The organism is Olivibacter jilunii, assembly GCF_900607235.1.
Classification (GTDB): Bacteria; Bacteroidota; Bacteroidia; order Sphingobacteriales; family Sphingobacteriaceae; genus Olivibacter; species Olivibacter oleidegradans.
Map to the genome: position 1 here is coordinate 653,927 of NZ_LR027848.1, position 57,671 is coordinate 711,597.

Genomic DNA, 57,671 nt, shown 5'->3' on the forward strand with positions numbered 1-57,671 from the left:
ACCGCAATTGTCTTCCATCGATGGAGTTTAGATCCTTTGAAAAGTTTTCTCATCGTTTTGATAGGATTTCTTGCCTCTTCCAATGAAAGAAAAGAAAGGCTATCTGAAGCGATCAGATCCTTCAAATTTGGATCGGCTTGATAGGTTATTTCTTTATGCTGGTTAACCAAAACCCACGCTGCGTCAATCAATCTGTCTAATTGGTTACCTAATCGGAAAAGGGAAAACCGTTGTTCTGGTGTTGGTGTGATTTCATCTGTCATTTGAAAAGGGAGCCAGTTCCATAGTGCTATCTGTATTTGCTTTAACGTGTACTGGTCAAAGACCTGTTTGACAACCCCTATGGGATCGGCATATTCATGGGGATAAAGGGAACTTGGATAATCCGTCTGCCAGAGGCTGATTGCGTTTGATTCCATCATAGTCGTTGGTGTTATACTACCAAATTTCCCTAATAGTATCGTCGTACCGAACCAGAGTTCAGGGTATTTTACCAGCGATGTATTGTAATTTACCGAATAGGCCTCTTTATTACATTTGTTAAAATTGCTATCTTTGGGCTATGAGCGCAACACAAAAACCGAATCGTATTGGTCCAAAAATAAGCCGTGTCCGTGAGCTTCGTGGAATGAAGCAGGAAGCTTTAGCCATTGAGCTTGGAATGAGCCAGCAGGCAGTTTCGGCAATGGAAAAGAAAGATACTATCGAAAGTGAGTTGTTGGCACAGGTAGCAGAAATTTTAGGCGTAACTCCCGAGGCGATAGAGAATTTTGACGAGGATAATGTGATCAATTATTTTAATACTTTTAATGACAATAGCTTTAGCAACAGTAACGGAACTTTTAGTGCTACGAATTGTACATTCAATCCTTTAGACAAATTGGTTGAAGCGTACGAAGAGAATAAAAAACTGTACGAACGGCTGTTGGAAGCGGAGAAGGAAAAGATTGCTTATTTGGAAAAGCTTTTGAAGGGGTAAATCACTTCTATTTACTTCTTGCTGATACAGGCGTGAGCAAAGAGGATAAAAGTCCTTGCGAAAGCAAGGACTTTTATTGTTTAAGGATCTACGTTAATCCAACGGTATTAAAATTGAGATTTGAATTCTTATTTTTTTCAGTTAACCAAGATACTTCTTGCTTACTTTCGTTGGATGTACTTAAGATGGAGCTATATATTTCCGGCCTACGAGCTTTAATATAACGGTTGCCACCGGCATCTTGTAATTTCTGAGGCGTTAAAACGGCCGTAACCATTTCATCATCCATTGTACGACATTCATTAAGTATATCGCCGAATGGATCTAGGATCATGGAGCAACCATTTTTAAGTTGGTCATCATCCATGCCAATGGCGTTTGAGAAAACGCAGTATACACCGTTGTCATAGGCTCTGGCAGGAAGCCATTTCATCAGCCATTCACGTCCTTTCATACCATTGAATTCTATTCTTAAACTGGTTGGATCTTCTTTTCTATTTTTCCATAGCTTGGGATCAACAAAACCCGCTCCCGGACGTGGTGAGGGCGTACACATGGTTACGTGCGGCATGAAAATAATTTGGGCGCCCAATAAACGAGTTGCCCGCACGTTTTCTATGATATTATTATCATAACAGATTAATATACCACATTTCCAACCGTCCAACTCGAATATACAATATTCATTTCCTGGTTTTAAATGTGGGTTGATAAATGGGTGTAGTTTCCTGTACTTAGCAACGAGGCCATTTTTATCAACGCATACATAAGCTTTAAACAAGTTATCTTCACTGTCTTTTTCAAATAAGCCTGCTAATATGCTTATATTATTTCGAGAAGCTATTTCGGTTAATTTTTGTATGGAATAGCCATCTGGGATCGGTTCTGCTAATTCAAGCATTTCCGCTAAAGATAAATTTCTTGCAAAGGTATACCCTGTAATTGAACACTCGTGAAAAGTAATGGCCTTTGCACCTTTCATAGAGGCTTCTTTGGATAAACGATCTATCACAGACAAATTATATTCTTTATCAGCACTTCTGTGCTCAAATTGTGCAGTAGCAATGGTTATATTGTTCATGTTTCTTTTTTACAAAGGTAGTACTGCTATACGGAATAAAATTGTACAGAATCGACATCTCATTACAGTTGTAAGAAATTAACAGCAAGTTTATTACGTGTTTTAAAATAAGACGAAGGTGTCAATCCCGTGATCTTCTTAAATTCGCGAATCAGGTGAGACTGATCATAATAACCGGCCCCATAGGCTACTTGACTTAGCTTGGTTTTTGTTGATGTTTTTCTGATATCGCTTAAAAAGAAATGTAGTTTGATTAAATTGGCAAAACGTTTGGGTGTCATCCCTGTTGTGTGATTAAAAATCCGTTCTAATTGGCGTTTTTCATATCCTGAAAATTTTACCATTTCATCAACACTCAATAAGCCTCTTTTTTTAATCACATGTGAAATAGTTGCAGGTACAACCGGCGGGATGGCATACAGTATGTCAAAAAACGACTTCATGAGAAAAGGCTCAAGCACTTCAATTTTTTCATAGATACCGGCAGTGGCCTTCATTGTTGATAATAAGTCTGAAGCTGTGTTTCCTAAAATATCAGTTAAATCGAGGATAGTTTTATCCAGCGAGTTGTCTAAAAATCGATAGGTTACATAGGGTTGTAATACAATTATGGTGAGTTTTAAGGAACCGTGACAGATAAGATCTTCAAATTTTTCAACCTTTCCGTAAAGGAAGCTTGCCGGAAGATCATGTTGATAAGTTGGATGATTGTTGATAAATAGCTTTCCTTCTTCGCACAAAACAATACCCGGATTCCCATCGGGAAACAAACGAAGATGATGTAAATAGTTACCTTTTGCTTCAAGAAAAAGATAATGCTTTACCAAGCTTTTTAAGGATGCTGAGGGCAAGAGTTGCATTTGCAGTCAAACTTAGGAAATATACTTTTACCTATTAAAATGCCGTAGTAGGAAAGATAAGTATTATTCTTTAAAAATTGAAATATTCTCTGGATGATCGGATACCATTCTAGGAGCTCAGCCTATTTGCCATCCTTTTTTCACGTTTTTGGAGATAGAACTTCTGTGTACTGATTTGGCATAAAATTAGATAACGGTTATTTTGAATAAAAACACGTTATCAATAACCTATGAGTAAGCGTTATATCCAGGAATATAGAAAGAATTTATTACGGGCAATTTATCATTTGGAAGAAGCCTACAAAGGGTTAAATCAAAGTCTCCGGCAACTTGCTGTAAGCGGTGAGCTTCACGAAGTAGAAGAAATATTTACAGAAGGAGAAAAGTTTGAGTTTAAGCATAGCGACTTTGACCACTTAAATGATCAAAACATTCAGCATGTATTACCAATTATTCAGCTGATTGAGGAAAAATATGAAACCCTAAAGAATATCAATCAAGTATCAACTGAAGAAATTACCAAGCAATGGGAAGAAGATAACCATTTAGAAGATGAGGAAGATTGATGTCTTTTCATTGTAGATCACATTATCAATAAACATTTATTAATCCTGTTTATACCAGTTTTTAAGTGCATGTATAAATGAGAAAAGACCGACATCCATATGATCCATTTCTCGATAGGTTATTGAGGTGCAATCGAGGTTTTTTACAGCATCTGAACTTAGTTTTTCTGCCATCACTTCGGCTGGTTTTACATACCAAACAGAATCCTCTAACCCACCTACGCTTAAATAGATAGCTGTGCTGTCCTGCTTTCCGTTATTTTTCAAACTGTCCGTCAGGCGGTTTAAATAGAAATCATTGTACCAAATAGTTGGACTCGCCGAAACAAACTTATTAAAATTGCTTGCTCCACTTCGCACCTGTTCAAAGTAAGTTAATAAGGAGAAGTAACCACCAAAGGAATGGCCTAATAGCACTTTATCAGTATTTAGTCTTAGAGAATCTGCTAATCCCGGCAATAATTCGTTCGCAAGAAAGGCTTGGAATCTCCTGGCTCCTCCTTCAGCTTGCATTTCGTCAGAAGCAATGGAATGCGGATATAGAAAATCGCGTACCCGCAGGGAATCCATTTTCTCCAACGAATCATAACCAACTCCAACTAGAATGATGGGTTTCATTAGGCCTGTCTGTTCAAATTGGTGGACAATAGGAGCCAGCATAGGAAAATAAAAATTGGCATCGGTTACGACAACCAATGGATATGTTGATTTAGCCTTTTCTTCATATTCCAAAGGCTTTTGAATATAGATGGAAAACGTGTCTTTTACTTCATTTGAATATAAATTAAAACCGGATTTGCTTTCCGGTTTCCTTTCGCTATTTTGTTGACAGGCAGTTAGACAACCTATGCAGGCTAGTACATACGAGAGAATAGACTTATGAAACTTTTTATTATTTGCGAGGCGCCCGGTAATCTTTAAAAGATTCTTTAATGTGGGTAAGTATATCATATTCAGACATTTTAGTTAATTCTTCTTTATTAGGTCGATAACGTTGAATGAAAAGAAAAAGTGAATCGCCCTGAAGTCCTGTTATTTTTTGCACTTTTTCCGACGAAAAAACGTGATCTAAGTATTTTTCTCGCTCTTCTTGTAAGAGAATCTTTTGAAGCTTGGTTATAGGGCTTTTGTTCTTTCCGACAAGATTCACTAATGAAAGCAAATTTATACTGACAATAGACGCTGTACTGCTGGCTGCTCTGTTGTAGGGTAATGGCGTATTATCGAAGTAGTTTTTGGATGAGAATAGATCTTTCCAATAAGGCTTGTTGGCATTGAAAACGGATGCATATTGTTTTCGAAAATATATGGAATCCATTGAATAGTCTTTCTTAGCCGTAATATTGATTTCATCCAATAGAATTATTCTATTGGACTTGGTGCTATCTATAGTTACCGATTTTTCGACACTGTCTAATATTATCGTAGGATTGTTCCGGGCATATAGAATAGTGAAGCAAAAAACAAAAATGATCGTAAATGTAAAACGCATAGTCGTTCTTTATTGCGATATAAAGAATTTATCAGCTGATTTACAATTAATTAACAGTTTTTAACAAGGCGCTTTGGACAAGAGAGGGAGAGGGAAAGGAAAATGGTTTAACCCAGGTACCCCGCAATGCGATTATAGATAAACGCCATTTTCGTTGGTTTTAGTTCTCCAAAACGCATTCTTTTACAGGAAGAATTTGCCACATATCCGTAGGTGGATAAAAAATGGAGTAAACACCTATTTTCTTTTGGAAAGATTAATTGATGATGGTTTCTTAAATGTAATTTGGTAAGTGCTAATCCAGCCCTTTCGGTTTTGGCTATAATAGGTCCGTTTTCTAAAGTTGGTATATAGTATCCTTCAATTTCATTTTCCTCTAAGTAAACAAGCGCATCTTTGAGAAATTTTTCTAAATAAAATAAGCGGTTTTCGGCAGATGTTTCTTGATCAAGTTTCGAAATTCCCTGCCTGAAATCTTCTTTATAAGGTTGAATATGGCTCGTTTCAAGCGTTTCCTGTGGAAAATTAATATCGGTAAAAATCATGTATTCCGTTTCCGTTACAAAACCAACTTTTTCATATACCGGTGCACCAAGCGCTGTGGCCAACAAATAAATGGTTTGGCAATTATATTCTTTGGCAATATTGACTAATGTTTCGGTAATCAGTTTACCCAAACCTTTACCTCGGTATTCAGGGCTCACAATAATATGACCCAGCCAGGCGACGTCACCATGAATAATAGTAGCGCCAACGCCCGCCAATTGGTTGTCCATGTCAACCTTTATCGGATATGAAAAAGGTTCCTCTATATAACGAGAAAAGGCGACTCGTATATCAGACCAACCATCTTGTTGTAAAGATGTTACCGGTGCTAAATCAACAGAATCCATCGGAGCTATAACCATGTAAGAAATCGATATGTTGTATGCTAATGTAAAAGATTTTACCGGATAACATTACATATCATTTTCACAATTTGCGATCGATACGAAAGCAAACCGATCGCAAATTGACTTAGGTTATTTATAACGTATTTTCTCCTAAAGAAGTGATTCCATTTAAATCGCGAAGGCGAGCGATGATACCCCAGCCATAAAAACTATTGGCTACCCCAATAAGTATTTCGTTATCTCCTTTTTGTAAAGGTAAATTAATAGCACTGTTTTCTATCGAACATCTGCCAAAAGGAGCTTTCATAATGGGGTGAGCGTAATAATTCTTGTCTACATAGATATAACGACCATTGATCAGTACCCATACTTCATCACTGAATCCGAAATCCATCCATTTCTGTTGATCGTTGTCCGACGTAATTTTCGTTTTTAACCAAATGAGGCGCCTGTTGGGATTTACGCCATAAAGCCTTGTTAAGTTTACGAGTCCTCGACGTTCAGTGTTAATTGATATCCACTTGTTGTCCGATTTTGGAAAATCATCACTCTTTGGTTCCCGGCCATATGGAAAATCGATCGGTTCAATAAGTTGCCAATGGCGGATATAACGCGGATCATTAGCAGTTGGATCGATCCCTGGTGTATTTGCAAGTCCTTCAATCGAACCGGGTTTAACCTTTAAGTTAGCAATAATCGATTCTCCGTCAAACGCCAGCGTTCCACGCGAAACATCTCCTTCCAGTTGAGGGACCCAAAGAACCGGTTTGGTTTGATCATTCAGGTATATTTGCATCTGCTTTTCCGAAATAACCAATTTAATGTGATTCCACTTTCTTTTCGAGAAATTAGCAGGTGCTTGGTAATGTGCCAACATATCCCATAGATTGACACCTTTTAGAAAAGGAGCATATTGCAGGGCATCCATTGCCAACGGATTACCTGCTCTTGGTGTGCGAAGGTACACACATTCAGATGCTTCGTTGCTCTGAAATCTGAAGTAAAAAGACGAGAACATGGTATCTATTGGCTGCCAGTCAAATTCAATTGTTCCGGTAGCAAATTCAAAGTCCTTTAGGCGAGTCAACCCTGCTTTCGGATGGATATGCATTGTTTGCACATCTTGTGTTTTTTTGTAGGATACCCGGTTTGAATCGTTTTGCCAATAAGACTTTTCCAGTGGAACGGTAATAATGCCATCCTTTACTTTCAACCCATTAGATTTTTGTTGTGCCGGCAAAGAAGTAGCAAGAAAAACATAAATAATTGATAAGATAAAGCGCGATGTTTTCTTCATGACTTTTGATTAGATATAATGGTTTTCCGCAAATAACGAATACGATAAACCATTTAAAGAATCAAAATCGATTCAAAATCATTCATTTCCGTTCAACCTTACTTCCGTAGGGATACAATGGAATGGAGATCAAGCAAACGAGGGCCTTGATTCGAAACCAATGAAGAAAGCTGATATTGATGGGGATGTTAATCGATGGCGAAAGAGACAGAGCTAACAAAATTGACTAATTTTCCCTTATTACACTCATATATAAAGTCTCTTAGCGCTTTACTGGTATATTTTTCAAAATCTCCCACAATGGCAAGTTGCATACGATAATTGGAAAACTTTTGTAGAACCTCTCCGGCAAAACCACTCTTTAGATCGAAGAAGGAAGGACTTATATCTTTCTCATGAAGTATAATTTTTTCAAATCCCTGATAGTATAAACTCCCCATTAAATCGAGTGCGTCATCTTTGGTTTTCAAAATAATTTCATCCGAGACGATCTCAGCGATTTCTTTATTTTGTACTTTGTGTGCTTTTATCTGCATTATTACAGTTGTTTGTTAGCGTATAAAGGGATAACTAATCTAAATTTCGTTAAACTTAGTGAATTTTTTCCTTATAGGCTTGTATTCGTTATCGTATCTCGTAGTGGAGAAAAGTCTCGTTTATGTCAATAAGTATATATATTCCCGAGTGGGTTGTTTTTTCTCCGTATAACGTTACTATTTAGTTCTTAGAAAAAATACTTTTGTGAAAAACATAGATTTATTCTTAATAGGTTGTCTTGTGCAAGTTATCTGACGAATGCACGGATAGACTAAGTACATGAGGAGAGAGAAGAAATGAAAGCAAAGACAATTCAGACTGAACTGCGTGTAAAGAGAAAGCAATGGATTACACCACACTATATTCGGGTTTTTTTAACAGGCGAAGACATTGAGCAATTTGCCAATACAACAATAGGTGTCAATAATAAAATTTTGATACCTCCTAAAGGTGTTAAAAAGATCTTCTTTCCAACCTTTGATTATGAAAAGGGCGAATGGATACATCCTCAAGAAGATGTGCGACCAGTTGTACGTACGTATACGCACCGGGGTATAAACTTACAAACAAAGGAAATATGGATAGACTTTGTGGCACATGGGGAAGAAGGACCTGCATCTGCCTGGGCCATCAGCGCTAAAGAAGGAGATGTGCTTGGTGTTTTGATGCGGGATGGAAAGACAGAACTTTTTCCATTAACTGATAATTACGTGCTCGTTGGGGATGCCACGGGAATACCGGTTTTAGCGGCAATTTTAGAACAACTACCTCCAAATACAAAAGCTACGTGTATATTAGAAGTACATGATAAGGATGACGAACAAAGTTTGACAAGTAAAGCAGACCTAGAATTGATTTGGCTACATAACGATCATCCCCAAAAAGGAAGCTTGTTGGCCGAATTGATTCAGCATATAAATTTGCCGGAACAGCGACGCTTTGCCTATGTAGCGGCAGAATATACAACGGTGAAAGCTATCAGAAATTATCTTCGTTCCGATAAACAATGGCAGCGAGAAGAGTTATATGCATATTCCTATTGGAAAGCCGGAGTTGCAGAAGATCAATCGACATCGGATCGTCGTAAGGAAAAAGAGGAATAGAAAAAGATCAAATATTCATATAAAAAACGTATCTTGCTATGAACCAATAGTATCACTATTAAATAGCAAATTATGAGGCGTTTAATTACTACACTTATTGCATTGAGCTTTATCGCGATCCTCTATGTTTTGTTGAAACCGGTTGATGATCAGCGGACACAAACAGTGCAGATAGAATCGGTAGTCACCAAAATAAATAAAGGACGAATGGGTGACTATATTATCGAATTAGAAGACAAGACAGGCATGTTCTTTATTAGCAAAGCGAACATTAAAGATGTGAGTTTAGATAGTTTGGTAAATAAACTAAGTGGGCAGCGTGTTTCGATCTCATTTATTAAACCGAATATTTTAAGTCGTTTTGGACCAATGATTAATAAAAAGCAGGTTACAAAACTAACGGTTGGAGGTCAAACGGTGTTTTCGACAATCTAGCTCTTTTAACATTATCAAAGATAACGTATAAAAGAGCTAGTTACTGCATAAAATAGCGATAAGCGTACTCACAGAAAATTATTTTCATTAATACGGAACCGTTAAAGGGCCATGGATGGCTCTACAGACCTTGCCTTCTTATAAAAGAGAGTCTCCTAGATTAAATTCCATTGACTTCCCCTTCCCCTATCTAGATCTCCTCTGCCGCAATATGCTATTAAGTTGTGAATAACTAGCAGGCAAGTATAAAGGAGAGGTTCAAGAATTAGATAGAGACGGAAAAAATTTCTATTTTCGGCATAAGTATTTTAACGAAGCATAAAACCAATTATACCGTGAGTGACCCGTTTAAATATCATAAACTTTTGTGGTATCAATCTAAAACATAATGATCATGCATACGCAAATGTCTGACGCTGAATTGATCGAGTTGTTAAGGCAAGACGATCAGGCCGCTATGCGCGAAATCTTTGAGCGTTACTGGAAAAAGCTATTTAACGTTGCATTGAATCGCTTAGCGGTTCCGGAGCAAGCAGAAGAGTGCGTATTGGATGTTTTAATATCTGTTTGGGAGCGCCGGAACAATCTCAGCTTAAAACATACACTTGCCACCTATTTGGCCGTAGCAGTAAAATATAGAGCTATACGCATACTGGCGAAAGAGTACCAAAAAGGCTTACAAAATACGGTGGAGTTGAAAGCATATGAATTATACGGCTACGATGTGTCTTCCGTAGATGAGTATATCCTTGAAAAGGAACTAATGGAGACCTTGGAAACAGCGGTTAAACAACTACCTGAAAAATGCCGGTTGATATATCGAATGAGCAGCGAGCAAGGCATGAGCTACAAAGAAATAGCAGAAAAACTAAACCTTTCAGAGAAAACAGTACAGGCACATCTAACAAAAGCTACCAAAACCCTTCGGAGCGATCTGGGAAAACAATATCCAACCTTTTTAATAAGCGTTGTTATTACGTCTCTACACCAACTTTTATAAAGCTATCTTGCTGCTTTCGGGCAAGAATAAAAAAAGTTCTCTTTAGACTAAGGTTGGTAGACCAGAATTGATACTATAAAATAAAGACGGTATATAATGGCGGCAAAATTTACCAACGCATATATTAAAGAATTGGCCTATAAATGGGAAAGAGGACTATTGACAGATTCAGAAAAGGCAGACTTTGAAGCGTGGTATAACAGCCATAATGATAAATTAGCAGAAATATCGGCGAACTATGATGCGGAAGAGGTGATCAAGAATAGGCTCTTGAACCAATTAGTATCTCATATGGGTGCCGGGCATACAGAAAAGCGGTATCCAAAACGCCGTTTTATTTCTTGGATTGCGGTTGCTGCTATCCTTCTTTTAATGTTTAGCATTGGCACTTTTGTGTATGTAAGTGAATCGGTAGGCTTTAAACAAAGTTTGTTGACCAACAAAAATGATATTAATCCAGGGAGGAATAAAGCCATATTAACGCTCGCAGACGGGCGTAAAATTAACTTGGATGCGGGCACAGATGGTGCGATAGCAGAAGAGAACGGTATGAAGATCACAAAAACAGCTGATGGCCAACTCATTTATGAAGTGGTAGCGGATCCTGTTAAGCAAGGAAGACGAGGGGATAAAAAGGCAGAAATAGTTTATAATACGATAGAAACACCTAAGGGGGGACAATATAAGATTGTGTTACCCGACCGATCGTATGTTTGGCTCAATGCGGCCAGTACCTTAAAATATCCGACAGATTTTACCCAAGAAAATAGAACGGTAGAGTTAAAGGGGGAAGCCTATTTTGAAATCCAACCCGATAAATACCGACCTTTTATAGTGAAAAATGAACACCAGATAACAAAAGTTCTGGGCACACAATTTAATATTTCAGCCTATAACAAGGAAGAAGCGGTGAAAACTACCTTGGTGGAAGGAGCAGTTAGTGTGGTAGCTGTTTCTTCAAAAGAAAATGCAGCGAGCGCTTTGACTACCCTTTTAAAGCCAGGGGAGCAGAGTACCGTACATAACGGAAAGACTTCTGTACTTAAAGTTGATGTCGCGCCCTATATCGCTTGGAAAAAAGGAGTTTTTTATTTTGATGAGACGAAAATTACCGATGCAATGAATCAACTAAGTCGATGGTATGACGTCGAAATCGTATATAAAGGAGACGTCCCTGATACTTATTTCTATGGTGAAATCAGTAGAAAAAAGAGCCTATCCGCAGTATTGGCAATTTTAGAGGAGGGTGGTGTGAAGTTTAAAATTGATAAAACAACCGGGACAAATAAACTTATTGTGTATTGAGAAAAGCGTAAGTGGTGCGAGATTATGGCACAAACAAGTAAACCAAATTATTAACCATTAAACAAAAAATGTGATGATAGCGTACCAAACTTAAGACCAATGAGCCCGTCGCATTTTGAATAAACCGGATAGTGCTAGTGACACCACCCGGTAGATTTGGATGCGCAATATCGCTTCCTTTAAGGAAGCAAAAGGATCTAACCGATTATATTACATCATTCAAACAGTACAAACATATGATTTTTTACGCATGTGTTAAAGGCTCGTTTTGGCCTTTAGCTTATCGATGGCTACTGATTATGAAACTAACAGTTTTCATTACACTTCTATCTGTGATGCAAGTAGTTGCAAGCGGTTTTGCTCAAACAATTACCTTAAAGGCAAAGAACATTCCCTTGTCGCACGTAATGCGTGTTATTCAGAAGCAAAGTGGCCACCCCTTTTTTCTTAATGGAAAAGATTTGGCAGAAAAAAAAGTAGAAGCAGATTTTAAAAATGTGCCGCTCAATAAAGCGATGGCCGATTTATTAAAGCCGTTGGCATTGGAATGGACATTCAAAGATGGCACGATTGTGATTAAGCAGAGTCAGCATCAGACCGGAAATGGAGACATTAATTTTGCAGATATACAACCGAAAAGCGTGAGAGGACGCGTGACGGATGAGCAAGGAAAGCCCATTGAACGGGTTACAGTTTTATTGAAAGGAACTTCTCTAGCCAGTTCTACGGACGTACAGGGGAACTATCAGATTAATTTAAGTAAAGAGGGGAGTATCCTTGTTTTTACCGCCTTAGGTTATGAAACCGTTGAGAAGCCAATTGATGGTTTAACAACAATTAATATCATGATGAAAGAATCGATAAGTGATTTGGATGAGGTTGTGGTAGTGGGGTATGGTACACAGCGAAAGCGCGATCTTACAGGAGCAGTCGCTTCCATAAAGGCCGAAGAAATAAGTCAAGTACCGGCTCCCAATATGATTCAATCACTCGCGGGTAGAGCATCGGGCGTTTATGTTTCACAAAACACAGGCTCGCCTGGAAGTCCTGTTAGTGTTCGTATTCGAGGTACAAACTCTATAAAAGGCAGTAATGAACCGCTCTATGTGGTGGATGGGTTTCCGTACTCCGGTTCCCCTTTACTATTGAACAATGCGGATATTGAATCGGTTGAGATTTTAAAAGACGCATCAGCAACGGCTATATACGGCTCTCGAGGTGCAAATGGCGTTGTTTTGATTACTACTAAAACAGGAAAGTCCGGCAAGATTAAAGTGGATTACGACGGGTATATCGGTATCCAATCTTTACGTAAAAAACTTGACCTAATGAATGCAACAGAATATGCGAATTTTTATAATGAACAGGCTGCTAATGATGGCTTGGCACCTCATTTCACAGCGGAAGAAATTGCTTCATTTGGCGAAGGGACAGATTGGCAAGATGTGGTATTCCGCAGTGCACCAATTATTAGCAATACGGTTACCATCAGTGGCGGAAATGATAAAACAAGATATTCTATTTCTGGAGGAAACTTCAAGCAGAACGGAATTATTGAGGGGAGCGATTATATGCGGAACTCCTTGCGTGTCAACTTAAACTCCGATATCAGTGATAAACTTAAATTCGATTTTAGCGGTATTTTGAGTCGCTTTGATGAAAACAGAAAGGAATCGGAGAAAGGAAACCGTGGTTCTACACTAATTTCAGCAGCGTTATCGGGCTATCCGACGATGCCTTTGTATAATGCAGATGGAAGTTATTCAAATCTAACAGAAGCCTATACCTGGGGATCGAACGTTATGGTGAATCCATTAAATTTTTTACATGAGGAGTCGGATAAAATAAAGTCGGATAATGTACTTGCCAATCTATCGCTAAGCTATGAGCCTATAAAGGGTTTAGTGTTTAAAACATTAGGTGGGATTGAAAATAGTAGTGATCGTAAAGATAGATACCGAACCACGCGATTTGTTAATTCTACCGGCCAAGCATGGATTGAGACCCCTCAAAATACCAGTATACTAAGCGAAAATACAGTGAATTATCGAAAGGATTTTGGTAAACACAATCTCAATGCTTTGGCGGGGTTCACGTATCAAAACTATGTTGCGAATACTTTTACTGCTTCAGGTACCGGGTTTATCAGTGATAATCAGGAAACGTATGACATCGGTGCGGCGGCCACGCAGAGTGTACCTAGCTCCTCTTATACGAAATGGAGTTTAATTTCTTATCTGGCGCGTGTAAATTACTCATTTGACAATCGCTTTTTAGCGACTATTAGTTTTCGAACAGATGGTTCTTCCCGTTATAGTGAAGGGCAAAAATGGGGTTACTTTCCTTCGGCGGCGCTTGCGTGGCGTCTTTCTGAGGAAGGGTTTATTAAGCGTATTCCAGCCATTTCGGATTTAAAAGTCCGAGTAGGCTACGGCGAAACCGGGAATACAGCTATCGATCCCTATTTTACGTTAAACCAGTTGGTTTCTAGCCAAGTAGTATTTGGTGATGCTTTGGTTCCGGCGTATTCACCAAGCGACCGCTTGGCCGGACCTTTGAAATGGGAGACAACATCCCAAACCGATGTGGGGATCGACTTAGGCTTACTTGACAATCGCTTGAGCTTAACCGCTGATTTTTATGTGAAGAACACACGCGATTTGTTGAATAACGTCACCTTACCGGCGTCACAAGGGTACAAGTACACTGTTCAGAATGTAGGCAAAATTCGAAACAGGGGGATTGATCTTAATGTAACAGGTGATGTTTTTAAAGGAGATTTTAATTGGCAGTTAAGTGGAAACATATCCTTTAATCGAAATAAAGTAATGGAACTATATGGCGGGAACGATATCTTGGGCGCGGCAATCGGAGCTGCATCGATCGACAATATCAATATTTTGCGGGAGGGCTATCCACTAGGGTCCTTTTATGGCTATGTCGAGGAAGGCTATGATGCGAACGGTTATATAGTCTATAAAGACTTCAACGGAAATGGAAGCAGAGATCAGGGAGATAAACAAATTATCGGCGATCCCAACCCAGACTTTACTTACGGTTTTACCTCTTCTATGTCTTATAAGGGTTTTGATCTCTCCATTTTTTTGCAAGGAAGCCAAGGCAATGATATTTATAATCTGAGTGCGCAAGGACAGGGATATGATTATGGGCAAGCCCTCAATATGTTGCGAGAAGTATATACCGACCATTGGACCCCAACAAATACCAATGCAAAATACCCCATTATCAAAACCAATTCACAGGCACAGGTATCCGATCGTTTTGTGGAAGATGGCTCCTTTTTTCGTGTGAAGAATATTCAACTTGCATACAATCTACCAACGGATAAATGGCAATTAAATTGGTTGTCGAGCGGACAGGTATATATAAGCGCGCAGAATTTATTCACAATAACCAATTACTCTTGGTATGATCCGGAGGTGAATTCCTATGGTGGAACTAATTCGATCGAGCAGGGTATAGACCACTATGTTTATCCAACTGCCAAGACAGTGACGTTTGGTATCAGGGCAAGTTTTTAATAGATGTCATTTAATTAAAGAGATCAACATGAAGAATTTAATAATAGGACTTGTAGGGTTGTTTGTTTTTTCGGCTTGCTCGGATGCCTTGACGGAGAAACCCAAATCACAAGCAGAAGACAATTTTTATAATACAACGGCCGAAGTAAAAGCGGCTGTCAATGCAATTTACGGGCCTATGCGGGAAGGGGATGCTTTTGGATTGAATTATCCCGCTCAGCTGGAGGGATTACCTGATTATGGATACTCAAGAGGTTCGCAAGCAGTGGTCAGTACCTATCAAGGATTAGATAACACGAATATCAATCGAGTATCCGTTGTGTGGGACAAACTATATCGTTCCATTCGAAATGCTAATATTGTTATTTCGAAGGTGCCATTAGCTACTGAAGTAAGCGATGAAGAAAAAACGCTTTATATTGCTGAAGCGAAATACCTTCGCGCAATGATGTATTTTTCATTAGTTCGCTGCTTCGGAGGATTACCCATTCGAACGGAAGCTAATATTGATATCTCGGATGTTCCCCGATCATCGGTGGAAGAAGTGTTCAATTTAATACTGCAAGATGCAACGGATGCAGAGGCCGGGTTACCACCAACAGTTCAAGACCTTGGAAGGCCAACTCTATGGGCAGCGAAGACCTTGTTGACAGAAATTTATCTATATCAGCAAAAATGGGAGCAGGCCGCGGCTAAATCGGAAGAGGTGATTTCTTCGGAAAGATTTGCTTTGGTTGAAGTTTCCACTCCCGATGATTTTCAAAAGATATTCGGTCCTGATGTGGTGAATACACCGGAAGAGATCTTTTATTTGAAATTTAATAGACAGCAAGGTTTCGGGCTGGTCAGCTATGCCCACCGCAAAACTTCAGAATACAATTACTACGGGCCCGGAGGAGTTTATGCCCAATATACAGATTCGTTGAAAAACCCTTTCATAAAAAATTGGGATCATGCTGATCTGAGAAAAGAACACATCTTATACAATGTGGATGTCGGTCTAGGACCAACAACATGCTTGTTTAGAAAATTTAGGGACCCCGATGCAACGGCAGGTGCCGCGAATGACTACCCTTGGTACCGTTACGCAGATTTATTATTATTTCATGCGGAAGCGGAGGCTCGAGCGAAAGGTGCTCCTACCGATGCCGCCATAGAAAGTCTAAACAAAATACATAGACGTGCTTATGGTTATCCATCAACGGTTGCATCGGCGATAGACTTTAAGATTCAGGATTTTAATCTCGATTCTTTTTTGGATAAAGTGATTGAAGAAAGGGGATACGAAACCATGTATGAAGGGAAACGTTGGCTGGACTTGGTGAGGCTTGGTATAGCGAAACAGCGTATCTTGGAAGTTAAAGGGATTACCGTTGCGGATAAAGTGATGCTATGGCCACTTCCAAATTCGGAGATATTATACAACAAAGCAATGGAAAGCGAACAGAATCCCGGTTATTAAGAGGAAAACTTAATTTTAAAATATATAGACACCCTATTATGAAAAAGACACTATTCAAGATTTATCTGCTATTAGCAATAGTTGGTTGCAGTTCTAAAAAGCAATATTATGAGGAAGCAGATATTATTATTTACGGCGGCACTTCTGCCGCCATTACTGCTGCGGTGCAAGCAAAGAAATCGGGTAAGTCGGTTATCGTTGTTTCTCCCGATACGCACTTAGGTGGCCTGTCTTCTGGCGGCCTAGGTTTTACCGACACAGGAGATAAGTCGGTTATTGGAGGCTTAGCCCGAGATTTTTATCATCGTGTTTATATGGCTTATCAGGACAGTGCTACATGGCGTTGGCAAAAGCAAGCGGAATACGGTAATAAAGGTCAGGGAACTCCGGCAATTGACGGTAATGCCCGCACCATGTGGATTTTTGAACCACATGTAGCCGAACAAATTTTCGAAAACTACGTAAAGGAATTCGATTTGGACGTGCGTAGGGACGAATGGCTTGATCGTGAGAAAGGGGTAGCGATGGAAGACGGCAAAATAGTGTCCATTACAACACTTGCCGGCAAGACCTTTCGTGGTAAAATGTTTATTGACGCAACCTATGAAGGAGATTTAATGGCTGCTGCAGGGGTAAGCTACCACGTGGGGCGCGAAGCCAACAGCCAATATGGCGAAAAATGGAATGGCGTACAAACAGGCGTGCTACATCATGGACATTACTTCAAGTCGAACATCAGTCCCTATAAAGTTCCAGGCGATTCAACAAGCGGCTTGCTCTTTGGTGTATCGAACGCCGATCCCGGTAAATATGGTGAAGGTGATAACAAAGTACAAGCCTATTGCTTCCGTATGTGTTTGAGTAATCATCCGGATAACCGTGTTCCTTTCCCTAAACCGGCCAATTATAATGCGGATAATTACGAGTTATTAGCACGGGTTTATGCTGCCGGCTGGCGAGAAACATTCCAAAAATATGATCCCATACCGAACCGGAAAACCGATACCAATAATCATGGTCCTTTCAGTACCGACTTTATTGGTATGAATTACGATTATCCGGATGCTAGTTATGAACGGCGTAAAGAGATTATCAAGGAGCATACCGATTATCAACAGGGTCTTATGTATTTCTTGGCAAACGACTCGCGCGTACCGGAAGATGTACGTCAAGAAATGGCACAGTGGGGGCTAGCCAAAGATGAATTTAAAGACAATGGAGGCTGGCCACATCAGATTTATGTACGGGAAGCACGAAGGATGATCGGTACCTATGTGATGACAGAGCATGATACCTTTAGTGAGCGCGAAATAAAAGATCCGGTAGGTATGGGCTCCTATGCCTTAGATTCGCATAATGTACAACGGTATGTGAAACCGGATGGTTTTGTTCAAAATGAAGGGGATATTGGTGTATCTCCAAAAAAAGGACCTTATCAGATTGCGTATGGGGCCCTTACGCCCAAAAAAGAAGAATGTAGCAATTTACTGGTGCCGGTTTGTGTATCAAGTTCACACATCGCCTTCGGGAGTATACGCATGGAACCCGTATTTATGATTCTTGGTCAAAGCGCATCCTTGGCTGCATCTTTAGCTATTGATAAAGGGATCGATGTACAGGAAGTCGCCTATGCCGATCTGGAAAAGCAACTAAAGCAAGAAAAGCAGGTATTGGAGAAGCCGGCTAAATAATATAAAACGAAAAGTACGCATTAATGCGTACTTTTCATTCGTCGCATTTTACGTCGCTTTTGTCGTAATCCTTCCCCGTTTGACGGTATAAACTTTCGTAAGTTTGTATTGGTCAGTATTGAAAATTATCATGAAAAGCAAACATCAGGAACTTGAGAATCTTTTTGAACAAGTTATGGCAGAAATGCTAGAGTTATTCGACTCAATGACGGAGCAACAGATGAATCGATGCTTGGTCATCGGAAAATGGACACCTGGTCAATTGGGGCTGCATTTGTACAAATCTTATGCTTCGATCTATACGATGAAAGGGACGACCATAGAAGCGAACAGACCAATTGATTTAAACCTACCACTGATAAAGAGTGTTCTTCTGAATTTCGAGAAGCAGTATCAAGCACCGCAGGAAGTGGTGCCGTCCGCTGATCGGATCGTAAAGAAAAAACTGATGCACGGTCTTCAACAGCGCGTCGAACAACATCGCGAAGTATGGCAGCAAGAAGATGTATCACGCTTATGCACAGATTTTGCTATCCCTCAATACGGCCCATTTACACGGTTGGAATGGTTGGGTTTTAATACGTATCATACCCTGCGACACCTGCAACAACTGACAGAGCAATTAGCCTCTTCCACGCGCAGCCTATGATTTAGCATTTCTTTTCTATATTCGCTTAGGTTATGGATCATCAAAAACTGCGAGCACCTGAATGTATATCCTTATTTGTAAACGATATCTGGATATATAAAGAAGATACCGTCAATGGGCAAGTCAACTTACCCTTCTTTGCCGATGGTTATCCAGGGCTCCTTTTTCAACAGACAAAAGAGGGCTTACTTATTAAGCCACATGGGAAATTGATGCCCCTATCTTTTTTGTATGGACAGACAATCCAACCGATTGAAATGCAGCTAACCGGGCCATACTTGCTTATTATATTTCGGCTTTATCCCTTTGTTTTCAAAAGTTTCTTTAATGTCGACCCGCAATCCATTAATGATGGCTGCTATGATTTAACGTCTTTTCGTGAAATAGATATGGCCTCGTTTAACGATAGATTGTTGGCTTATCGCACAGTGGACGAAAAGATAGAAGCCATTACGCAGCTTCTATCTTCATTGTTAGCACAAAAAAAGCAAAAGCTTGACTTAAAGATTAAACAAGCAATTGAGCGGATTATTCAAACGAACGGACAGGAAAGTATTCATGCAATTGCCTCTGCACTATATATCCATGGTAGGACCCTTGAAAGGCGCTTCATAAAAGAAACAGGCCTATCACCAAAGCAATTTGCCAAGATTATTCAATTTCAGGCGTCTTTTTCTCAACTTGCGCTCAAAGATTTTAAAAAGATGAATGAAATTGTTTATGAAAATGGCTTTGCCGATCAGTCGCACTTCATTCGCGTATTTAAGGCATTTACCGGCGAAACCCCACGAGTTTTCTCTCAACGGCCGGACTAGCTTTTGTCGTTTTTTTTCTATTTCTCAGACTGAGATACGCAGAAATTCGTGATATCATTTTGTGTTAAATTTAAAAAGGAATTATCATGAATTTAATTGTATTCGGATCTACCGGAAGTATAGGTACACTTATCGTAAAGCAGGCCCTTCAAGAAGGCCATCGCGTAACAGCCTTTACCAGAAGCCCTGAAAAGTTACAAGCGCCGGCATCTCCACTATTGCACATTTTCAAGGGAGATCTAACAGATAAAACAGCGATACAAGAAGCGGTTAAAAACCAGGAAGCCGTGTTATGCGCAATAGGCGATGGAAATAAAGGGAGTATCCGAGCAATCGGTACCAAAAATATAATTGACGCCATGAAGCAGGAAGGGATAAAGCGATTAATCTGTGAAACGACTCTTGGCCTTGGGGATAGTGCCGGAAACCTCAATTTTTTTTGGAAATACGTTATGTTTGGTATGCTTCTTAAAAAGGCTTTCAAAGATCATCAATTACAAGAGCAGCATTTAGTAGGCAGCGATTTAGATTATACAATTGTACGGCCTTCGGCTTTTACCGCGGGCGAGCGAACAGATCGTTATAAGATCGGCTTTGATAGCAAAGCAAAAGGACTGTCCTTGAAAATTTCTCGGGCGGACGTAGCCGGTTTTATGCTAAAACAGGTGACAAGCAATGAGTATATCAGGAAAGCCGTGAGTATATCTAATTAGATATACTCACAACGGATTTGTTTTTTTGTCGAAGATTTTTATCGTTGTTGAGTTGGAAAGGATCTGTGCTCACAGGATGGCTAAACGATTCTACAGGTATAGTTAAAGAAGGATTCTGTTTTAGCTTCTGAGATTTGCTGATATTGATTTTTTTGTTGTGTCTAGGCGGAAAATATTGCTTATCGGAATCCTTACTATCGGAAAAAGGATGATTGTCCTCTTTTTCTGAAGCAAGGGGCAAGGCAATGGTACTAACCGTGCCGTTGGCGTTAATGACGGATGAACCTGCAATTACGGAATGTGAACCGTCTGCGTTAACGATGATAGAACCATGAACAGTTGATACCGAACCGTTGGAGCTGATAATTGTGGATCCATTTTGTATGGAAATGGTTCCGTCTTGATTAACGATAACACCTTGAGCAAAGGAACTGAGGGTAAGAAGGGTCAGTCCGCTTAGTAGTAACCATATTTTTATTGATGTAAAGCGCTGCTTCATAAAAATTCGCTAATTGAAGAGAACACGTACGTTCTCCTGTCCATTACCATTAATTGACTTTATTTTACCTGCACGATGTTCACCATCAAATCGATCGTAATAATCAATTTCAACCAAGCCGATCGATTTTAATTTTCCTTTTTTTTCATTTCCACTGAATTGATCGTAATAGGTGACAGGTTGATGGCCGATCGATTTTATTTTGCCCTGAAATATGCCGTCAAAGCGGCCATAATAGTCGATTTGTATATCACCTATTTGTTTTACTTTTCCCCTTTTGGCTTCGTCATCGAAATTGTCGTAATAATCTATATGAACATTTCCGATTGATTTCATTTTTCCTATCTTTTCTTTGTTATCAAATTGATCATAATAATCGAAAGATACGGTCTCCTCCTCCACATGATTCCAAGTATTGATAAGCTGGCCATTTCCGTTTAGATCAACCTGCAATTCGGGATAGAATACGCGAATGTAGGCAATGCCATTGCTTGGATTCAGACGAACAGCGAGTTGAGGTTTTGTTTGGGCGATCGTCAATCGAACAAAAGCAACGAAACAAATCAGTATAATATAGATGGGTTTTCTCATAGATAGCTTTTTTTATTAGAGGTTTTCGGGTTGTTAAGGTTTAAATATGCTTGCAAATTCTTAGCATATGTAAACTTGTTGAACTGGCTAGACCATGAGAGAACAGGCTTTGCTAGACACTGTTTTTTTTAGACTATTGACAGATTTAGATCATTTCTCTAAGTTTGTTCTGTGAGTATTCGGGATGTAGCGCAGGCCGGTAGCGCGCTTCGTTCGGGACGAAGAGGTCGCAGGTTCGAATCCTGTCATCCCGACGGCCAAAAGGTGCTTGCAGAGCAAAGTTCGAGGTTCATTTACTAGATTCAAGCTTATTTGAAAACACGGTAAATGGATCTTGGACTAAGTAGAGGGGACGAAAGCTTTTTGGATATTCTCCCTCTTAAGAATCACTGAGTTAAGTGAGATAATCTTATCCATGCTGCATGCGAGAAAAAGAATAAGGCCTTCGTTTTGATCGGAAGGCCTCCGAGTTGAAAATTATTCTATATAGTATTAGGCGTATATACTTTTAGCACGCCATCTTCTTCACTACTCACTATTAACAAACTTTTCTTCGTTGGGCTGTCGGCCGCGGAAATGAATAAAACACCTTCCGGTGCGTCACCGGTTTTAAAGATTTGTAAAAAAGTTGGCGCGCTCGGATTCGTTACATCATAAACAGCAATGGCGTCAGCCCTTTCCATACCGATGAAAGCAATATCCTTATTTCCCACCCTTCCAAGGGTGATACCTTCAGGTTCTACGCCTTTATCATCGCTGCGGTCGTCATCGTAATAGCCAGCAGCATTAGCTTTTACCTCCAATTCGTTTTTACTATCGTAGACCATTTCGCCGGTCGTGCCATTCCATACACTAAAAGAACGTGCACCCAAAGAATAAAGGGCTTCGTATAAGCCATCCTTGTTGCTATCTCCCAAGGTAGTAGTAACATTCAAACGACCAAGTTGCGCATCCTGTTTAAGCTCCTGCTCGTTTGGAAATACAGCAGGATCGAGACTCATATTTTTTATTCGTTTGAGTTCTTCTATTGCATCGTATTCCCGCGCGTCGCCTTCATTAACCGTAAATAAAAATGGAATGCTTCCCGTCTGCAACACAGCAATGGCGTCGGGCATGTAGATTCCTTTCACCGGACAGGGCTTAAACGCGACAGTACCATCTTCATTGGACGGGTCTATTGCGTTTGCTTCAACATTGTAATCTTTAAAACCTAAGGGGAATATATTCGTGGCCGTTTTAGTCGCCAAATCAATTTTGGCAATGGCATTGTTTTCTTGTAAGGTCACCCAAGCCGTTTTTGAGTCCGGTGAAATGGTGATGTATTCTGGTTCTATGTCTTGCGCAAAAGAAGCACCGGGACCGAAAATGCGAAATCCTTTTTGTTGCAAAGCCGCTTGCTCCGATTCAAAACGGCTAAAATCTACATTGACAACCTGATAATTATCCTTCACACTAACAATAGACACCGAACCGACGGGATCAAGGCTATAATCGGAATTGGGTTCACCTTCGTTAGCTGTAAGAATATAATTGCCATCAGGGCTGAATGTCACCATATCAGGCAAAGGGCCGGTGCTTACGGTTTTTATTTCTGAATAATCGTTGGTATTATATACCGTTACCCTTCCGGGTTGTTGTTTGTCGGGCGATTCAATGGCCGCAGCCAACAAACCGTTCTTTACGGAAACACTATTTACCGCGCCGCTGTTAGTTGGAATAGAATGAATGATAGTCATCTTGGAAGGGTCAGCTATATCAATGACATCAATCTTATTTATTTCGCCATTGTTTACAACAAATAATCGTTGCATTGAAGGGTCATAGGCACTGATTTCTGCTGCGCCCGTATCGCCGATATCCAAAGTCCCGATTTCGGTAAATGAAGCAGGGTCTTCTTGCTGACCGGGCTCGTTTCCATTTGCATCGTCATCTTTCGAACAGGCATTTAGTATTACGATGAGAACAAAAGGCAGTAAATGTTTAAATTTCATAATTGTATCAAGGCTTTATTAAAACTAGGCAAGAGTAAAGAAGAAAGATGAACCTATTGTTAACATAGCGTTGCTAAATTGTTGCGACAAGTAAAACGGCTGATAAATGGAGAAGTCTCCTATGCTTCTTAGCGAAAACAAGGAGACTTCTTTTAAGATGGGTCAATGTGTTTAGTAACCAGGGTTTTGATACATTTTTTCCGGATCCAGTTGATATTCATCATAAGGAATTGGAAAATACCGGTCTTTGGTACCGATGTTATTCAAATTAGCCAAACCGTAATCACTTTGGTTTTTGGATTTAAAATAAGCAACTAGTTCTTCGGCAGTATAATTTCGGATCAAATCGAACCAGCGATGGTTTTCAAAAGCCAGTTCTACACGACGTTCGTGCAGAATGGCTTCTTTTAAGGTTGGATACTTTGTGGCATAAGCCGTATTTCGCATGGCCTCCTGATAGGAAGGCATGCCAGCGCGTGCTCTAACCTGATTCAATAAAACGATCGCTTCGCTATCTTTACCTAATTTCATTTTAGCCTCCGCCAGTAATAACATGATGTCGGCATAGCGGATCACGATCCAATCATTTCCACCCCAGCCTTGTGCACCAGCTGCCGGACTGGTATCTCTAAATTTAGTAATAAACCAATCGCTTACTTGCGGATCCGCAGCGAATTTCACAGAGAAGTCTTTTCTGAGGTCGCCTTGTTCGTAGTCATTCACTAAATCACGTTTAGCCATACCTCCCGATCCTGTAGATGGTTTTAAGGAGTTGATGGTCTCTCCTTTTGCTTGATTATTGCGTGCAATAGCAGAGGAATAATTTTGATCACCTTGTAGGTATTGAATCTGGAAGACCAACTCCTTACAGGTGTTTTTCTTATTTACATCAAATACATCGGTATAGGGAATCTCTTGTAATTCGCCAAAACTGCGCATGTTGTAGGCCGCCGAAAGATAAGCCTCTGCCTGTTGAAGATTTGCTTGCGGATTTTCGCTCAAGGTAGATCCCATAGTTAAGTAGACTTGGCCAAGCAGCGCATTGATAGCCGCTTTGGAAACCCTTCCAACGGCGTAATCCCATTGCTCATTGGGCAAGTTGCTGTCCAAAGCCTCGGTTAGGTCTTTTATAATCTGTCCATATACTATACGTTCCTCTTGTCGATAGGCAATTGCCGATACTTCATCCGTTGTTGTAGGAGGAACTGTTGTTAAAGGAATAGCACCCCATTTCCGCACCATATGGAAATATAGAAGTGCGCGGATAAATTTAGCTTCGGCCATATAGCGTTTTTTGGTGTCTTCATTTGAAAAAGACACTCCATCAATATGAGCCAGTAAGGTGTTGCATCGGGCAATTCCATCATACATGTTTACCCAATGCGTTTTTAGATAAGAATTGCTCGGGAGCAAGGAAAAATCATTGAACTGAAAAGGTTCGCCCGAGTTGGACTGATTATCGTTAGTTCCGGTATTATCTGAACGTTGTTCACTATAGAGGCTGCTGGTTTCCCCAATGGTATTTCCACTGCGGAGCGCCTGGTATAAACCATTAACAGCCAATAATACATCGTTCTCTGTTTTAAAATAGTCATCTATTAATGTTGCATTCGGATCTTTTTGATCCAGAAAGTCTTTACTGCAAGAGCCTAATGTCATGATCGCAATAGGCAAGATATATTTCCACTTCATGGTGTGCTATTTAAAAAGTTACTTTTAATCCCAAGTTATAAGAGCGAACCAACGGATATAGGCCATAATCTACTCCAGGTGTTAGGTTGGTGGCATTTTTACCGTTATTATAATCAGGCTCCGGATTATAACCTTTGTAATCCGTAATCGTAAATGGATTATCTACACTGGCAAAGAATCGAGCACCGGATATTTTTAAAGAAGAAATCCATCTCTCCGGGAAGGTAAAGCCAACCATGATATTGGTCATTCTCAAGTACGATCCGTCTTGCAGATAGAAATCAGATAAACGCGTGCTATTACTCTGGGTGCCTGCTCTGGATGCTCGGTATACCTTTCCGTTGCCGGGACTTGCTGCTGAACGCCAGCGTTGATCAACATCGGCATATTGATTACCGGATCCCTCCATATTATAGAGGTAATAATCATAGCCATCAAGAATTTTATTTCCCTGAGAGCCATTAAAAGACGCCCTTAAGTCGAATTTTTTATAACGTGCACTAATAGCAAAACCATAAGTGAAGTCGGGATAAGGACTACCGATAATCTGTTTATCACTATCGTTGACGATACCATCACCGTTGATGTCTTCAAAGTAAAGATCGCCCGGATGCATCGGATTCGATTGAGCCGCAGAAGGAGCCACCTGTTGGTAATTTTCCTCGTTCGCTACACCGAGTACTTTGAACCCCCAGAACATACCAACGGGCTGACCCTCCTGGGTAACGTGGGTGATATAAGAACGTTCGGCACCGTTCACATAGATGGTAGAAGCTCCTCCTAAATCCAACACCTTATTCCGGTTTACGTTAATGTTTCCGCTGAACGAAAGATTAAAATCCTGTTTTTGAATGAGTGCGGCATCAACCTGAAAATCAAAACCCTTGTTCTGCACCTTACTGTCTTTCAAATTGGTTAAGATAGAAGAGGTTCCTGATACTGCCGAAATGGGTTGATTAAATAGCAGGTTATACGAGCGACTTAGGTAAACGTTTGCTAAGAAGTTCACTCGGCCATTCAGAATGCCCACATCCAAGCCGGCATTATATTGCGAAGTAGACTCCCAACTCAAGTTCGGGTCCTTTAAATCGTCGGGCCAATAAGCTGTTGCCACTTGACCGCCTATAATCGCCCCTCCCGGCGCATTATAAGCCGTTAAGGCTTCGTAGTCGCCAATGTTATTATTTCCACTCAAGCCCCAGCTTGCTCTAACTTTTACCGACGACCCCATACCTAACCAGTCATTATAAAAGTCTTCGTTCGAGAGTGTCCAACCTCCCGATACAGATGGAAAATAGCCCCATTTATTATTAGGACCAAAACGAGAAGAACCATCTGCACGGAAAGTTCCCTGTAAAAAGTATTTCGACTTATAATTGTAACTTACCCGGCTGAAATAGGATTGTAGTGTAGTACGTTGTTTATAAGCCTTTTCTAACCAAAAGTTTGTTGGTGCGGCTCCTTTATCCGTGATTTCACCAATGGCATCGCTTTGAAAACCATTAGCCCTTACCGAAGTGAAATCTACATCTGTTTGCTGTGCGGAATAACCGATCAACGCGTCGAGGTTATGATCGCCGAAAGATCTTTTATAATTTAAGGTCGCTTCTCCCAGTATATCCAGATCGCCTTGGTTATCTGCCTGTGCATAGGCCGCATTAATGGCCTGTGGCGAATACGGAGCATAGTTACCATCGCTTAGGCTGGTCGGTTTATAATAATCGTATTTTTCGTTATACGTTGTTATGCCACCATTTACTCTTAGCCGAAGGCCCTCGATAATGTCAAAATTAGCAAAGGCATTATACAAAGACCGGCGCTCCTTGCGATTATCTTTCACCATGGAAACATAAGCAAGTGGATTTTCAGGATTCTGAATACCATAATTTTGCGCAGAAAGTTCTGCCATCTGGTATTGAATGGGATTACCCTTTTCATCCCGCGCCGGAAGGTAAGGCAGGTAAAGCAGGGCTGCCATGGACGGACTTTGGTTGTAACGACCGGTACCAACTTCATTGTTATCATTATAAGTAAAGGCAATATTCGCTCCTACTTGTAATCTTTTGCTGATCTGTGCATCAATATTACTGCGAAAGTTGAAGAGCGTTTGGTCGGTACCAAGCATAATGCCATCTTGCTTTTGATAAGATCCGCTGACATAATAATGAACTTTTTCGCTACCTCCGTAAAACGATAAATTATGTCGTTGAAAAGGCGCATTGCGATAGAGTTCGTCCTGCCAATCGGTATCGTATTGAGGCGCTTTGGCCTTTCCTGTTGAAAAATCATATATATCGACAGGAATCTGTACGGATCCTGCATTTCCAACTAGTTTCACCCGCGTAGCATTATCATCCAATAGCATATTGTCTGACCAGGTTTTACCCGAGTTGATTACCAAGTCTTTATAGGCGTTGTTACGTCCATCGATCAATAAGTCAATGAACTGAGAGGCATTTAGGAGGTCTACTTTCTTTGAAAGTTGACCAAAGCCGGCTTGCACATCGTAATCAACATGACTGGTGCCTTCTTTTCCTCTCTTAGTCGTAATCAAAATAACACCACCGGCTCCGCGGGATCCATAAATAGCGGCAGAGGCAGCATCTTTAAGTACGTCTATGGATTCAATGTCATTGGGATTAATGTTGATATTGTTGCCGGCAGGATATCCATCAATGACATATAAAGGATCCGAGCTGGCATTGATAGACCCAATACCTCTTACTCTGATCCGAGTACTGTTATAGGGTGCTCCACTGGTTTGGGAAACCTGCACACCGGCCAATTTACCTACTAACGCTTGGCCAAGCTTTGGCGCTGTTAGGTTTAATTCGTCACTCTTCACGCTCGAAATCGCACCCGTTACATCCGATTTCCTGACCCGTTGATAACCAATGGAAACAGTCACTTCTTCCAATTCATTGGCACTGGCATTCAAACTTACTATTAACGGAGTATTTCCTTCTTCTACAAGAACTTCTTTGGTTTCGTAGCCAATATAGGTAAAAACCAAAGTTGCCCCTACCGGTGCATTCAAAGAAAAATTACCGCTACCATCCGTTGTTGTACCGTTTGAAGATTTGTTTTTCTCTCTTATGCTTACCCCGGGAATAGGCACTTGCCGATCATCAGTAACGGTTCCTTTTACGGTTTGCTGCATTGCTTCAACCGGTTGCTTTTCTTTTAACGACCTCCCTGTCATTGCCATGGAAGGACTCGCAGCGAGACTGCAAAGTAGCATAAGCCCTGCTTTAGTAGGCAAAGGTCCTCGCTTCTTTAGTATACTGCTAAATCGTTTTTGTAAATACATATCAAATTGCGTTGTACATTAAGTTAGGTGTAGTTTTTACACTTACGCAGGCAAAGTTGATGTTTAGGTGTTATATTGATGTTAGGTGTATATTAAGTTAAGGCTGTTGCTTTTCTTTTTTAACATGGAAAGATTGCGGCCGCAAAAAAGAGGATATAATTACGGAAGCATTTACCGTATTAAGGAGCATTTGGCGGCGTAGTATTCAGGAAGCACCTCTATTTCCTGCAAGAGGAAGGCATAATCTGCAAAAGTTCCTTTGTTCGCTGAGTCCCATATTATGTCTTGACAATAATTCATATCACCCCAGCCAAACATTTTGAGGACTGCTTCCTGGTGCACCCAAGCCTTTATCCAATTTTCGACACCGGTGAAGAAAAGTAGTTTTTTATTAAGGTGTATTTCGGGGATGATAGGCGAACGGGCTTGGCGATGCTCAATATCAAGCCCCAAGGAATGATCACCTAAACCTACTAACACCATTCCGCAGGCATGTGCTATAGAAATATGTAAATTTCTATCCCTAAAATAGGGTTTCCCCTCAGCGGTATACATAATATCCTGAATTTGGCACTGACTGTCAATTTTACGTAATAAATCTGACAACAATTTGAGTCCTAGTAGCGACTCCAGTTTTCTGTCCGTATTTTTAGTTTTAAATATCAAATGATTTGACGGGAAAAATCGGCTATAGGGGAGTAATATTTCCCTGTCGTATTCATGAATATGTGCATATTTTTCCATAAGGCTTCGTAAAAATAAGCTTTTAAATTAAACGGTAGATCATGGACCTGCTAACAGATAAAAATATTCCTTTTGGTCCCAAAGAGGCATCGGAAGTCGAGGAAGGGCCTCAGGCCTTATCGAACATCTTGAATTTATTTCATCAATACGGCGATATATATAAGATTTACTCTGAAAGACGGAATAATTATACCTATGTAATTTCTGATCCTGAAATGGTGAAGCATGTTTTGATCACCAATAACAGAAATTACGAAAAAGGCGTCGGCATAGACCGAGTAAAGATCTTATTGGGCAATGGGATCATGGTAAGTGAAGGCGATTATTGGAAAAGACAGCGACGGATGATACAACCCGCATTTCACAAACGAGTGATAGCCAAACTGACTGATGATATTGCGCAAGCCAACGAAACGATGTTATCGAACTGGTTGACCGGCAACAAAGAGATAAACCTAACGGCAGAATTGAGTTCGGTAACTTTGCGCATCGTACTACAGGCATTGTTTTCAGTTGATTTTCAACAATTGGAAAAACGCGAAGGAGTAAATCCCTTTGCGCTGCTTACCGAAGTTCACGAACGTAATCTCGTATTTGCCATGAAATTTAGGGCTTTGGCGAAAACCATTCAAGAGATTATCAATCTTCGACGCAAGGAACGTCGGGTTGAAGAGGATTTTCTTTCGATGATTATGGAAGCTAAAAATGACGAAGGGCAAGGAATGTCTGATAGGGAAATTATAGATGAAATGATGACCTTAATTGTTGCCGGTCACGAGACGACAGCCAGTGCGTTGACCTGGGCTTGGTACTTATTACATAAGCATCCGGAGGTTTATGCGAGAGCGAAACAGGAAGCCTTGCAAGTGCGAAACGTCCATTTGCGATTTCATCATTTAGAGCAGCTACCCTATATTAGGCAGGTTATTGAGGAAACCATGCGACTTTATCCACCCGGGTGGCTTCTTACCAGACGCGCTATGCAGGACGATGTCATTGGTGGATATCATGTGCCTCCGAAAACCGATATATTCATATCTCCATATGTTATCCACCGACATCCTAGGTATTGGGAACAACCGGACCTATTTAATCCCGAACGCTTTGATGCTTCTTACCGAAGGGAAAGACATCGCTTTGAGTATTTTCCTTTTTCGGGGGGGCCACGTCAATGTATTGGCGATTTTTTTGCTCTGGTAGAGATGCAGTTGCATCTCGCCTTGATTCTTCGCACTACAGATATGGAGATTTTGGTGGATGAGCCAATAAGCATGGAAGCTCAAATAAATTTAAGACCTGATAAGCCCCTCTTTGCCCGATTGATAAACCCAAGGAACTAATGCCGGAGCTATTATCATTCCCTGTTGAAATAGAATTTTTTTAAATGAAGACACTTGTAGATACGATTATAAGTAATAAAGAACCAAATGCACGTATACACTTTATCCGAGGTGCAGAGGAAGAGTTTGCCCTGTCATATGAAACATTAAAGCAGCGGGCATTGGGCTTACGCGCCTTTTTGCACGGCCAGGGTGTGACCCAAGGCGATGAGATCATCTTATTGAGCCAACGGAATGAGGCATTCATAGAGGGTTTTTGGGCCGCCATATTGGGCGGTAATCCGGCCATTCCGCTTGCTTTCGGAATTTCCGATGAACATAAATGGAAACTCTTTCGGATATGGCAACAATTGCAGTCCCCGTGGTTACTCTTAGATGCAACACAAAAGGAACGATTGGAAAAATTTGTTGCTCTAAATGGTTTGAACGGCCTTTGGCAAAGTGTTCAGAAGAAAAGTATTGTGATTGAAGAAATACCGCCCTTAATTGTCGCTGACGACTTTATTGCTGTAGAAGAAACTGATACGGCAATTATTCAGTTTTCATCTGGCACAACCAGCTCGCCTAAGGGGATTGTTCTAAGCCACAAAAATATATTAACCAATATTCGTGGGATTATCAAGGGCATGGCGATGACGGAGGCGGATAGTACATTTAGTTGGATGCCGCTCACACACGATATGGGACTTATCGGTTTTCATCTAACCCCTTTCGTGCAGGGTGTAGATCAGTATTTAATGCCCACGGATTTATTTATCAGAAGACCGTGGCTGTGGTTTCAGAAAATCAGTCAAGTGCGTAGTACCGTTACTTGCTCTCCGAACTTTGGTTATCAACATTATTTGAGTGCTTTGGAGAGAAACCAATCACAAGATGCCTTAGCCCTCAATCACGTTCGTCTAATATTTAATGGTGCAGAGCCCATTGCGGTCCCTTTAGTGCAGCAATTTTTAAAAAAAATGCAGATTTATGGACTTAACGATACGGCGATGTTCACCGTTTACGGATTGGCTGAAGCGAGCTTGGCTGTCGCTTTTCCCGAACCGGGTAAACGTTTTCGTTATGTAACGCTTGATCGAGAGCGGCTGCAAATGAATACACAAGTGCAATATACAGAGAATGGCGTTTCATTTGCTGTCGAGGGAAAGCCTATTGCCGGTTGTTTTGTTCGAATTGTAGGGCCCGATCAGTCAAATTTGTCGGCTAATCATATTGGTAAAATCGAGATAAAAGGCGAGAACGTAACGAAAGGTTATTTGAAGCAGGAAGAGCTCAATCGCGAAGTTTTCCACGAAGATTGGCTAGATACGGGAGATTTGGGCTTTCTTACGACCGATGGGGAGTTGGTCGTTACGGGAAGATGGAAGGACATTATCTTCGTAAATGGACAGAACTATTATCCTCATGACCTTGAGCAAATATTACAAAGCAAAGGCGTAACGGGAACAGGGAGAGTCGCTGTAACTAGTGTGAGGGGAGAGGGTGAGGAACGGGATAAAATATTGGTTTTTATACTATATAAGGGGAGGCTGCCGGATTTTGTTCCGATCATCAATGCTGTAAAGGGAGTGGTAAGTGAGCAACTTGGAATTGAAGTGCAGGAGGTGCTTCCGATAAACCAATTACCGAAAACGACGAGCGGAAAAATTCAACGATACCAATTAAGTAGTAGATATCAACAGGGGGATTTTAATCAGGTGATTCAAGAGCTTTTAGAATTGAGCGCTATGGATGACGAAGGCCAACAGGGAGTGAGCACAATAGAGAAAACCTTAAAAGGAATTTGTGACGGACTATTAGCCAATAAACGAATCGACTTAGATGAAAATATTTTCGAAATTGGTACCACTTCATTGGTGCTTGCACAGATTCACCAGCAGATCGAAGAGATTTACCCGGGGAAAGTGGAAGTGACCGACTTTTTTGATTATCCAACTATTCGGCAACTAGCAAGCTATATAAATGGGAAAAAATGACACTATTCGTAAGCGCCGCGCGCATACTTCCATCTTTTATGCGTCCATAGCCAATTATCGGGATGCTCTTTAAGGAGCTCCTCAACCTTCTCGATATAGGTTGGCATGATTTCCTTTTTGAGATAGTCATAAGGAGGTTCGGCTATTTTCTCTATGGAAACAGTGTACCGGCCTCTTCCAATTTTGCGTGTTCTCAGGAAGAAGACCGGAAGCTTGGTAAACTTGGGCAGCGATTCCGCTCCCGGGTAAAAAGCGGTTTCTTGCTGCAAAAAATGCGCCCAATACTTGTCTGTTACATGTTGAGGGGGGCGTTGATCTGCCACCATGGCAATAATCCGCTTCTTTTTGATTCGCTTGATAAGTGTCGGTAAGGCCTCGTCTTTCGGGATAGGTAAACCGCCAAAGCGGCTTCGTATGGCAAGCAACAGCGATTCTACCCGCTTATTGTTAACAGGCATGTATATGGCATCGATGGGCGTTTCAAAGGCAAGGCAACCGGATAAAAGTACCCACTCCCAATTGAATTGATGAGCTGTTAAGACGATAACCGATTTATCTTGATCAAGATATTCACGAATGCTTGCGGTGTTTCTAAAATCGACACGCTTTCTAAGTTGGGCCTCGGAAAGATTAGACGCTTTTAGCGTTTCTACTAGCCAGTCAGCCATGTGTTTATAAAATTTCCTCGCAATCTTGCTTAGTTCTTTCCGTTCTTTATCCGGGAATGCTTTGGAAAGGTTGTCGAATACTACCTTGCGACGATATTTGACTATACTGAACGCGATAAAGGCTAAGCAATCAGATAAAAGATATAGTACCGAAAGCGGTAGTTTTTTAAGGATATTCAAAAGAAACATATGCGCTCAGAATTTAGAAGGAAGCTCCTTACACCCATAATTTTTGTTGAAATTAGGGTAAATACCAATACCTTCGGTAAGGGAATCGTCATAAAACACCGATGTTAATAACGCATGGGATAGCCGGGATTTATGCGACCATTTCGGATTTTGTTCAATTTTTTATTTATCATTAGTTTCTGCAATTCGCTTAGATAGTCAATCGGTAATTTTCCAAGTATATGGTCATATTCATGTTGTATGATTCGTGCCGTTCTGCCATAAAAATAATCGGTATGTAGTTGAAAGTTTTCATCCAAATAGGTCATTTTAATCCAAGAGAATCTTTTTACGGGGAAGCTAATGCCAGGTATACTCAGACAACCCTCCTCATCCAGTTCCATTTCGTCGGAATGGGCCATGATTTTCGGATTGATAAAAGCTTGCCGTATGCCTGGGTAGTCTTTTTGCGCCATATCCTCGGTATTAACGCTGGAAAAGCTAATTCGACTATCGACTACAAAAAGTTGTATGTTTTCATTGACTTGTGGAGCTGCCAAGCCTACACCCGCGGCATTATCCAGGGTTTGCCAGAGATTTTTTATGAAAGAGTTTAAATCCGGATATGATGGGGAAACAGTTAGACAGGCTTTTCTTAAGTTTGTAGCCCCATATGCTAAAATTGGTAATATCATCTTTTTCTTTACAAAATTACTTGGGTTGGCCGCATAGTGATAGTAAAAAATAGACAGTTCTCAGATCGTACACTATGGATAGTTTTAAAGGAAAACCAGTATCTTTGTAGCGATATGCCCGTGGAGTTACTTAGACATATAACTTACAGCAATCAAAGGGAGGCATTTAAAAAACTACTCCCATCTGCCGATTTAACTAAATTTATCGATTCCTATGTTATCTTCGAGTCGATAAATTTGGAGAATTGTGTAGCGCTAAGTGATGGCGTGCCCACGCTGGTATTTCTTTCCAATCCGGATATAAACGTAACGTTCACCAACAAAGAAAGTTCGATAAATATAGTTGGAGCATGGTGCTGCGGTCAAAACTTAAAACAGGTAAAAATCACTTGTGATAGGCAGATCGATCAACTATTAATCATCCGCTTTCAGGCCGATGCCTTACAGCAACTCGATGCAAAAACCAATAACAATCTTCGAGGAGCAAAAGCCTTCCCTTTAGATTCTTTATTCGGTAAACCGGCCAAAAACCTATTGGATCTCATGTATACAACGAGCGATATCCGGGCTAAAATTGGATTTTTTGAACAGTTTATTAGAAGGCATTTAACTATGAAGCATGGACAAAATGGTATTTTGAGAGAAGCCATGAAATATATCGGCATGCATCATGGTAATATTTCAATACAGGAAGTATCGAAGCGGGTGGGAACAAATTATAAATGGTTAGAGCGGAACTTTCTTCAATGTATTGGGATAAGTCCAAAGGAATATGCGCGGACACAGCGTATTTTACGAACATGCAACTATTTTGAGGAAGGAGAGGATAAGCTCTTATCAATCGCACTTAAAAGTGGCTTTTATGATGAGAATCATTTGTTGAAAGATTTTAAGAATTTTTTTGGTGAGAGTCCGTCGTCTTATTGGAAGAGGAATAGAAAAGAAAGCTGAGTCTTGCTTATGTAAAAATAAAAATCGCTAGAAATTAGCTAGAACTAAATCGTCTCATTTTTGTAGTGAGATAGAATCAATGAACATTTTTGTCGAACCAAGCGATTACTTTGAGAAATATGGAAAAACTTATAAAACCTACATTTAAAAAAGCTTCAGCTGACGATTTTTTTAAAAAAATGCAGAAAGAAGTACATGAAAACATTCTTAAAAATCCGCGTATACAAACAGGAAATATTATAAAGTCCTTTTTTCTATTATTTGGTTTTTTAGGAAGTTATGTAGGGATATTGGTTTTTGGCCATACCAAAGGAGGTCTTTTTTTCTTCTATATATTAGCGGGTATGTTTATGATTGTATTATTTGTAAATGCCTTTCACGATGCCGCTCATAATGCTGTCTTCAGAAACCCTAAATACAACAAATGGTTTACCAACGTGCTCGAACTTTTCGGCAGCAATAGCTTTATCTGGAAAAAGAGGCATCTGGTTTTACACCATCCTTATGCGAATATACAACACTGGGATATCGATATTAAACAGAGTGACTTAGCACGTATATTCCCATCCAGCCCGTTTTTTAACTATCATAAATATCAACATATTTATATGTTTTTATTATATCCCTTTTACACCCTTAATTGGCTTTTTATAAGAGATTTTAAAGATTTTTTCGGAACGAAGGACAATTACTTAAAACGGGTAGTTACCATCCCGAAAATTGAATATATCAAATTATTTGCCTGTAAGATTTTTAACCTGTTTTATTTGCTGTTTGTGCCGATGCTGGTTTTACAGCAACCATGGTATATGATTTTGTTGGCCTGGTTTGTGATGCACTTATCGGGAAGCGCATTAGGTGTTATAGCCTTGCTATCAACCCATGTTGATGAACACGCACACTTTCCGATGCCTCCCGAAGACGGGAAAATGCAAACAACGTGGGCGGAGCATCAGATGCGTGTAACAAAGGATTTTAGTGCCGATAGTATGTTGGCCAATTTCCTCTTTGGCGGCTTTACGCACCACGTAGCCCATCACCTGTTTCCAGGGGTTGCGCACACCTATTATCCTTATATCACGCGGGTAATTCGTAGATATGCAGCTGAATATGGTTTGCCTTATCACTGTTACCCGTTCTGGAAGGCGATAGCATCGCATTTCCGGCTGTTACAAAAAAACGGAAGAGAAGAAAACTTATTTAGGACAGGGGAGTTATAGAAGAAACCACATGCTAAAATTTTTCACCATAATAGCGCTTACAGGATTGTTCTCTTGCGGCAACGATGTTAAAAATCGACCTACTAAGAATATAGAAGCCAATATCGAAAGAATCCATACGGATCTGGACAAATTAATTAATGTCGGGGCTGATTTGGAGATCATTGCTGAAGGGTTCACATGGGTGGAAGGGCCTTTGTGGGTAGAAGAAGCGGCAATGCTTTTGTTTTCCGATATTCCACCCAATAAGGTTTTTAAATGGACGGAACAAGGGGGCTTAGCATTATATTTGGAACCTTCCGGATATACAAGTAACAGGGCAAGAGGAGGAGAAGTCGGATCAAATGGCTTGCTATTGGACCGGCGGGGAAATTTAGTTCTTTGCCAGCATGGTGATCGGCGGATAGCCCGTATGGACGCTTTATTAAGTCATCCCGAAGCTAAATATACCACGCTCGCCGCCAAATGGAAGGGGAAAAAATTGAACAGCCCGAATGATATTGTAGAGCGAAGTAACGGAGATTTATTCTTTACTGACCCGCCTTATGGATTGAATGATCAACATATTGAACAACAGGAGTTGGATTTCTGCGGGGTCTATAAACTAGATACGATGGGTCGCTTAAGCTTGTTGATCGACAGCATCCACAGGCCTAACGGAATCGCTTTTAGCCCCAATGAAAATAGGTTATATGTCGGTAATTCGGACAATCAAAAGCCGATGCTCTATGCTTTTGACATTACTCCCGATGATTCCCTGAAGTCGGCCGGGATTGTTTTCGATTTTAGCAAATTTGGTGGCGGGCCCGATGGCTTTAAAGTAGATAAAAATGGAAATATTTTCGCTAGCGGCCCTGGAGGAATTTGGATCTTCAACAGTTCGTATGAATTGATAGGAAAAATACATATAAAGCAACGTGTTTCCAATTGCTGCTTAGCGGACAATGATAAAACCCTGTACATTACAGCTAGTAATCAGGTATTGCGTTTGCGCATGCGTTAAGATAAAGTAATAGCAAGTCACATCGGAAGGAGCAAAAAATAACGGGCATGTCCATCACAGAACATTGTTTAACTCCAGATCAAATTTATGGCGATTTGTTTAAGGAAGTCCAGTTGCAACGGATATTCGCCGATAATAAAACATTCGTAGACGCTATTCCGAAAGAAACACCGGAAGTGATTTTACAACGCTTTCGAATTCAGAGGCAGATAAAAGACTTTTCATTAATCGATTTTGTAAAAGCAAATTTTGAACTCCCACAGCCTCACGACGTTCAGTATTACAGTGATGCGAATACCCCAATTGTTGAGCATATAGAAAAATTATGGTCGGTTCTGAGAAGAGAACCCGATAAAGTGATTCCCGGAAATTCATTGTTGCCACTTCCCTTTCCCTATATCGTTCCCGGTGGCCGTTTCAATGAGATCTACTACTGGGACTCCTATTTTACCATGCTAGGCTTACAAGAAAGTGGCGAGTATGAGATGATTGAAAATATGGTAAAGAATTTCGCTTTTATGATCGACCGCTATGGACACATTCCAAATGGCAATAGAAGTTACTTTTTAAGCCGATCCCAGCCACCCTATTTTTCACTTATGCTGGATTTATTGGCAGAAATAAAAGGCGGAGCAGTGTACCGGGATTACCTCGGAACTTTGTTAAAAGAATATGCTTATTGGATGGACAAAACCCAAAAGGCCAAACATGTAGTGGAAATGTCGGATGGGCAATTCTTAAATCGGTATTATGACCAGTTAAATATTGCCCGTCAAGAGTCGTACTATGAAGACGCTCATTTAACTGTTGTTGCGGAAAAGAAAGATTCCCGTTTATTTCGCGACATCCGCTCGGGTGCCGAAAGCGGTTGGGATTTCAGTTCGAGATGGATGGTAGATGGCAAAGACCTGCACACCATTGAGACAACGAGAATTATACCCATCGACTTGAACTGTCTTTTGTATCATCTGGAAAGGACGATTGAAAAGAGTTATAAACTTTTGGGCGATAAAGGTAAGGCAATCAAATATAAACGGATTGCTAAATATAGAAAGCAAGCTATTCATCAGTATTGCTATAATAAACGCGACGGTTGGTATTATGATTATAATATTCGGACTGATTCCTTGTCAAAAGAAACTACAATTGCAGGTTTTACGCCCTTCTTTATTGGTATTGCACCGCAAAAAGGAATAAAGAAAGCGGTCGAGATGATTCGTAAAAATTTTCTAAAGAGTGGCGGAATTATCACGTCGCTCAAAATCTCAGGCCAACAGTGGGATGCACCCAACGGTTGGGCGCCCTTGCAATGGATGGTAGTAAAAGGTTTGCAAAATTATCGTCAATTTGATTTGGCTTCAAATGTCGCCAAACGATGGATCGCATTAAATACCAAAGTTTACCAACAAACAGGAAAGATGATGGAGAAATATAACGTGATTGATGCCCATGTAGAGGCTGGAGGTGGAGAATATCCTGCTCAGGATGGTTTTGGTTGGAGTAATGGGGTGCTGCTTAAATTTATAAAGATGTACGGAGAGTTTTGATTAAACAATTAAGCCTTATCTTTGTGGCAAACTTGAAGAATGGACTGGAAACAACTACTTTCTGCAAAACGCTGGGGATACGAACATCGGGAAATAAAAAATCAAGATATCGCGAGATCGGAATTCCAACGAGATTATGATCGATTGATCTTTTCTTCGCCCTTTAGGCGTCTTCAGAACAAAACACAAGTGTTTCCTTTACCAGGAAGTGTTTTTGTCCATAACCGGCTGACACATAGTTTAGAAGTCGCCAGTGTTGGACGATCACTGGGCAGAATTTTCTATACCAAAAAGAAAGAAGTGTTTTCAGCGCTGGATGAACAGTACCCTTATTTACAAGAAATAGGAAATATCGTTTCCAGCGCCTGCTTAGCACATGATATGGGAAATCCTGCCTTTGGGCATTCGGGAGAAGCGGCTATTTCTCATTATTTTTTAAGTGGAGATGGCTTGAAGTATAAAGAGCAAGTAACAGCTGCTGAATGGCAAGACCTCACTCACTTTGAGGGAAACGCAAATGCATTGCGCATTTTAACGCATCAATTTAACGGGAAAGAAGCCGGCGGCTTTGCATTAACCTATAGTACTTTAGCGGCAATTGTAAAGTATCCATGTGCAGCGATTGATGGAAACGTTAAAGGAAGAGGCCTCCATCGAAAAAAATATGGATATTTTCAACCTGAAAAAGAATCGTTTATTAAAATAGCCAAAGAACTTGGTATGGAACAAGATGAATCCTGCCAAGAAGTGTATAAACGTCATCCTTTGGTTTATCTGGTAGAGGCTGCTGACGATATTTGCTATAATATCATTGATGTTGAGGACGCTCATCGGTTAGGCATACTCTCTGCTGTCGAAGTGGAAGAATTGTTGATTCCGTTAACAAATGACGGAAATATAAAAAAGCGGCTGGCAGATATAAATGATGTTGATAGTCGCGTGAGCTTGTTAAGAGCAAAAGCTATTAGCACCTTGATCCAGGAATGTTCTCATGTCTTTTTTGCAAAAGAGCACGAAGTTTTGTCCGGTAATTTTGAATCCTCTTTGATCGACAATATTTCGAGTCACTTGAAAGAGGTTATGAAAACCATTGAACGAATTTCAATTGATAAAATTTATAACGCACCGGCGGTTGTGCAAATTGAGGTTGCAGGTTATAAGGTAATGAGCGGTTTACTGGAAGAGTTTGTACCCGCTTATCTCAACCACGCCTCATCTTACGACAAGAAAGTGGCCGCGCTGATTCCTAACCAATATAAACGGGAAGAAAGATCTACCTACGGAAAAATACGATCGGTATTAGATTTTGTTTCCAGTATGACAGATTTATACGCAGTAGAACTATTTCGAAAAATAAAAGGGATTTCTTTTCCGTCGCTCGATTAAACATCACCCGCGGTTTTACCCGTGTGCTAAGCGCAGAACCGTTTTGGTTTTTGGTATAAAAAACATACATTTATATCAAAATTCATTTCTATGCGCCGTGAGCTCCTTCATTTTTCGATGATGATAGAAAGTCGCTTCGATAAAAGCGCGGTAAAAAAGAAGGGATTCTTCTTCCTCTTCAAGCGTTTTTTCTTCTGTCGTTAATAAAAACGATGAAGTATCTTTAAGAGACCCGCTTCATATTTCCGTTCGCGAATAACGAGCATTTTACCTAATTTTGCATCCTCATGAAAAAAAAGATTCCACAGGACAAAAAGCTGCTCGAGAATATTGAAGTTATCGACATAGCGGAAGAAGGAAAGGGCGTTGGGAAGACCGATGACTTAGTAATTTTTATAGAAAAAGCGATTCCCGGAGATGTAGTTGATGTTGAGCTTATCCGTAAAAAGAAAAATTTTGCAGAGGCGAAGATCACAAAGGTCAAACAGGCTTCAAAACATAGACTCGACGCTTTCTGTGCGCATTTCGGAGTGTGCGGTGGTTGCAAGTGGCAACATATGGACTATAGGGCACAACTAGTGTATAAACAAAAGAGTGTCGATAATGCTTTAAGCCGAATAGGCAAGATAGACACCTCCTCTATGGAAGAAATTTTGCCCTCGGCTCATACGGTATACTACAGAAACAAACTGGAGTATACTTTTTCAAATAAGCGCTGGTTAACGACGGAAGATATCGCAAGCGGAAAGGAACACGAGATGAGTGCTTTAGGTTTTCATGTTCCGCTACGATTCGACAAAATTCTGGGAATAGAACATTGCTATTTGCAGAAAGATCCGTCTAACGCCATTAGAAATGAACTTAAACAGTTAACAATCGAAAAGGGGATTAGCTATTATGATCTTCGAAATCATGAGGGGGCGCTCCGGAATCTGATGATTCGTACTTCAACTACGGGCGACTTAATGGTTGTGGTGGTTTTTGCTTACCCGACGCAAGAACAAATTGTGCAAGTAATGGAATTTTTGAAGGAACGGTTTCCGGAGATTAGCTCCTTGCAGTATATCATTAATCAGAAAAAAAACGATACGATTTTCGACCAGGAGATTATTACCTACGCGGGAAAAGACCATATTTTTGAAGAAATGTCCTTACCGAACCGTTCCGTGCGATTACGGTTTAAAATCGGAGCTAAATCTTTTTATCAGACAAATTCAGAACAGGCATATGAGCTTTATCGTATAACCAAAGAGTTTGCGAACTTAAAGGGCCATGAATTGGTATACGATTTATACACAGGTGCCGGAACCATCGCCAATTTCGTTGCATTGGATGTTAAACAGGTAATCGGAATAGAATATGTACCATCGGCTATTGAAGATGCAAAATTGAATTCATCGATCAACGGCATTGAGAATACCTTGTTTTTCGCGGGGGATATGAAAGACGTGCTGACTCCCGAATTTACGGCAACCCATGGAAAACCGGACTTGATCATTACCGATCCGCCGCGGGCAGGGATGCATCCGGATGTGATAGCAAGGCTGCTAGAACTGGAGGCTCCGAGAATTGTATATGTTAGCTGTAACGCGGCAACGCAGGCAAGAGATTTAGCTTTGTTAAATGAGAAATACCTGGTAAAACGAATTAAACCGGTTGACATGTTTCCTCATACGCAGCATGTGGAAAATGTAGTTTTATTGGAGAAGAAGAAGTAATATGCTTTAAGTTCTACGTTTTAAGACTTATAACGTACTACGTAAAACTTATAACGGTAAAGAAAATGAATTTAGAAGAATTATTATCCGCACAAGCCGGTGACGATGGACAGGCTCCGAAAAAAGATAGTCCCTTAAAGAGCTTGCGCGTTGATTTGAACTTTTATAAAGATTCAATTAAGGAAGTTGCTATCGAGATTATGGCGGAAGGGCTCTCTCAATATCCTATTTTTATCGCTCATCAACATGAGGTCAATCTGGGCGAACTCATATTAGATAGAAACGAACTCGGCACGCAATGGACTATCCAAGCATCCACCTTGGAAGAGTTTGTAGAGAAGGGAGTCATTCTTAAATCGCGAAAGGAACATTTTATAAAGACCTATAAAAAGCCTGAAGATTTCATGTGTCTTTTCGTTATTGTACCCGAAGGTGCAAATTTTGTCTTTTATCCTTATAAGGGAGAAGAAGTTAAAAGCTAAAAGTATATCGTTTAAAATGCATAAAGGTCGGAGAATCACAAAGGCCTTAATAAGGATAAAAACCAGATAATCAGTGATTTATATTTTGCTGTATGTTGTGGTGGTTGTATTAAAAGAACGTTTATTTTAATCATTTTTTGTCGCTTTGGCTTGATCCAAACCGACGCAAAGATCAAGGCTATGGATGCTACCTTGCACCTGATGGCAAAGCATCACTGGCGCGTATTGGAGCCGTTTCACTTCTTCAATCCGCTTGGGTATTACAATATGAACCTATGTACAAATGCTTTGCTGCTCGTTGCGTCGATATCCTCCAAGGCCATGTAAGCACTTCGGAACGGTTTTGCAAGGGGCCTCGATGGGCCGGAAAGAACGGCCTCACAGCGTGAGCGTTAAGAAGATTTAGGATAGCCAAGGCAAAAAAATCATGTGAAAAGCGAAGCGTGGATTGAAGGGAGGGGCGGCTCCACATGATTTGATCGATGAACCTAAATCTTTAGCGAAGGATGTGCAGCCTTGATTGTTTGGTTCTTTATGATCAAGCATAAAGAACATATATTAAGTTCACTGAAGGTAATTCCTGGGACTAAATTCAGATTGGTGAAAGCAAAAAAATAATTCGTAAATTTGCCCGTACATCACTAAAGGGGTGCCTTGTTTTTTTAAAACACAAATCAGGGCTGAGATTATACCCATCAGAAAAAGGAAGCGACAAGCTGTACTTTTCTGAACACCTGATCCGGATAATGCCGGCGTAGGGAGGGAAGAATTACCAAATGAGGTTATATTTTATTTAAGTGTAGTAATTAACTGTTGTAACCCCTATCAACGGTAAGGCGAATTAAAAATATATGTATATTGTGAAAAAGAGAGGCTTGCTTTTTATCTTGGCCGCATTTAGTCCGATGTTCTTATGGGCGCAGACCAATCTATCCGTGAAAGTAGTCGATAAAGACGAAAACAAACCACTTGGTGGTGCCAGTGTTTCTGTAGTAGGGTCTTTAGCAAACGGGCAAACCAACCGGCAAGGTAATATCTTGTTTAAGAATCTAAAAGACGGAAGCTATACGATCCGTATAAGTTATGTTGGTTATAAGCCCGTTGAAAAGAAATTGGTTTTACCATCGACTGAAGAATTTATTGTGTCATTGAGCCAACAGGAGTTTATAGCCGATGAAGTTATTGTTAATGCCACTCGAGCTAATGCAAATGCGGCAACAACGTATAAGAATCTTAACCGTCAGGATATCGCAAAGAATAATTTAGGGCAAGATTTGCCGTACTTGCTTGATCAAACACCCGGTGTTGTCACTTACTCAGACGCGGGTGCAGGCGTTGGTTATACAGGAATGCGTATCCGAGGAAGCGACCCTACGCGGGTAAATGTGACGGTCAATGGAATTCCTTATAATGATGCAGAAAGTATGGGGTCTTTTTTTGTGAATCTTCCCGACTTTGCGTCCTCTGTGGACAATATACAGATTCAGCGTGGTGTTGGTTCTTCTACGAATGGAGCGGGCGCCTTCGGTGCCAGTGTCAATATACAAACGAATACACGGGTTGATACATCCTATGCCGAATTAGATAACTCTTACGGATCATTCAATACCTGGAAAAATACCGTGCGAATTGGTACAGGGCTAATCAATAATAAGTTCACTTTTGATGGTCGTCTGTCTCGCATTAAGTCGGACGGTTTCGTTGATCGTGGTGCGTCTGATCTTAAGTCTTTCTTTTTAAGCGGTGCTTGGTATGGAAAAAAAAGCTTGTTAAGAGCCAATGTCTTTTCCGGGAAGGAAAAAACCTATCAAGCGTGGAACGGTGTGCCTGAAGAAAAGCTTTTTGGAACGGCCGCTGATATAGAGGCCTATATATCAGCAAATGGGTTAATTGGAGAAGATGCAGAGAATATAAGAAACGCAGATCCCCGTCGCTATAATTCTTTCTTATATAAAAATCAAAACGACAATTATCAGCAGGATCATTACCAACTTTTATACTCTACGAGTGTATCGGATAAACTTAATTTAAATGGCGCTTTACATTACACGAGAGGGCGTGGTTATTACGAAGAATATAAAACAGGCGCTGCATACGAAGACTATGGTTTAGCCCCCGTAGCGGTTGGAGATAGTACTATTTCTTCAACAGACCTGGTACGGGAAAGATGGTTGTCCAACCATTTTTACGGGATAACGTATTCCGGGCAATATAAAGCCAGCGACCAGCTTAATCTAACCCTTGGCGGGGCTTATAATGAATATAAAGGAGATCATTATGGAGACATCACATGGTCTAGAAACCCCTTGTTTGAACGTGCAGCTCATGAGATTGATAAGGGCGCATTTGATACGCGTTATCGGTATTACTTTAATGATGCCAAGAAAACAGACTTTAATATATTCGCAAAAGGGGAATATCAAATGGCAAACTTTTCACTTTTTGCAGATGTGCAATACAGGCGTGTCACCTATTCTTTCCTAGGTTTTGATAGAAATCTGAATAACGTGCAACAAGAAGCGGACCTCAATTTCTTTAACCCAAAAGTAGGTATGACTTATCGATTTGCCAACAATAGCCAAGCGTATCTTTCTTATGCCGTTGGCAATAAAGAGCCTGTGCGGGATGACTATGAAAACTCCACACCGGATAGTAGGCCAAAAGCAGAGCGTATGCAAGATATCGAGTTGGGCTATCGCTTGTCAACCGCTCACGTTAATATGGGAATCAATGGCTATGCGATGCTATATAAGAATCAGCTTATTCTAACAGGACAGATTAACGATGTTGGCGCCCAAACACGCATGAATGTCCCCGATAGCTATCGCCTGGGATTGGAAGCCGATGTGAAATGGCAGCCTATCCGTACCTTCTCTTGGGCATTGACCGGTGCTTTAAGTAGCAACAAAATCAAGGACTTTTACGAATACATTAATATTTATGACGCTGATTGGAATGTGTCAGATCAACAGGTAAATCATTACGAACGTACAACGATTGCGCTTTCACCCTCTTTCGTTGGATCAAGCGAATTGGCTTTCGTACCGGTAAAAAACGGAGAAATTGCGTTTATCTCTAAATATGTATCAAGACAATACCTCGACAATACCTCGAATGTTGATCGAAGTTTAGATGCCTTTTTTGTCAATAATTTACGATTGTCCTATCAATTGAAATTTAAAAGCGTAAAGAATATCGGGTTATCCTTATTAGTTAATAATATCTTCAATGAAAAATATGAGTCGAATGGTTATACCTATAGTTCTATTTATCAAGGAGATCCGGCGGTTTATACATCAAATTTCTACTTCCCGCAAGCAGGAACGAACTTTCTATTGGGACTTAATGTAAAATTTTAAGGACGGGAAGGTTTGAGGTAAAAGGTGTAAAGAATACGGTGTAGGGGCAAGGCTTTAAGCATACGGTGCCTTAATGCCTTGCCCTAAACCCTTACCTTCTTACTGTATGGTTAAAGCATAGACGGCGAAAGAAGCCAGCCAATGCTCGCCCATGTAATCTCCGCTAGCGACATGTGGTAAAGCGGCTGTAAGGTGTTTCTTTGCCAGATTAATTAAAGCCGCCTTGTTTTTACGACTGTGGTGGGCAATACCGTATAGACACCAGGCACGACTTAAATTCAAACCATCTAGATGCACCAACTTACCATCGGTTCTGTCTGTTACGGTTCCGGGTGTGAGGGTTGCCGGACCGTTAAATAAATCAGGTAAAAACCGCTCGATCCAGGAAGCATAGTCTTTTGCGGGGAGTATACGCCACATTAAATCGGCCTCCTCTAAACAAGGACTCAGAAAATCTGAGCCACCCGGTTCGTAATTGATTGGACATCCCGTGTCTTTTTTGTAGAAGCGTAGCGCGGTTTCCCGAACAATATGAAGCAAAGAATCATTTTTTGTTTCCATTCCATAGTCATAGGCCAAAGTCAGCCCAAAAGCCAGATTGCTATGTTCACCCACGCGTACCGCATAATTCATCTTGGGTAAGTAATTTATATACAAGCGAACGAGTTGCTGTGCCAAGGGCTCAAGGTTTTTACTTAGTTCTTTTCCTAAGGGATCGTTCCACGATAACAGCTCTTTTTGCAGCTGTAGGAGCCATGCCCATCCATAGGTCCTTTCAAAGCCCCGCTGCTGCTCATCTTTAAAAATTTCGACTTCCGTTAATATATTGTCTGCACTTAGGTTGGTACGAAGTTTAGTTCGAATCTCTGCTGCCTCCGGGAGATGAGGGAAAAGTTTGAGCAATCTTACCAACATCCAATGACCGTGTACACTGCTATGCCAATCGAAGCAACCATAAAATGCCGGATGGTAATTTCTGGGCCTTGTTATTAAGGAGGTGTCCGAAAAGGTGACACTCGTTTTGTAAGGAAATTCTTGCTGCATACATTTCAGCGGTAGCTTAGCTAGGTGGGAGGCACCGGCTACATTGAGAACATACTTCCCTTGAGCTTCACTATAGAGTTTTTCTTGGGCATGCGATAAGGAATAGAGACCATATAGCAAGAAAAGTGAAAGGATAAAGGTTTTATTTATCATTGTGAACGTTAATTTAGCGCTGAATATAAGTCTTTGAATGAAGCGAGACAAGGGTAGCGTCCTATTTTATTTACTAGGTACAGATCGCTTCAAAATGTTTATCTTAGTACTGGTAAGTTCCGTTGTCCAACATGAAACATATACCCATGATATTATTAACACTTTTAGCCTCCTGCGGAGAGAAAAATCAAGAAACACAAGGATATCGGTGGCCCGATTCAAAAGCACCGGTTGCAGAGAAGATTCCCCACGAAAGAACAATCCATGGCGATACGGTAGTAGATAATTATTATTGGATGATTGATTACTTTAAAAAAGGACCTGATAGCACGAAAGTAATCGATTATTTGAATACTGAAAATGCCTATCTCGACACCATGATGTCGGGTACTAAAGAATTTCAGGAAACCTTATTCAAAGAAATGCGGGCTCGTATAAAAGAGAAGGATGAGTCTGTACCTTATTTTAAAAACGGGTATTTTTATTATACTAGAACGGAAGACGGCAAACAATACTTTAAGTATTGCAGAAAAAAGGGATCGCTCGATGCAACAGAAGAGATTTTATTGGATGTTGATAAAATGGCAGAAGGACATCCTTACTTCAGTGCAACCGGCTTCAGTATCAGCCCTGACAATAAATTAATGGCTTTCGGTGTAGACACCGTATCTCGTAGAGAATACACAATATTTATTAAAAATCTGGAAACCGGGGCGCTTTATACGGAGGAGATTAAAGGAACCACCGGTGCCGTTGCGTGGGCAAATGATAACAAAACCTTCTTTTATACGGCGAAGAATCCGGTGACATTGTTAACTGAAAAGATAAAAAAACACGAGCTTGGTACCGATGTGCGTATGGACCTGGTTGTTTATGAAGAGAAAGATAATAGTAATTACATAGGCGTAGCCAGAGCTAAATCGGGCAAATTTATTTATATCTATTCGGGGGCAACAACCAGTTCGGAAACCAGATTTATCTCTGCAGATAAACCAAGCGATTTGTTTAAAGTGTTCCAGCCTCGAATGAAGGATGTGTTGTATGAAGTGACTGCCTTAGAGGACCGGTTTTTAATCTTGACTAATAGAGACGCGTTGAATTTCAAGGTGATGGAGTGTCCCTTGGATAAGACGGATATTGAACATTGGAAAGAAGTTATTCCGCATCGCAAGGACGTGCTTTTGGAGGGCATAGACGAGTTTAAGGACTTTATAGTCGTTTCCGAGCGAAAGAATGGATTAACGCAGTTGAATATTAGGAGCCTCCGGAACGGGGAAGAACATTACCTGGATTTTGGCGAGGCAGCCTATACCGCCTACACACAGGCAAATGTGGAATATAATACGTCGATCGTTCGTTATGGATATACCTCACTGACGACTCCCTCTTCCACATTCGACTATGATATGGTAGAGAAGAAAAAAACGCTTTTAAAACAGCAAGAGGTACTGGGAGGCTATGATTCGAAAGCTTACGTAACCGAGCGACTTTATGCAGAGGCAGAAGACGGCGTTCGCATTCCCATATCATTGGTTTACAAGAAGGGATTTGAACGGAATGGTAGCGCCCCTTTATTGCTTTACGGATATGGCTCTTATGGGGCATCGATGGATCCAACTTTTAGCAGCCCCCGTTTGAGTCTGTTGGATCGAGGGTTCGTCTTTGCGATCGCTCATATTAGAGGGGGACAAGAAATGGGAAGACAATGGTATGAAGACGGGAAGATGATGAAAAAGAAAAATACCTTCACTGATTTTATTAGCTGCGGGAAATATCTTATTAATAAACAGTACACAAGCAAAGGACATCTATATGCGCAGGGAGGAAGTGCCGGCGGGTTGTTAATGGGGGCTGTAATGAACATGGCGCCGGATTTGTGGAATGGTATTATTGCACAAGTGCCTTTCGTAGATGTGGTAAACACCATGTTAGATGAAACAATACCGCTCACTACGAATGAGTTTGATGAGTGGGGAAATCCAAAGAATAAAGAGGCCTATTTTTATATGAAAAGTTATTCGCCTTACGAAAACATAGAAGCAAAGGCTTATCCAAATATGTTAGTAACTACGGGCTTGCACGATAGCCAGGTTCAGTATTTTGAACCGGCAAAATGGGTAGCAAAGTTACGGGCTACGAAAACGGATAAAAACGTATTATTACTAAAAACAGAGATGGACTTTGGACATGGAGGCGCTTCCGGTAGATTTGATTATCTGAAAGATATTGCCTTGAATTACGCGTTCTTATTAGCCCTGGAGGGGAATGTTGAGTAGTTGCGTCGTTAAGTAGTTGAGTAGTTAAGTCGTTAAGTAATCCTTTAACAATTTCCCTACTCAACTATTTTCTCCATTTCTCTACTCAACGCATAAATTAGTCTGTCAATTCTCCTCTGATATTCACTTCTACCCACCGAGCCACTTCACTTTGGCTTTCAAACTCGCCCTGAAGGTACATTAGCTTGGTTACCGCCGCTTCGAAAGTCATATCAAAACCACTGAGTACGCCCATTTCCTTTAGCCATTGACTGGTTTCATATCGGCCTAATTCAACAGAACCTACCTTACATTGTGAAATATTAACAATATTCTTCCCATCGCGAATAGCTGCTCTAAGCATATCCAGAAACCAAGTAGCCGTTGTGGTATTGCCGGAGCCAAAGGTTTCCATAATAACGGAACGTGCATTGGATTCCAGCACGGCCTTAACAACTTCTTTACTGATACCCGGATATAACTTGAGGACTGATATCGAATTGTCTATCCTGGTATGTAATATAAAATCTTTACCGGTATTATTCATCAATGCAGGGCGATTGTATTTCAAGTGCACGCCTGCCTCGACTAAAACCGGGTAGTTTGGCGACCGGAAAGCTTCGAATTTCGCCGAATTATATTTAAAGGAGCGATTCCCGCGAAACAATTTACTATCAAAATAGATGCAAACTTCTTGTATTAGGGAGCGTCCATGCTTTTTCGCTGAAGCGATTTCCAGCGCTGTAATCAAATTTTCGCGGGCATCGGTTCTAATTTCGCCGATAGGTAACTGAGAACCCGAAAAAATCACCGGTTTTTGCAAACCTTCCAGCATAAAACTTAAAGCGGAAGCAGAAAATGCCATCGTATCCGAACCATGTAAGATTACAAAGCCATCATATAAGTCATAGTTATCTTTAATAAGCTCCGCCATTTGCACCCATATGGCCGGTTGCATGTTGGACGAGTCGATGATAGGATCAAAAGAGTGAATAGACAGGTTATAGTTTAGGCGACTTAGTTCAGGTACATTTTTATGTATCAATTCGAAGTTGAAAGGAACAAAGCTTCCTGATGTCTCATCAGTAACCATTCCTATTGTTCCCCCAGTGTATAATATCAGTATATTGTTCATGTAAATTAGCGTTGCATCTCTTAACAGAGCTCGTTTTGCCCAGGTTCAAGGCATTGTAAACTTAGATAAAATCGTCTTTTTTCACAAGTATTCGTTTTGGAGCTCCTTTGGACACAAGTATATGCAATATAATGCGTATGGTTCTCCTCGTCCATCAGACCCTATTTGTAGCAGTGAAATAGTTACATTCCAAAAACATGCAGTGCGTTTTGAGTGGTCATATTTGCTACTTCCTCTATCGCTATGCCGTGTAAATCGGCAACTTTCTGTGCTACGTGGATAAGATAACTACTCTCATTTGGTTTTCCGCGAAAGGGAACGGGCGCCAAATAGGGCGCATCTGTTTCGAGGACGATATGCTTCAAGTCTATCTGTTCAACTACTTTATCGAGACCCGCATTTTTAAAGGTAACAACTCCCCCAATGCCTAAATAGAAGCCCAGGGAGATAGCATGTTGTGCCTGCTCCAAGCTGCCGGTAAAGCAATGGAAGATCCCGAATAATTTGTCGTCCTTCAGTTCCTCCAGTAAAGCGAATTGCTCGTCAAAGGCTTCACGGCAATGAATAACGATGGGGAGACCACGTTCTTTTGCCCAAGCGACCTGTATTCGGAAAGCTTCTTGCTGTTGTGGAAGTGTTGATTTGTCCCAATAAAGATCAAGGCCTATTTCACCGATTGCTACCACTGATTTTGCTAATAGTGCTTTTTCAATCAGAGCCAACTCCTCCTTGAAGTCATCCTTGACACTACATGGATGTAGTCCCAACATCGGATAACACATATCAGGGTACGTATCTGTTACATGAAAAACTTTTTCGATCGATTCATTATCCACGTTGGGTAGAAATAAACGGGTAATGCTGTTCTCCCTACAACGCACGATCTGTTCCTCTAATGCGCTTCCTTCATTATAGTAAATATGCGTATGGGTGTCGGTAAGTTGCATATGGGCAAACTTATATAAAAAAACTTAAAGACGGTCAGTCATGAGCCGAACAAAAACAAAAAAGCCCATCGAAATGCGACGGGCTTTATCATTATTTTTTAGCAGTTGCGGGTGTGTCCGGTGCTGCGGCAGTTGGTGCCGGTTTTGCTTTTTGTGGAACGATGTCAACAATTTCTACGGTGAAAGCCAGGGGCGTGTAAGGTTGAATACCCATGCTTCCATGCTCACCATAAGCCAATTTTGAAGGCAAGACCAAGGTTGCTTTAGCACCTTTAGATAATAAAGCTAATCCTTCATCCCAGCCCGGAACAACGGCTCCTACACCGATCGGAATACGAATCGGATCGTATGGTTCGCGCATTTGATTGTATACGTTTCCTTTTTTTGCGTCCTCTTTAACGCTTGAATCGAAGATCTTTCCGCCCAAAAACTTACCGGTATAATGTACGACAACGGTATCGCCTACATTTGGTTTGTTACCGGTTCCTTCTTTTTCGATCGAGTATTTGAGGCCTGAGCTTGTCGTCTTGACTTCAAGATCGTTTTTCTTAATATAGTTTTCGATCTTTCCTGCTTCCGCGTTCTTTGCTTTTTCGCGATCTTGGGCAATATATTTTTCTACCTCCTGGTTGAAGACACTGTCTGTAAGCGTTCCTTTAGGGATGACTTTGTTGATCTTGAACGTATGTACAATGTATTGTCCTTTAAATGGAGGACGAGGTTGGCCCGTTTTTGCTACCATGGTATCAATATTCAATCTGAACACGGCACTGTCTCCTTCTCCCAACATGGATAAAGCCGTGAAGATGTCGCCGGGATACATAGATTTCTGTGCTGCCAAATAGAAAGGTTGCTCCATTTCATAGCTGCTATTGAGAACCGAGTCGTTTTCGGTAGAGATTACTGCACCAAGGGAAATAAAATCACCTTCTTTGATTTTAGTTTTTCCCTCTTCTTTTACAATTTTATATTGCATGCCACCTGCACCGTCTTTGAAACTTTGGCATGACGTAGCTCCCAATCCTGTTAAAGCTGCCAAACCTAAAATAAGGGATGTTCTTTTCATTATTTGCTTTCTTTTACTGTTTTAAATTTTCTGTATAGTTCTGTACATATTGTTAATTATCCATAAGTTGTTCCTTATAAGCGGGAAGAACTGCTTTAAATTTTTCAACCACCCGCTCTAAAGGATGATCATCATGACCGCCGGCCGCATTGCGATGCCCTCCACCGTTGAAATATTTAGCACAAATTTCGTTTGCAGGAAAGGTCCCAACAGAACGTAGGGATAATTTGATTTGATAGGTACGATCAATGATAAGGGCGGCGAGCTTTATGCCACTAATGGACAGGGCGTAATTGACCAAACCCTCTGTATCGCCTGTGACGATATTAAAACGGGTTAAATCCTCTTTTGTTATGGCGAAATAGGCGGTATTGTATTCATGGAGTACCACCAAGCGATTGAGTAAACAAAAGCCTAAAAACTTCAATCTATTTTCTGAAGAGCTATTGTATACCCGCTCATGTATTTCGGCGTTCTTTGCGCCCAAAGAAATCAGGTCGGCTATCGCCAAGTGCACTTCTACGGTAGTAGATTGGAAACGAAAGGAACCTGTATCAGTCATAATACCGGTATACAAGCAAGTTGCAATTTCCGGTGTGATCGACGATCGGTCATCCAGCAGATTAACAATAAAATCATATACTAGGTAAGCCGTTGCGGCTGATTCGGGGTTCCAATGTCTGAATTGGTCAAAGCCTTCCGGATCCAAATGATGATCAATCATCACTTTTGTGGCCTGGCTTGTACTTAAAATAGGCTGCATGTCATGTGTACGCGCAAGACCGTTAAAATCCAAGCAAAAAATTAAATCAGACGCTGCGATCAGCTTATCTGCGAGTGCTTTGTTTTCTGTATAAATGATTGCCTCTTCCTGGTGGGGCATCCATGCTAAGAAGGATGGATAATCTGATGGTACAATTAGGCGCGCTTGATGTCCATGGGCTTTTAGCCACAACAACATAGCCAAAGACGATCCTAAAGCGTCTCCATCAGGCTTATAGTGAGTTGTTATAACTATACTTTTGGGTTCGGCTAATATTTGTTTCAGCGTGGTAATCGTTAACATGCAGTGTTTTAAAGATTGCAAAGCTATTAATTTTTTTCTTAGATATTCAAAAGAAAAATTCGTACTTACATATATATGGACAATATTTGAAATAAGGAAACAAAGTGGACATAAAAGCTTATTTTTGCAAAAATTAGAATTTAAATAGATGGCTACTAATAGAACTTTTACCATGATCAAACCCGATGCAGTTAACAATGGCTATATCGGGGCAATTTTAAACGACATTGTCGAAGCAGGGTTCAAGATTGTTGCAATGAAGTATACGCACTTAACAGGTGGAACTGCAGGCGCTTTTTATGCCGTACATAAAGAACGCCCTTTTTACAAAGATTTGGTGGCTTTTATGAGTTCCGGGCCCATCGTAGCAGCTATTTTGGAGAAAGAGAATGCCGTGGAAGATTTTCGGAAATTGATTGGTGCAACTGATCCAAGTAAAGCGGAGGCCGGAACCATTCGAAATAAATATGCTAAATCCATCGAGGCAAATGCGGTACATGGATCTGATTCAGATGAAAATGCAGCTATTGAGGGAAGTTTCTTTTTCTCTGCCTTGGAACAATACTAAGAAAGGTGGTAAGGTATAAGGCTTTACGGCGTAGGGTATTTCCTTAAACCTTCTGCCTTATACCTTTCTAGCTCAATTGGGCTCTATAGCGCTTAATGGTTTCTTCCAAACCTAGATAGAGCGCATCTGCTATAAGAGCATGTCCGATGCTTACTTCCAAGAGGTGCGGAATTTGGCTGCGAAAGTATTGCAGATTATGCAAATCGAGGTCATGCCCGGCATTTAGTCCTAAACCCAATTCATGTGCGAGCTTCGCTGCCTCCGCATAAGGTTGAACGGCCTCCGCGGGATTTTTGTAATAATTGGTAGCGTAAGCTTCTGTATATAATTCAATACGGTCTGTACCGGTACTCGCTGCTGCTTCTACCATTTTGGGATCCGGATCTACAAAGATCGAAACCCGTATCCCAGCGTCTTTAAAGAGTGCTGACATCTCTTTCAGGTAAGATTGATTGGCTATAGTATCCCATCCGTGATTAGAGGTTATTTGTCCCTGTTCGTCAGGAACGAGTGTTACCTGGGTTGGCTTATTGGCAAGTACCAAGTCAACAAATTTTTTCTCCCTACAATTTCCTTCAATATTAAACTCTGTTGTAATAGCGGCCTTTAGATCATAAACATCCTGATAGCGTATATGCCTTTCGTCGGGGCGAGGATGCACGGTGATTCCCTGTGCACCAAATTTTTCGCAATCCAGCGCTACTTGTAGTACATTGGGATTGTTGCCCCCACGGCTGTTCCGCAAGGTAGCTACTTTATTTATATTAACTGAAAGCTTTGTCATGATATAATAGACTATTAGACAAACATAGAGAATGTTGCTTTCAAATACAAGGCTACGAGCTAAAACGCTCTTCTACTTCTACAGCCCGGATTTGTAATCTCAATGTCACAAGCTAATTGTTATTTAGAATGATTAAAAATAAACATATATTTGTGTATTCAAAAGAACGAGAACAGTTTGAATATTTCGAAAAGTCCTGTTTAGCCATGCTTAAGGCATGGCTAAAGCAGGCACAATAAGCCAAATATATGTGTAATACGAGAATATTATGTCAATCAAACAGAGCAACGGTTAGTCAGTGTACCGAATGTGGTATGTTTTTTATTTGGCATAACAACATTCTGTTGAATTTTAAACAGCAGGAGTTTTATTTATTTTTGGCGCACATCAAAAAGTACGTATTTCAACAACGTTCGATCTGTTTCCCTGATGGAGAACATCGGTTACTGATGCACTCTGCCGCAGACGAAATTAGCCTAGCATTTACAGAAGACGAGTGGGAAGATATAAAAGAAGTATTAACGGAATCTGCCTACTTGGCAAATGTTTATGATATACTAAAAGGAGAAAAGTAAAAAAGGAGCTCAGCTCCTTTTTTACTTAATATCTATAATGATCTGGCTTATAGGGACCTTCCACCGATACACCGATATAGGCGGCCTGTTCTTCGTTAAGTTCATCCAACTCTACACCGATTTTAGCTAAATGTAGGCGGGCAACTTTTTCATCCAAATGTTTGGGCAAGGTGTAAACCTTGTTTTCATATTGAGCCGTATTCGCCCACAGTTCAATTTGTGCGAGCGTTTGATTGGTGAATGAGTTACTCATCACAAACGAAGGATGGCCCGTTGCGCAACCTAAGTTAACCAATCTGCCCTCTGCCAAGAGAATAATGTCTTTTCCGTCAATCGTATATTTATCAACCTGTGGCTTTATTTCGATCTTGGTGTGACCATAGTTCTTATTTAACCAAGCAACATCAATTTCGTTATCAAAATGTCCGATATTACATACAACTGCTTTATCCTTCATTAGCGGAAAGTGTTCTGCGCGAACAATATCTTTATTACCGGTGGTAGTAACAATAATATCCGCCTCTTTAACGGCGTTCGCGAATTTTTTTACTTCATAACCTTCCATTGCGGCCTGCAAAGCACAGATTGGATCTATTTCAGTTACAATAACCCGTACACCTGCGCTGCTCAATGATTCTGCAGATCCCTTGCCCACATCACCATAGCCAGCAACAACAGCGACTTTTCCTGCCAACATCAAGTCAGTAGCTCTCCGGATTGCGTCAACTAAAGATTCACGACATCCATATTTATTGTCGAATTTCGATTTGGTCACCGAATCATTCACATTGATAGCCGGTAAATGAAGCGTTCCCTTTTTCATGCGCTCGTATAAGCGATGTACCCCGGTAGTCGTTTCTTCCGATAAACCTCTGATACCTTTGATTAATTCCGGGTATTTATCGAATACCATATTGGTAAGATCCCCACCATCGTCCAATATCATATTGAGCGGTTTTCGCTCTTCACCAAAGAACAACGTTTGCTCAATACACCAATCGAACTCTTCGGCCGTTAAGCCTTTCCATGCATATACTGAAATACCTGCGGCAGCAATAGCGGCGGCGGCATGATCTTGTGTGGAAAAGATATTGCAGGATGACCAACTGACTTCCGCTCCTAAAGCAACTAGCGTTTCGATTAAAACAGCGGTCTGGATCGTCATGTGTAAACAACCGGCGATACGAGCGCCCGCTAAAGGTTTTGATGCTCCGTATTCTTCACGCAGAGCCATTAAACCGGGCATTTCGGCTTCTGCTAATTCGATTTCTTTACGCCCCCATGCTGCTAAGCTAATATCTTTAACCTTATAGGGCACATACGTTGTCTCTACTGATGACATAGTTTATTGATATAAATTGTTAATGATCTGACAAAACTCCTTTATGGAGCATGCATTTCTATGTTTAATATTCTGCAAAGTTACTAACTATTTAGGAGGAATTGTGTTGGCAATAGGTAATATTACATATACGCTTTGTGGCTATCAAAATAAAGGTACGCATCAAGACGACAGGAAAAGTGAGCGCAATCTGTTAAAATATCCTAAATAATTTTGGATATACGAAACTCTTCGTATATTTACCTACGAAATACTTCGTAATGATAAGGTATATATTATAGACAACGATTGCGAGCGAAAACCAGGAGGCTAATGAAAACGATAAAACCAACGGAAAGTGAATTGGAAATCTTAAAGATTCTGTGGGAGCGGGGCGATTGTACCGTTAGGCAGGTGCATGAACAATTTGCTTCCGATAAAGATGTCGGATATACCACTATTTTAAAATTTATGCAAATTATGCATACGAAAGGACTGGTGGCACGCGATGAAAGTAATAAGACTCACGTTTATCGGGCTGCGGTAAGCAGGGATGTTGCGGAACAACAGTTGGTCAATAAATTTATAAAGGATTTATTTGATGGCTCTGCAACACGTTTGGTTATGCAGGCGCTTGGAAACCATCGTGCGAGCAATTCCGAGTTAGCGAAAATACGGCAGTTGTTAAACGATTTGGAAAATAAAAAATAAAGAAAATGAACTTAGCACCCTTAATTTACGCACTTGGTTGGAGTCTGCTGCACTCGTTGTGGCAAGGCGCCTTATTAGCGGGGATGGCCTATGTGTTGGTGTCTGTTTTTTATTTATCAGCAAAGGAAAAAGTAAATCTCTTATTTACCTTTTTAGGTGTATTGCTGTTTGCTTTCATTGGAACCTTCATCAGTTACCTGCCCGGCTCTACAGCAATTGGTAAGACGCAGCTCCCGGTTTCATTAGAAGGAATCGCTGTTTCGGTGGCCAATGGAAATAGCGATAG

Annotated in this window: 50 protein-coding genes and 1 tRNA gene (2 of these 51 running past the window's edge); 28 read left to right on the plus strand and 23 right to left on the minus strand. The window is 40.6% G+C overall.

The window, feature by feature from the left end:
• On the minus strand, positions 1-422 hold the 5' portion of the coding sequence (locus E0E36_RS02825) for a hypothetical protein (RefSeq protein ID WP_130854640.1). Its footprint begins 601 nt before the window's first position; only the first 422 of its 1,023 coding nucleotides appear in the window; it begins with the start codon at positions 420-422; the stop codon falls past the left edge of the window.
• A gap of 140 nt (positions 423-562) precedes the next feature.
• Between E0E36_RS02825 and E0E36_RS02830 the strand changes: the two genes are divergently transcribed.
• Positions 563-979, plus strand: coding sequence for a helix-turn-helix domain-containing protein (locus E0E36_RS02830; RefSeq protein ID WP_130854641.1), 417 nt, complete (start codon positions 563-565; stop codon positions 977-979).
• A gap of 88 nt (positions 980-1,067) precedes the next feature.
• Here E0E36_RS02830 and E0E36_RS02835 read toward each other — a convergent pair whose 3' ends face one another.
• Positions 1,068-2,060, minus strand: coding sequence for a nitrilase family protein (locus tag E0E36_RS02835; protein WP_130854642.1), 993 nt, complete (start codon positions 2,058-2,060; stop codon positions 1,068-1,070).
• A gap of 62 nt (positions 2,061-2,122) precedes the next feature.
• Entirely contained in the window at positions 2,123-2,920 is a 798-nt protein-coding gene (locus E0E36_RS02840; RefSeq protein WP_130854643.1) for a helix-turn-helix domain-containing protein, read from the minus strand.
• 230 nt (positions 2,921-3,150) lie between these two features.
• Here E0E36_RS02840 and E0E36_RS02845 point away from each other — a divergent pair, with 230 nt between their 5' ends.
• Positions 3,151-3,486 carry a hypothetical protein gene (locus E0E36_RS02845; RefSeq protein WP_013664580.1) on the plus strand — a complete coding sequence of 112 codons (336 nt, stop codon included), beginning with the start codon at positions 3,151-3,153 and terminating at the stop codon, positions 3,484-3,486.
• A gap of 39 nt (positions 3,487-3,525) precedes the next feature.
• On the opposite strand, the gene E0E36_RS02850 is transcribed toward E0E36_RS02845, so the two are convergent.
• The 5 genes from E0E36_RS02850 to E0E36_RS02870 form a co-directional block, all read right to left on the minus strand.
• Positions 3,526-4,437: an alpha/beta hydrolase gene (locus E0E36_RS02850; RefSeq protein WP_130854644.1), complete on the minus strand. Its 912-nt coding sequence runs from the start codon at positions 4,435-4,437 to the stop codon at positions 3,526-3,528.
• Positions 4,379-4,978 (minus strand): hypothetical protein, encoded by a 600-nt coding sequence (locus tag E0E36_RS02855; protein WP_130854645.1) that lies wholly within the window; start codon positions 4,976-4,978, stop codon positions 4,379-4,381. Before E0E36_RS02855 ends, E0E36_RS02850 begins: the two co-directional genes overlap by 59 nt.
• A 107-nt stretch (positions 4,979-5,085) precedes the next feature.
• Entirely contained in the window at positions 5,086-5,886 is an 801-nt protein-coding gene (locus tag E0E36_RS02860) for a GNAT family N-acetyltransferase (protein ID WP_130854646.1), read from the minus strand.
• 118 nt (positions 5,887-6,004) lie between these two features.
• Positions 6,005-7,168, minus strand: a complete 1,164-nt coding sequence (locus tag E0E36_RS02865) for a hypothetical protein (protein WP_130854647.1) — start codon at positions 7,166-7,168, stop codon at positions 6,005-6,007.
• 188 nt (positions 7,169-7,356) lie between these two features.
• Positions 7,357-7,704: a DUF4180 domain-containing protein gene (locus E0E36_RS02870; RefSeq protein WP_013664576.1), complete on the minus strand. Its 348-nt coding sequence runs from the start codon at positions 7,702-7,704 to the stop codon at positions 7,357-7,359.
• Between the two features lie 297 nt (positions 7,705-8,001).
• Between E0E36_RS02870 and E0E36_RS02875 the strand changes: the two genes are divergently transcribed.
• From E0E36_RS02875 to E0E36_RS02920, 10 genes are all read left to right on the plus strand, one after another.
• The gene (locus E0E36_RS02875) at positions 8,002-8,808 is read left to right on the plus strand and encodes a siderophore-interacting protein (RefSeq protein WP_130854648.1); all 807 of its coding nucleotides are present in this window, start codon (positions 8,002-8,004) and stop codon (positions 8,806-8,808) included.
• A 72-nt stretch (positions 8,809-8,880) separates the two neighbouring features.
• A complete protein-coding gene (locus E0E36_RS02880) occupies positions 8,881-9,243 on the plus strand; it encodes a hypothetical protein (RefSeq protein WP_130854649.1) in 363 nt (120 codons plus the stop codon).
• 394 nt (positions 9,244-9,637) lie between these two features.
• On the plus strand, positions 9,638-10,243 hold the full coding sequence (locus E0E36_RS02885) for an RNA polymerase sigma-70 factor (protein WP_165446903.1): 606 nt from the start codon (positions 9,638-9,640) through the stop codon (positions 10,241-10,243).
• Between the two features lie 96 nt (positions 10,244-10,339).
• Positions 10,340-11,548: a FecR family protein gene (locus tag E0E36_RS02890; protein WP_130854651.1), complete on the plus strand. Its 1,209-nt coding sequence runs from the start codon at positions 10,340-10,342 to the stop codon at positions 11,546-11,548.
• A 299-nt stretch (positions 11,549-11,847) separates the two neighbouring features.
• Positions 11,848-15,090: a SusC/RagA family TonB-linked outer membrane protein gene (locus E0E36_RS02895; RefSeq protein WP_242627112.1), complete on the plus strand. Its 3,243-nt coding sequence runs from the start codon at positions 11,848-11,850 to the stop codon at positions 15,088-15,090.
• Between the two features lie 28 nt (positions 15,091-15,118).
• The gene (locus E0E36_RS02900) at positions 15,119-16,552 is read left to right on the plus strand and encodes a RagB/SusD family nutrient uptake outer membrane protein (RefSeq protein WP_013664570.1); all 1,434 of its coding nucleotides are present in this window, start codon (positions 15,119-15,121) and stop codon (positions 16,550-16,552) included.
• A 38-nt stretch (positions 16,553-16,590) separates the two neighbouring features.
• The gene (locus E0E36_RS02905) at positions 16,591-18,243 is read left to right on the plus strand and encodes an FAD-dependent oxidoreductase (RefSeq protein WP_130854653.1); all 1,653 of its coding nucleotides are present in this window, start codon (positions 16,591-16,593) and stop codon (positions 18,241-18,243) included.
• Between the two features lie 130 nt (positions 18,244-18,373).
• Complete coding sequence (locus tag E0E36_RS02910; protein ID WP_013664568.1) at positions 18,374-18,892, plus strand: DinB family protein; 519 nt, start codon at positions 18,374-18,376, stop codon at positions 18,890-18,892.
• Positions 18,893-18,924: 32 nt separating this feature from the next.
• On the plus strand, positions 18,925-19,707 hold the full coding sequence (locus E0E36_RS02915; RefSeq protein ID WP_130854654.1) for a helix-turn-helix domain-containing protein: 783 nt from the start codon (positions 18,925-18,927) through the stop codon (positions 19,705-19,707).
• Between the two features lie 86 nt (positions 19,708-19,793).
• Positions 19,794-20,420: an NAD(P)-dependent oxidoreductase gene (locus E0E36_RS02920; RefSeq protein ID WP_130854655.1), complete on the plus strand. Its 627-nt coding sequence runs from the start codon at positions 19,794-19,796 to the stop codon at positions 20,418-20,420.
• Here E0E36_RS02920 and E0E36_RS02925 read toward each other — a convergent pair.
• Entirely contained in the window at positions 20,413-20,919 is a 507-nt protein-coding gene (locus tag E0E36_RS02925) for a hypothetical protein (RefSeq protein WP_130854656.1), read from the minus strand. The two genes, E0E36_RS02920 and E0E36_RS02925, sit on opposite strands and share 8 nt — an antisense overlap.
• Before the next feature lie 9 nt (positions 20,920-20,928).
• Positions 20,929-21,510 (minus strand): hypothetical protein, encoded by a 582-nt coding sequence (locus E0E36_RS02930; RefSeq protein WP_130854657.1) that lies wholly within the window; start codon positions 21,508-21,510, stop codon positions 20,929-20,931.
• 180 nt (positions 21,511-21,690) lie between these two features.
• Here E0E36_RS02930 and E0E36_RS02935 point away from each other — a divergent pair.
• A tRNA-Pro gene (locus E0E36_RS02935) sits at positions 21,691-21,764 on the plus strand.
• Positions 21,765-21,992: 228 nt separating this feature from the next.
• Here E0E36_RS02935 and E0E36_RS02940 read toward each other — a convergent pair.
• From E0E36_RS02940 to E0E36_RS02955, 4 genes are all read right to left on the minus strand, one after another.
• Positions 21,993-23,501, minus strand: a complete 1,509-nt coding sequence (locus tag E0E36_RS02940) for a choice-of-anchor I family protein (protein WP_130854658.1) — start codon at positions 23,499-23,501, stop codon at positions 21,993-21,995.
• A 171-nt stretch (positions 23,502-23,672) separates the two neighbouring features.
• The gene (locus E0E36_RS02945) at positions 23,673-25,193 is read right to left on the minus strand and encodes a RagB/SusD family nutrient uptake outer membrane protein (RefSeq protein WP_130854659.1); all 1,521 of its coding nucleotides are present in this window, start codon (positions 25,191-25,193) and stop codon (positions 23,673-23,675) included.
• A 10-nt stretch (positions 25,194-25,203) separates the two neighbouring features.
• Entirely contained in the window at positions 25,204-28,503 is a 3,300-nt protein-coding gene (locus tag E0E36_RS02950; protein WP_130854660.1) for a SusC/RagA family TonB-linked outer membrane protein, read from the minus strand.
• Between the two features lie 171 nt (positions 28,504-28,674).
• Positions 28,675-29,247 (minus strand): 4'-phosphopantetheinyl transferase family protein, encoded by a 573-nt coding sequence (locus tag E0E36_RS02955; RefSeq protein ID WP_013664553.1) that lies wholly within the window; start codon positions 29,245-29,247, stop codon positions 28,675-28,677.
• Positions 29,248-29,288: 41 nt separating this feature from the next.
• Here E0E36_RS02955 and E0E36_RS02960 point away from each other — a divergent pair, with 41 nt between their 5' ends.
• Complete coding sequence (locus E0E36_RS02960) at positions 29,289-30,587, plus strand: cytochrome P450 (RefSeq protein WP_130854661.1); 1,299 nt, start codon at positions 29,289-29,291, stop codon at positions 30,585-30,587.
• A gap of 44 nt (positions 30,588-30,631) precedes the next feature.
• Complete coding sequence (locus tag E0E36_RS02965; RefSeq protein WP_130854662.1) at positions 30,632-32,563, plus strand: non-ribosomal peptide synthetase; 1,932 nt, start codon at positions 30,632-30,634, stop codon at positions 32,561-32,563.
• Between the two features lie 2 nt (positions 32,564-32,565).
• Here E0E36_RS02965 and E0E36_RS02970 read toward each other — a convergent pair whose 3' ends face one another.
• Together E0E36_RS02970 and def are read right to left on the minus strand one after the other, a co-directional pair.
• Positions 32,566-33,420, minus strand: a complete 855-nt coding sequence (locus E0E36_RS02970) for a lysophospholipid acyltransferase family protein (protein ID WP_130854663.1) — start codon at positions 33,418-33,420, stop codon at positions 32,566-32,568.
• Positions 33,421-33,524: 104 nt separating this feature from the next.
• Positions 33,525-34,094, minus strand: a complete 570-nt coding sequence (gene def, locus E0E36_RS02975; protein ID WP_130854664.1) for a peptide deformylase — start codon at positions 34,092-34,094, stop codon at positions 33,525-33,527.
• A 237-nt stretch (positions 34,095-34,331) separates the two neighbouring features.
• On the opposite strand from def, the gene E0E36_RS02980 reads away from it, so the two are divergent.
• The 8 genes from E0E36_RS02980 (at position 34,332) to E0E36_RS03015 (ending at position 45,760) form a co-directional block, all read left to right on the plus strand.
• The gene (locus E0E36_RS02980) at positions 34,332-35,045 is read left to right on the plus strand and encodes a helix-turn-helix domain-containing protein (protein ID WP_165446904.1); all 714 of its coding nucleotides are present in this window, start codon (positions 34,332-34,334) and stop codon (positions 35,043-35,045) included.
• Between the two features lie 179 nt (positions 35,046-35,224).
• On the plus strand, positions 35,225-36,265 hold the full coding sequence (locus tag E0E36_RS02985) for a fatty acid desaturase family protein (RefSeq protein WP_242627113.1): 1,041 nt from the start codon (positions 35,225-35,227) through the stop codon (positions 36,263-36,265).
• Positions 36,266-36,275: 10 nt separating this feature from the next.
• A complete protein-coding gene (locus E0E36_RS02990; RefSeq protein WP_130854667.1) occupies positions 36,276-37,268 on the plus strand; it encodes an SMP-30/gluconolactonase/LRE family protein in 993 nt (330 codons plus the stop codon).
• Positions 37,269-37,306: 38 nt separating this feature from the next.
• Entirely contained in the window at positions 37,307-38,815 is a 1,509-nt protein-coding gene (gene treF / locus E0E36_RS02995) for an alpha,alpha-trehalase TreF (protein WP_256377671.1), read from the plus strand.
• A 39-nt stretch (positions 38,816-38,854) separates the two neighbouring features.
• On the plus strand, positions 38,855-40,201 hold the full coding sequence (locus tag E0E36_RS03000; RefSeq protein ID WP_013664544.1) for a deoxyguanosinetriphosphate triphosphohydrolase: 1,347 nt from the start codon (positions 38,855-38,857) through the stop codon (positions 40,199-40,201).
• A 287-nt stretch (positions 40,202-40,488) separates the two neighbouring features.
• Entirely contained in the window at positions 40,489-41,919 is a 1,431-nt protein-coding gene (rlmD, locus tag E0E36_RS03005; RefSeq protein WP_130854669.1) for a 23S rRNA (uracil(1939)-C(5))-methyltransferase RlmD, read from the plus strand.
• A 65-nt stretch (positions 41,920-41,984) separates the two neighbouring features.
• A complete protein-coding gene (locus E0E36_RS03010; RefSeq protein ID WP_013664542.1) occupies positions 41,985-42,401 on the plus strand; it encodes a hypothetical protein in 417 nt (138 codons plus the stop codon).
• Positions 42,402-43,252: 851 nt separating this feature from the next.
• Positions 43,253-45,760, plus strand: a complete 2,508-nt coding sequence (locus E0E36_RS03015) for a TonB-dependent receptor (protein ID WP_130854670.1) — start codon at positions 43,253-43,255, stop codon at positions 45,758-45,760.
• Between the two features lie 99 nt (positions 45,761-45,859).
• Here E0E36_RS03015 and E0E36_RS03020 read toward each other — a convergent pair whose 3' ends face one another.
• The gene (locus tag E0E36_RS03020; protein ID WP_130854671.1) at positions 45,860-46,957 is read right to left on the minus strand and encodes a DUF2891 domain-containing protein; all 1,098 of its coding nucleotides are present in this window, start codon (positions 46,955-46,957) and stop codon (positions 45,860-45,862) included.
• Positions 46,958-47,103: 146 nt separating this feature from the next.
• Here E0E36_RS03020 and E0E36_RS03025 point away from each other — a divergent pair, with 146 nt between their 5' ends.
• Positions 47,104-49,233, plus strand: coding sequence for a S9 family peptidase (locus E0E36_RS03025; RefSeq protein WP_130854672.1), 2,130 nt, complete (start codon positions 47,104-47,106; stop codon positions 49,231-49,233).
• 97 nt (positions 49,234-49,330) lie between these two features.
• Here the strand turns inward: E0E36_RS03025 and E0E36_RS03030 are convergent, their stop codons facing one another.
• The 4 genes from E0E36_RS03030 to E0E36_RS03045 form a co-directional block, all read right to left on the minus strand.
• Complete coding sequence (locus E0E36_RS03030; RefSeq protein ID WP_130854673.1) at positions 49,331-50,347, minus strand: asparaginase; 1,017 nt, start codon at positions 50,345-50,347, stop codon at positions 49,331-49,333.
• A gap of 182 nt (positions 50,348-50,529) precedes the next feature.
• Positions 50,530-51,294: a TatD family hydrolase gene (locus E0E36_RS03035; RefSeq protein WP_130854674.1), complete on the minus strand. Its 765-nt coding sequence runs from the start codon at positions 51,292-51,294 to the stop codon at positions 50,530-50,532.
• A 91-nt stretch (positions 51,295-51,385) separates the two neighbouring features.
• The gene (locus E0E36_RS03040) at positions 51,386-52,360 is read right to left on the minus strand and encodes an FKBP-type peptidyl-prolyl cis-trans isomerase (RefSeq protein ID WP_130854675.1); all 975 of its coding nucleotides are present in this window, start codon (positions 52,358-52,360) and stop codon (positions 51,386-51,388) included.
• A 52-nt stretch (positions 52,361-52,412) separates the two neighbouring features.
• Positions 52,413-53,426, minus strand: a complete 1,014-nt coding sequence (locus E0E36_RS03045; RefSeq protein ID WP_130854676.1) for a DHH family phosphoesterase — start codon at positions 53,424-53,426, stop codon at positions 52,413-52,415.
• 148 nt (positions 53,427-53,574) lie between these two features.
• On the opposite strand from E0E36_RS03045, the gene E0E36_RS03050 reads away from it, so the two are divergent.
• Positions 53,575-53,994 (plus strand): nucleoside-diphosphate kinase, encoded by a 420-nt coding sequence (locus E0E36_RS03050; protein ID WP_013664534.1) that lies wholly within the window; start codon positions 53,575-53,577, stop codon positions 53,992-53,994.
• A 67-nt stretch (positions 53,995-54,061) separates the two neighbouring features.
• Here the strand turns inward: E0E36_RS03050 and E0E36_RS03055 are convergent, their stop codons facing one another.
• Complete coding sequence (locus E0E36_RS03055) at positions 54,062-54,778, minus strand: pyridoxine 5'-phosphate synthase (protein ID WP_013664533.1); 717 nt, start codon at positions 54,776-54,778, stop codon at positions 54,062-54,064.
• Positions 54,779-55,026: 248 nt separating this feature from the next.
• On the opposite strand from E0E36_RS03055, the gene E0E36_RS03060 reads away from it, so the two are divergent.
• Positions 55,027-55,353, plus strand: a complete 327-nt coding sequence (locus tag E0E36_RS03060; RefSeq protein WP_130854677.1) for a DUF6686 family protein — start codon at positions 55,027-55,029, stop codon at positions 55,351-55,353.
• A 25-nt stretch (positions 55,354-55,378) separates the two neighbouring features.
• Here the strand turns inward: E0E36_RS03060 and ahcY are convergent, their stop codons facing one another.
• Entirely contained in the window at positions 55,379-56,695 is a 1,317-nt protein-coding gene (gene ahcY, locus E0E36_RS03065; protein WP_130854678.1) for an adenosylhomocysteinase, read from the minus strand.
• 312 nt (positions 56,696-57,007) lie between these two features.
• On the opposite strand from ahcY, the gene E0E36_RS03070 reads away from it, so the two are divergent.
• Positions 57,008-57,385 carry a BlaI/MecI/CopY family transcriptional regulator gene (locus E0E36_RS03070; protein WP_013664529.1) on the plus strand — a complete coding sequence of 126 codons (378 nt, stop codon included), beginning with the start codon at positions 57,008-57,010 and terminating at the stop codon, positions 57,383-57,385.
• Between the two features lie 5 nt (positions 57,386-57,390).
• Positions 57,391-57,671, plus strand: partial view of a M56 family metallopeptidase gene (locus E0E36_RS03075; RefSeq protein ID WP_130854679.1) — the 5' end (the start) only. 1,504 nt of this gene lie beyond the right edge of the window; the window shows 281 of its 1,785 coding nt (coding positions 1-281); it begins with the start codon at positions 57,391-57,393; its stop codon lies off the right edge, out of view.

Excerpts from the sequence above, each read along its gene's own strand:
- E0E36_RS02830 (WP_130854641.1), top strand. The coding sequence starts at position 563 with ATGAGCGCAACACAAAAACCGAATCGTATTGGTCCAAAAATAAGCCGT.
- E0E36_RS02835 (WP_130854642.1), bottom strand. The coding sequence starts at position 2,060 with ATGAACAATATAACCATTGCTACTGCACAATTTGAGCACAGAAGTGCT.
- E0E36_RS02840 (WP_130854643.1), bottom strand. The coding sequence starts at position 2,920 with ATGCAACTCTTGCCCTCAGCATCCTTAAAAAGCTTGGTAAAGCATTAT.
- E0E36_RS02845 (WP_013664580.1), top strand. The coding sequence starts at position 3,151 with ATGAGTAAGCGTTATATCCAGGAATATAGAAAGAATTTATTACGGGCA.
- E0E36_RS02850 (WP_130854644.1), bottom strand. The coding sequence starts at position 4,437 with ATGATATACTTACCCACATTAAAGAATCTTTTAAAGATTACCGGGCGC.
- E0E36_RS02855 (WP_130854645.1), bottom strand. The coding sequence starts at position 4,978 with ATGCGTTTTACATTTACGATCATTTTTGTTTTTTGCTTCACTATTCTA.
- E0E36_RS02860 (WP_130854646.1), bottom strand. The coding sequence starts at position 5,886 with ATGGTTATAGCTCCGATGGATTCTGTTGATTTAGCACCGGTAACATCT.
- E0E36_RS02865 (WP_130854647.1), bottom strand. The coding sequence starts at position 7,168 with ATGAAGAAAACATCGCGCTTTATCTTATCAATTATTTATGTTTTTCTT.
- E0E36_RS02870 (WP_013664576.1), bottom strand. The coding sequence starts at position 7,704 with ATGCAGATAAAAGCACACAAAGTACAAAATAAAGAAATCGCTGAGATC.
- E0E36_RS02875 (WP_130854648.1), top strand. The coding sequence starts at position 8,002 with ATGAAAGCAAAGACAATTCAGACTGAACTGCGTGTAAAGAGAAAGCAA.
- E0E36_RS02880 (WP_130854649.1), top strand. The coding sequence starts at position 8,881 with ATGAGGCGTTTAATTACTACACTTATTGCATTGAGCTTTATCGCGATC.
- E0E36_RS02885 (WP_165446903.1), top strand. The coding sequence starts at position 9,638 with ATGCATACGCAAATGTCTGACGCTGAATTGATCGAGTTGTTAAGGCAA.
- E0E36_RS02890 (WP_130854651.1), top strand. The coding sequence starts at position 10,340 with ATGGCGGCAAAATTTACCAACGCATATATTAAAGAATTGGCCTATAAA.
- E0E36_RS02895 (WP_242627112.1), top strand. The coding sequence starts at position 11,848 with ATGAAACTAACAGTTTTCATTACACTTCTATCTGTGATGCAAGTAGTT.
- E0E36_RS02900 (WP_013664570.1), top strand. The coding sequence starts at position 15,119 with ATGAAGAATTTAATAATAGGACTTGTAGGGTTGTTTGTTTTTTCGGCT.
- E0E36_RS02905 (WP_130854653.1), top strand. The coding sequence starts at position 16,591 with ATGAAAAAGACACTATTCAAGATTTATCTGCTATTAGCAATAGTTGGT.
- E0E36_RS02910 (WP_013664568.1), top strand. The coding sequence starts at position 18,374 with ATGAAAAGCAAACATCAGGAACTTGAGAATCTTTTTGAACAAGTTATG.
- E0E36_RS02915 (WP_130854654.1), top strand. The coding sequence starts at position 18,925 with ATGGATCATCAAAAACTGCGAGCACCTGAATGTATATCCTTATTTGTA.
- E0E36_RS02920 (WP_130854655.1), top strand. The coding sequence starts at position 19,794 with ATGAATTTAATTGTATTCGGATCTACCGGAAGTATAGGTACACTTATC.
- E0E36_RS02925 (WP_130854656.1), bottom strand. The coding sequence starts at position 20,919 with ATGAAGCAGCGCTTTACATCAATAAAAATATGGTTACTACTAAGCGGA.
- E0E36_RS02930 (WP_130854657.1), bottom strand. The coding sequence starts at position 21,510 with ATGAGAAAACCCATCTATATTATACTGATTTGTTTCGTTGCTTTTGTT.
- E0E36_RS02940 (WP_130854658.1), bottom strand. The coding sequence starts at position 23,501 with ATGAAATTTAAACATTTACTGCCTTTTGTTCTCATCGTAATACTAAAT.
- E0E36_RS02945 (WP_130854659.1), bottom strand. The coding sequence starts at position 25,193 with ATGAAGTGGAAATATATCTTGCCTATTGCGATCATGACATTAGGCTCT.
- E0E36_RS02950 (WP_130854660.1), bottom strand. The coding sequence starts at position 28,503 with ATGTATTTACAAAAACGATTTAGCAGTATACTAAAGAAGCGAGGACCT.
- E0E36_RS02955 (WP_013664553.1), bottom strand. The coding sequence starts at position 29,247 with ATGGAAAAATATGCACATATTCATGAATACGACAGGGAAATATTACTC.
- E0E36_RS02960 (WP_130854661.1), top strand. The coding sequence starts at position 29,289 with ATGGACCTGCTAACAGATAAAAATATTCCTTTTGGTCCCAAAGAGGCA.
- E0E36_RS02965 (WP_130854662.1), top strand. The coding sequence starts at position 30,632 with ATGAAGACACTTGTAGATACGATTATAAGTAATAAAGAACCAAATGCA.
- E0E36_RS02970 (WP_130854663.1), bottom strand. The coding sequence starts at position 33,420 with ATGTTTCTTTTGAATATCCTTAAAAAACTACCGCTTTCGGTACTATAT.
- def (WP_130854664.1), bottom strand. The coding sequence starts at position 34,094 with ATGATATTACCAATTTTAGCATATGGGGCTACAAACTTAAGAAAAGCC.
- E0E36_RS02985 (WP_242627113.1), top strand. The coding sequence starts at position 35,225 with ATGCAGAAAGAAGTACATGAAAACATTCTTAAAAATCCGCGTATACAA.
- E0E36_RS02990 (WP_130854667.1), top strand. The coding sequence starts at position 36,276 with ATGCTAAAATTTTTCACCATAATAGCGCTTACAGGATTGTTCTCTTGC.
- E0E36_RS03000 (WP_013664544.1), top strand. The coding sequence starts at position 38,855 with ATGGACTGGAAACAACTACTTTCTGCAAAACGCTGGGGATACGAACAT.
- rlmD (WP_130854669.1), top strand. The coding sequence starts at position 40,489 with ATGAAAAAAAAGATTCCACAGGACAAAAAGCTGCTCGAGAATATTGAA.
- E0E36_RS03010 (WP_013664542.1), top strand. The coding sequence starts at position 41,985 with ATGAATTTAGAAGAATTATTATCCGCACAAGCCGGTGACGATGGACAG.
- E0E36_RS03015 (WP_130854670.1), top strand. The coding sequence starts at position 43,253 with ATGTATATTGTGAAAAAGAGAGGCTTGCTTTTTATCTTGGCCGCATTT.
- E0E36_RS03020 (WP_130854671.1), bottom strand. The coding sequence starts at position 46,957 with ATGATAAATAAAACCTTTATCCTTTCACTTTTCTTGCTATATGGTCTC.
- E0E36_RS03025 (WP_130854672.1), top strand. The coding sequence starts at position 47,104 with ATGATATTATTAACACTTTTAGCCTCCTGCGGAGAGAAAAATCAAGAA.
- E0E36_RS03030 (WP_130854673.1), bottom strand. The coding sequence starts at position 50,347 with ATGAACAATATACTGATATTATACACTGGGGGAACAATAGGAATGGTT.
- E0E36_RS03035 (WP_130854674.1), bottom strand. The coding sequence starts at position 51,294 with ATGCAACTTACCGACACCCATACGCATATTTACTATAATGAAGGAAGC.
- E0E36_RS03040 (WP_130854675.1), bottom strand. The coding sequence starts at position 52,360 with ATGAAAAGAACATCCCTTATTTTAGGTTTGGCAGCTTTAACAGGATTG.
- E0E36_RS03045 (WP_130854676.1), bottom strand. The coding sequence starts at position 53,426 with ATGTTAACGATTACCACGCTGAAACAAATATTAGCCGAACCCAAAAGT.
- E0E36_RS03050 (WP_013664534.1), top strand. The coding sequence starts at position 53,575 with ATGGCTACTAATAGAACTTTTACCATGATCAAACCCGATGCAGTTAAC.
- E0E36_RS03055 (WP_013664533.1), bottom strand. The coding sequence starts at position 54,778 with ATGACAAAGCTTTCAGTTAATATAAATAAAGTAGCTACCTTGCGGAAC.
- E0E36_RS03060 (WP_130854677.1), top strand. The coding sequence starts at position 55,027 with ATGTGTAATACGAGAATATTATGTCAATCAAACAGAGCAACGGTTAGT.
- ahcY (WP_130854678.1), bottom strand. The coding sequence starts at position 56,695 with ATGTCATCAGTAGAGACAACGTATGTGCCCTATAAGGTTAAAGATATT.
- E0E36_RS03070 (WP_013664529.1), top strand. The coding sequence starts at position 57,008 with ATGAAAACGATAAAACCAACGGAAAGTGAATTGGAAATCTTAAAGATT.